Source organism: Streptomyces sp. NPDC002467, assembly GCF_042889825.1.
Lineage (GTDB): Bacteria > Actinomycetota > Actinomycetes > Streptomycetales > Streptomycetaceae > Streptomyces.
This window is the reverse complement of the sequence record NZ_JBIARJ010000006.1, coordinates 340,505-395,284: the sequence shown is the minus strand read 5'-3', so window position 1 is coordinate 395,284 and position 54,780 is coordinate 340,505. Positions and strand designations below refer to the sequence as shown.

Sequence of the window (54,780 nt, the reverse complement as noted above, 5' to 3'; positions counted from 1 at the left end):
CTCCTGGAGGCGGCGGCCGCGGCCGGGGCGACCACGGTCAACGACGCCCGCTCGATCCGGGGGGTACGGGACAAGGCGCTGGCCGCCGCCGTCGGGCGCGGCAAGGGGCTTCCGCTGCCGGTCACCTACGCGGTGGCCCTCCCCGAACTGCTGCGGGAGATACCGGACGCGGAGTACCCCCTCGTCGTCAAGCCCGCCGACGGCAGCTCCGGGCGGGGCGTGCACCTGGTGTCCTCGCCGGACCGGCTGGAGGCGATGCTCCCCGTGCTCGCGGGCGAGGGCATGCTCATCGCCCAGCCGTACGTACCCAATCGCGGCACGGACATCAAGGTGTACGGGGTCGGCGGCGAGCTGTTCGCCACCGAACGCTGTTCCCCGCTGAACCCGGACCCCTCGGTGCGGGAGCGGCGCGTACCGCTGTCGGCGGAGGTGGCGGCGATCGCCGCACGGGTGGGAGAGGTGTACGGGCTCGATCTGTACGGGGTCGACGTGCTGCTGGGCCCGGACGGGCCGGTCGTGGTCGACGTGAACGACTTCCCGAGCTTCCGTCAGGTGCCGGACGCACCGGCTCGCGTGGCCGCGGCGGTACTGGAGCTGGCGCGGGCGGGCTCGGCCCACGCCCCGGCCGTGTCGTACCCCCCGCCCGTGTCGATCCCGGTACAGACGGCGCCGGCACAGGCCCCGTCGGGGCAGGTCTCCGCCCGGGCGGGGGAAAGCGCGTGAGGATCGGCCTGATCACACCGGAGCCCGGACATCCGCTGCTCGCGGCCACCACCGCCCTGCTGGCACCCGAGCACACGGTCGAGGTGCTCGCCCCGGACGCGGCTCCCGACCGACCGGCCGACGTGTACCTGCTGAAGTCGCGTACCGAGCCGGCGCTGGAGCTCGCCCGCGAGCTGGAGCGCCGGGGCTCGGCCGTGGTCAACTCCGCCGCGGCCACCGCGCTGTGCCAGGACCGGACCCGGATGGCGGAGCTCGCCCTGGGGGCCGGGCTGCCCTTCGCCACCACCTGGACCCACGCATCGCTCTCGGCGTGGGCGTCCGAGGCCGCGCTGCCCTCCCCCGTCGTGGTCAAGAGCCGGCGCAGCCGCCGGGGCGACCTGGTGGCCCGGGTGGACGACGGCGCACAACTGCGGCAGTTGGCCCTGGACTGGCCTCACGAGCCGGTCGTGGTGCAGGAGTTCGCCCCCAACAACGGCTGGGACCACAAGCTCTGGGCGATCGGGGACCAGGTCTTCTGCGCTCTGCGCCGTTCCGAGCTCGCCCCCGGGGGCCGGGGCCCCACCCGGCCGCTGCCCCTGGACGAACTGCCCGCCGGATGGGCCGATCTGGTGCGGGAGACCGGCGCGGTGTTCGACCTGGAGGTGTACGGGGTGGACATCATCGACGTCGGCGACGGCAAGCCGCTGATCGTGGACGTCAACGCCTTCCCCGGCATCCGCGGCCAGGCCGGCGCCCCCGAGGCCCTGGCGTCGCTCGCCCTGCGCCGCGCGACCGGACGGACCCGCGCCACCCGATAGCCGGGGGTGTCGCGGGCCGTGACCGGCGCCGGGATGGCCGAGGATCGGGGCATGGGCGTCGTCCTGCCGGTCCTCTGCGCGCTGTTCGCGGCGTTCTCCAACGCGCTGGCCACCGTGCTCCAGCGGCGGGCCGCCCTCACGGTGCCGCAGAGCGAGGGCTTCCGTTTCGGCCTGATCCTGGACCTGCTGCGGCGCCCGCTGTGGATCGGCGGGATCCTCGCGGTCATCGCGGCCGGGGTCGGCCAGGCCGTGGCACTGGGCACCGGCGCGCTCGCTCTCGTACAGCCCCTGTTCGTACTGGAACTCCCGCTGGCCCTGCTGATCGCCTCGCTGTTCACCCGCCGACGGCTGCCGGGTGCCCTGTGGCTGGCGGTCGCGATCCTGGTCGTCGGGCTCGGCATCGCGATGGCGGCCGCCTCGCCCCAGGGGAACCGTACGCACGTCCCCTTCGATCGGTGGGTCCTGGCCCTGGCCGCGTGCGCGGCGGCCGTCACCGCGCTGGCCGCGGCCGGGCTTCGGCGCCCGCCGGGCCGGGCGCGAGCCGGATGCCTGGGCGCCGCCACGGCCGTCTGCTACGCGCTCACGGCGGCCCTGATGAAGTCCTCCGTGCACCTCCTGGACGAGGGGGGCCTGGTCGCGTTCCTGACCGCCTGGGAGACGTACGCCTTCGGCGCGACCGGCATCTGCGCCCTGCTGCTGCTCGAACACGCCATGCAGGGCGGCCCGCTGGTCGCCTCCCAGCCGGCGCTGACCCTCGGCGACGCGAGCGTCAGCGTGGCGCTGGGCGTGCTGCTGTACGAGGAACACCTCCGCTCGCAGTGGTGGCTGCTCCCCCAACTCCTGGGCGTGGCCCTGATCTGCGCGGGAGTCCTGGCCGTTGCCCGCGCGGGCGAGGGCGCGCCGTGACGCCGCGCTGGCGTGTAGCCGACGCCCACAGTTGTACACGTTCACTGCCGGGGGGCGACATGGTCGCGGACGGTCCCGGCATGGCGAGAGTGTTCCGGCGCATGGGGCGGTTCGTCGGGCCGTACCGCGGATTGCACACCGCGGGTTGGGTGCTGACCCATCCGCTGTTCGGCTTCGCCGCGGACTTCTCGTCCGGGCCTACATGGGCAACGGGATGGTGGTGCCGGCGACACTGGGCGGGGTGACGATGCCGGTGACGCTGTGCGCGGCGCTGAACCACACCCGGATGCCGATCGAGAAGTTCCGGTGGCGGCTCTGGTTCACCATGGCGGGGTTCACCGTGCCGCTGTGGCTGTCGATCCGGTTCGCTCCGCCGGCGTTCTTCGAGTGCGTCGTCGCGGCCCTGTTCACCGCGAGGATGCCGGCGCCGCTGGCACCCGAGAACTGGACGGCCGAGCCGCAGTGACGTGCGGGGCCGGCTGAACGCGCGCGCTCGGCCGGGCGGCCTGCGTGGCACCCCCGCGCGGTCGGGGTCGGGCGTGCGGCGGGGTGCCCTGACGGGGCGTCGAACGCCGGTGCCCTGCGGGGCGGCCCCACTTGGCACCCCCGCGCCGTCGAGGTCGGGCGTGCGGCGGGGTGCCCTGGCGGGGCGTCGAACGCCGGTGCCCTGCGGGGCGGCCCCACTTGGCACCCCCGCGCCGTCGAGGTCGGGCGTGCGGCGGGTGCCCCCGCAGGGCGTCGAACGCGACCCCTCCGTGCTTGCCGGTGCCGCTGCCCGTTCGACGCCCGAGGAGGTGCCCCGGCGCGTGCCCGACCCCGACGGCCCACCGTGCCGCCCGGGCCCGGCCGGGGTGCCGCTGCGCGGAGCCGTCCCCTGCCCGCCCTTCCACCGTTCCCCGGGCTCCGCCCGGGTCCGGGGCGACGGGAAGCGACGGGGGAAGCTGCGGGAAAGCGACAGGGCAAGCCGTGGCGGTCCGGTTCAGGGCGCCGGGATCCGTACGCGGACGGACTTCCCGGTCGCATCGGCGGTGACGGTGAGCCCGCCGCCCAGCTCGGCGGTCAGCAGCTGCACGAGCAGCAGTCCCCGCCCGTCCTCGGATTCCGCGTCGGGTTCCACCCGGGGCGACGGCAGTCGGGGCAGCGCGGCGCCCTGGTCGGCGACCTCCAGGCGGAACCAGCCCCCGCCGCAGCTCAGGCCGATGCGCATACGCCCGGCGCCCGAGTGCCGGACGACGTTGCCGACGAGCTCGCTCACCGCCAGCAGCAGGGCGTCGGCCGTGTCGGCGGGGACCGTCCAGCCGTCGAGGACGGTCCGCACACGGGCTCTGACCTGCGGAACGTGCGCCGCGACGGGGTCCGAAACCCAGTGGACGAAGCTGCGGACCGTCTGGGGCGCGGAAATCGCGCAGCTGCCGGTGGTGAGGTGCATGACGTGCTCCCGGGGTGGGAAGGCGCCGCAGCCGCTGGGTTTGGCTCGTGCAACTGATCTCGAAGCCCGAACATGCCGGGGCTTGTGGTCAGCGGAAATGCGTCGCTAGAGTCCTTGATTACACGTGTAACACGCTACGCACACGCCGTCGGACCACGCAAGCATTTCGGACAAACGTTATGAAACCCGAAACCTGCCCCGTCCGCCGGACCCACCCGCATCGGATCCGCACGGGATCCGCATTGGAAGGGCCGCAATGACCCAATCCCCTCCGGCCGCGTTCGACACCGCCGACATGGCCGACATGACCTGGCCGCCGCCCCCGTTCCAGAAGCCCGTACCCCCCGTGACCGGCACGGACGGCGTCCGGCGCTTCGACGGGATCACGTACGCCACGACCCCCGGCTACCGCCCCCGGCTGCTCGACGTCCAGGTCCCGGCCGGTGAAGGCCCGTTCCCCGCCGTGGTCTGGATCCACGGCGGCGGCTGGCTCGACGGCGACCGCCGTTACCCGCCGCCGACCGTGCCCGCCGCGCTGCTGCACGGCGCGGTGCTGGGGGCGGGCCTCGCGCTCGTCTCCATCGACTACCGGCACAGCCTGGAGGCGCCCTTCCCGGCCCAGCTGCACGACGTGAAGGCCGCCATCCGCTACGTCCGCCACTTCGCCGGCGACCTCGGCATCGACCCGGACCGCGTCGGGGTCTGGGGCGAGTCGGCGGGCGGCCACCTGGCCGCCCTGGCCGGGCTCGTCGGCCCCGGCAGCCCGGACGGCCCGGCGATGGAGGGCGCGCACGGCGTCGGCTCCGGCGACACCGGAGTGCTGGCCGTCGTCGACTGGTACGGGGTCTCCGACGTGGTCGCCCTCTCCAGCCACCCCATGCCGGCGATGCCGACGGAGGTCGAGTTCCCCAATCCGTACGAGGCCCTGCTGGGCGCCACGGTGGACGAGCGCCCCGACCTGGCGCGGGCCGCGAGCCCGGTGACGTACGCGCAGGGCTCGAACCCGCCGCCGTTCCTGCTGGTGCACGGCACCCGGGACGGCCTGGTCCCGTACAGCCAGAGCGAGGCCCTCGCCGTGGAGCTGACGCGCGCCGGGGGCGAGGTCACCCTGAGGCCCGTCGACGGCGCGGACCACATCTTCATCGGCTCGCCCGACATCGTCGCGATCGTCGACGAGAGCGTGGCCTTCCTGGCCGGGCACCTCGGCGCCCAGGCCTGACAGCCGGCCCCGGCACTCCAGGGCGGGGGTGCGGCCAGGGCCTGATCCGAACGACAGGCCCGAGGACCGCGCCCCCGCCTTCCCCTCACCCCCGAACGGCACACAGCACACCCGGCTCGCGGCCGTCGCCGCGGCCGCGAGAGGCAGTCATGTCCAGCATTCCCGCCACCGTCCCCACCACCAGACCCAGCGGCCGAGAGGCGGCGCGCAGCAGTGGCGTCCTCGTCCTGGCCCTCGTCCTCCTCGGGGCCGCCGGGCTGGCGGCGCTCGTCGTCCGCTCGGACGTCACGAATCCGCCCTTCCAGGGGCTGGACGACCGGTGGCTGACGTGGATGGGCGGTCCGCACGACGGGGTCTACGAGGTCCTGGCCTCGGCCCTGAACCTGTTCGGCGGCCCCGTCGGCATCGTCGTCCCGCTCGCCCTCCTCACCTTCCTGCTGGTGCGCGGGCGGTGGACGTCGGTCGGTTTCCTGCTCACCGTGTACCTCGGCGGCAACCTGCTCGTCGTGCAGGCGCTCAAGTACCTGGTGGACCGTCCCCGTCCGGCGAACCCGCTGGTCCGCGTCGACCACGGCTCCTTCCCGTCCGGCCACGCGGCCACGGCGGCGCTGCTGGTGGTGGCCGCCGGCGTGCTGCTCGTCCCGTTGGCCCGCCGCCGGGCGTGGTGGCTCGGGGGCGCGGTCTTCACCCTCGCCATGATGTGGAGCCGGACCTGGCTGCACGCGCACTGGATCAGCGACACCGTCGCGGGAGCGGCCGCCGGCGCGGGGGCCGGTCTGTTGGCCTGGTGGATCTTCCAGCCCGCGCTCGCCCGGGAGCACGCACGTGGTCACGACCGTCGGGGGGCGGCCGTGGACACGGACTGACCGGGCAGCGGCCGGCCTGTCGGCGGCACCTCCGCCGACGGGCCGGCCGCTCAGGACGTGCCGTTCAGGACGTTCCGTTCAGGACATGTCGCTCAGGATGTGCCGCGGTGCACGAGGACGGCTTCCACCGGCGGGACCTCGGGCGCCGTGCCCGATTCGACGAGTTCGTGGACCGTGTCCGCGATCAGCGCGGGCGACGGCAGTTCGAGCCGGATCGTGGTCAGCGGGGGCTGCTGGAGGCTGGAGAGGACCAGGTCGTCGGAGCCGACCACCGCGACGTCCTCCGGTACGGCGATGCCCTCGGCCCGCAGCGCGTGCATGAGCAGCGTCGCGTACTCGTCGTTGTAGGCGAAGACCGCGTCCAGGCCGAGGCTCCGCCAGCGGCGGGCGACGGCCGTCGCCGATTCGGTCGTGTACGCGAGCTCCACGGGGGTGACGGTGGCCATGTGGCGGGCCGCGACCGACTCGGCTCCCGCGAGGCGGGGCTGGGCGAGGGTGCCGAGGCCGCGCTCCATGGGCATGACCACGCCGATCCTGGTCCTGCCCCGGGCGATGAGGTGTTCGGCGGCCGTGGCGCCGATGTCGGCCCCCTCCAGGCCGATGGTGTGCACGCCCGCGACGGGGCGGGCCGCGAACGCCAGCAGACCGCGGACGCCGGCGCGGGCCAGGAGTTCGGCCGCCTGGGGCGTGAACCGGTCCCCGTCGAGGGCGACGACGGCCGCCGGGCGCAGTTCGGCCCAGGCCCGGGCGGCGTCCAGGGGGTCGGCGAAGCGGCCCGCGTGCAGCACGGCCGTGTAGCCGTGGCGGTCGAGCTCGCTGTGCAGTTCGTCGACCCAGTCGCTGACGAGGCGGCCGATCGCGGAGATCGACGAGGGCATCAGGACCAGGTTGCTGCGGCCGGCCCGCAGGGAGCGGGCGGCCGCGTGCGGGACGTAGCCGAGCTGCTTGGCCGCGTCGAGCACGCGGGCGCGGGTGTTCGCGCTGACCCGGTGGCCCTGGGTGTCGTTCAGGACGAAGGAGACGGTGGCCCGGGACACCCCTGCGAGACGGGCCACGTCCGCACTGGTGATGGACGCGGGGACCTGCGTGTCTTTGGCCATGACGTCCCTCGACGATCCTCTTGCCGCTCGTGTGCCGCTCGCTCCGACCTTTCCCTGTCAGGTTACACGAGTTACAGCCGGTGATCCGGGTTACACGGACGGCTGCACGGGGCCGAAGAGGAGCCGGGAGTCACCGGCGAGGTCGCCGAGGGCCGTCACGACCGAGTCGAAGCGCATCGTGGTGCGGGTCCCCGTGTCGTACGGGGGCCAGGCCGGCATGTCCGGGTGGTTCGGGTCGCCGGTGCGGACGAAGGCGATCCAGGCCCGGTGCATCGTGTGGGCGAGGCCGTCCCGGACGGCGGGTGCGAGCCCGGCCAGGAACGGGGCGTGCGCCCACTGGTCGAAATTGTCGAAGACGAAGGGGAGTTCGAGGCAGTGCGCGGCGCCGAGCCGACCCTCGTGCGCGGGGGTCGGCAGGTCGAACTGGTAGGCGCGCACGGGCCGTCCCGCCTCGGCCATGGCCTCGGCCAGCCGGACCGCCGGGATCCTGAAGAGCTCGTCGGTGATGAGGTCCATGAGCACGTCGGCCGGGCGGGATCCGGGGCGGGTCCGCTCGTAGGCCGCGTACACCCCGGGGGCCGAGGGCGCCCCGAAGGTCCGCGCGATCCGGTCCGTGACTTCCTCGCGGGTGGCGGCGGCGTACCCCTCGTCGAGGGCGAAGCCGAAGTTGGCCTCCTCGCGCGTCCACCCGACGACCACGTCGATGCCGGCGGCCTCGGCCCGGAGCAGCGATTCGGCCGGATGGTGGCGGAGGGTGATCCCGTCGATCACGGGCAGGAACGGCGTCGGCCAGTACCCCCACCGCATCGTGTGCGCGAACAGTCCCGCGCCCGCGGCGATCAGGTCCTGCCAGGGGAGGGCGCGCAGTCCGTGGACGTCCTTGGCCCCGCACATCTCCAGGTACGCGGCGGTGCGTTCGAGGTAGGCCTCCGGTTCGGGGAACTCCAGCCCGAGGGGCGGGCTCTGCAGGACGACCCGTCGGATCAGACCGCTCGCCCGCGGGTGTCCCACGAGGGCGGCGGTGGAGACGGCGCCGCCGGACTGGCCGGCGACGGTGATCATGTCCGGGTCGCCGCCGAAGGAGGCGATGTTCTCCTTCACCCAGCGCAGGGCGGCGAGTTGGTCGGTGAGCCAGTGGTTGCCGCCCTCCTCGGGCGCGTCTCCGTACGGGCCGAGGTACAGGTAACCCAGCGGCCCGATGCGGTAGTTGACGCTCACCACGACGAGGTCGCCGTCGCGCGCGAAGGTCGCGCCGGAGTAGCAGGGCAGCGAGCCGGAACCGGAGACGAAGCCGCCGCCGTGGATCCAGACGAGCACGGGCCGGCGGGCGGCGTCGGCGGCCGGCGTCCAGATGTCGAGGGTCAGGCAGTCCTCGTCGAAGGGGGGCGACCCGTGCCCGCCGAGCACGGGGTCGCCCTCCTCGCGGTACATCTGCGGGGAGCTCGGTCCGTCCGCGGTGGCGTCCCGGACCCCGCTCCAGCCGGGATGCGGCCGTGCGGCCCGCCAACGCAGGTCCCCCACGGGCGGTTCGGCGTAGGGCACCGCCCGGAAGACCGCGAGACCGTCCTCGACCACCCCTCGGAGCGAGCCTGCGGGCGGGTCCACCAGCACGTGTTCCGGGACCGGGGATTGAGACATGAGCAGATCCTTCCTGGCTTCGCCGCCGGACTCGGGCCGGCCGACACCCCGAGACTATTGCGATAATTTGGCGACCGTCAATGGTTCGCCATATCCTTGGTCAGAGCCAGAGGGTGCCGGAGGCCATGCGCCGCGCCTCCTCCTCCAGCATCGGCGCGAACGCCCGCCACAGCACGAGGCAGACGCCCAGGCCGAGCAGGAGGCCGGCGATGGTGTCGGTGATCCACTGGGCGTGCAGCCAGGTCCGGCTGGCCATCATGGCGAGGACGTACGCGCCGCCGACGGGCCACCACCAGCGCCGGGCGCGCGGCGGGAAGGCCAGCACGGCGACCACGAACACGAGCGCGACCGCGCTGAACACCTGGCCGGAGGGGTACGAACCGTCGTTGACGAGGACCGCCGGGTACGGAGGGCGCGGGCGGTCGGCGAGCGCCTTCAGGGGCAGGACCGCCAGGAGGTTGGCCCCGACGGCCGCGGTGAAGGCGAACAGTCCCGAGCGCCAGCGGCCGTATACGCAGAGGCAGCCGATGAGCCCGAGCGGCAGGACCAGTCCGATCGGACCGCCGAGCCGGTCGAGGACGAGGACGATCCCGTCGGCGGGGCCGTGCACCGAGGCGGCCCAGCGGTCGTCGATCCCCTGGAAGAAGGGACGCCCTCCCAGGCTCAGCAGCACGGCGACCAGGAGCGAGACGAGCAGCAGCCCCAGCCCGAGGCCGAGCGCGTACCGGGGCGGGGCCGCCGGAAGGTGATGGCGGGCGGGCGGCGCGGCGTGCGGCGCACGGGAGGGAGCGGAGGGGGAAACGGGTGGCATGAGCGGACCTTTCACGATCGCCGCCCCGAGCGGCGGGGCGGGGCGTACGAGGGGCGAGCAGTGCGGTGCGGTGCGGACGCGCGGCGGCGGGCGGGGATACGGGGGTGAGCGGGGCGGACCCACGGCGGCGGGGCCACGGGCCACGCGGCCCCGAGCCCGCGGACGGGGCCACGGCGAACCGGGCGACGGGAACGGACGACAGGGGATGGGGACGGGGACGGAGATCGGGGTGCAACGACGGGGACGGAGCGGCACCGGCCCACGACGCGCGGCCGGCACCGACGCGGACGCCGGTACGAATGCCGACGCCGACGCCGATGCGGCACCGGGACCGAGACCGGCACTCAGGCCAAGGCCGGGACGGGGGCCACCGCCAAGGCCACGGCCGGAGCCGAAGCCGGTGGCGCGGATCGAGCTCGGGCCGGGGCGCCGGTGCCGAGCCGGAGCGCTTTGCCGCATCGCGGCGTTCCGCGGTTCGGGCCGGACGCCCGTCCGTGGAGCGAGGGCGAGGCCCCGGCACGGGGTCTCGCCGGGCCGCCCCCGGGGGCGTTCGGGGATCCGGAGTGTCGGTGCGTCGGCGGGACGCCCGCGTACGGGGCGTACTCGGGGTGCTCCGCCGAACGCCGGGCGCACCTCCCGGCGGTGGCCGGGGAGAGGGTGCGGTGTCGGGCGGCGTGTGCCGGGCGGGATCCGGATGGGATCGCCCGGGGAGCCACCGGCCGGCAGCGGCGGCCGGCGACGGGTCGTCGCGGTGCGGCACGGAGTATTGCCGATGCGTGACGGCCACCACAAGGGCAAGAGGGTTTTCCGACACGACGACGCAGTTCAGTGGCCTCGAAACGGTGGTTACACGTCACATCACGGCGACTCCCCCGTCGGTCACGATCTGCACAACGACCCTCCGCAGGCACTAGTGCAGCCCGGAAATGGGTGCTACACAGTCTCCAGCGCACTTGGTGACACGTGTAACAACACCAAGTGAACTCGTGGCTCGCAGCAGCCGTGTCGCGCAGCCCGCACCACCGTGTCCCGTCCGCCACATCTCCCGGCGACCCCGCTTCCCGGGGTCCGCCCGCGGGACAACACGCTCCCCCTCGCACGCCACCTCCCCGTTCCGTCCCCCCGAGGAGTCGTCATGGCCACGCACGAAAACGAAGTCGCCGATCCGGCCGTACCGGCCACCGCCGCCACCCCCGCGGAGCCGCCCCGCCAGCGCGGGCTCCTGACCCTGCTGCTGGTGGCCAACTCCTCGCTGCTCGCGGTCTACATGGGCGTGGGATCCGTCCTGCTGCCCACCCAGGTCGCCGCGATCGATCCCGACAACAAGGTCGCCGTCCTCGGCCTCATCGGCGGCATCAGCGCGATCTTCGCGACCGCCTTCAACCCGATCGCCGGCGCCCTCTCCGACCGCACGGGCCGCCGCAACCCGTGGATCGTGGGCGGAGCCCTCGGAGCCCTCGCCTGCCTGGCCTTCCTCGGGAACGTGACCACGGCGCTGCTCGTCGGCATCGCCTGGTGTCTGGTCCAGGCGACCATGAACGTCTACCAGGCCGCCGTCACCGCGATCGTGCCCGACCGCGTCCCGGTCGCCCGCCGCGGCACCGCGTCCGCCCTGGTGGGTCTGGGCCTGCCCATCGGCGGCACGGTCGGCGTGCTGATCGCCTCGCAGACGGCCTCCCATCTGCGCGCCGGCTACCTCGTCTTCGGCGCGATCGTCGCCGTGTCCGCGTTGCTGTTGACGACCCTGTGCCGGGACGTCCCGCGCACCGAGCCCGCCCCCGAGACGACCGCCAAGCCCAAGGGGGCCCAACTGGCCGCCTTCCTTTCGGCCTTGGCGAACCACGACTTCCGGTGGGCCTTCATCGGCCGCGCCCTGATGGTCCTCGGCTACTTCTCCGTCGTCGGCTACCAGCTGTACATCCTCGACGACCACATCGAGCTGCCCGCCGGGCTGACCCCGCCTGCCGCGATGGCCGTGCTCACCCCGGTGTCGATGGTCGCGATGGCGGTCTCCACCCTGCTCGGCGGGATGCTGTCCGACCGCTGGGACCGGCGCAAGGTGTTCGTCGGCGTCTCCGCCGCACTCGCCGGGCTCGTCATGGTGGTCCCTGTCGTCAGCCCGACCTGGACGGGGATGCTCGTGTTCAGCGCGCTCAACGGGCTCGCCTTCGGCTGCTTCATGGCCGTCGACACCGCGCTCGTCACCCTGGTCCTCCCCAGCGCCGAGGACGCCGCCCGTGACATGGGCGTGCTCAACATCGCGAACGCCGGACCGCAGATCATCGCCCCCTTCGTCGCCTCCGCGATCGTCACCACCCTGGGCGGCTACACCCCGCTCTTCCTGGTCGGCGGAGCCCTCTCCCTGATCGGCGCGCTCGCCATCCTCCCGATCCGCAGCGTGCGCTGAACCCTCCTGCTCCGGCGGGCGCGCGCCGAGGGTCGCGCGTCCGCCGGTCTCCAACCGGTTCACCCTCGTCCGCTGCAACTCCCTTCCGAGGAGCGCTCCGTGAGACTCAAGCGTGTTCTGCCCCTGGCCGCCCTGATGCTGTGCACGTCGACCGTGGCCGGTACGGCACCCGCGCTCGCCGATCCGCAGGCCTCGCCGGCCCCGGCCGGTGGCCCGCTGCGGATCCTGCTCACCAATGACGACGGGTACAACGCGCCCGGCATCCGCAAGGCCTTCGAGCGGCTGACCGCCGCCGGGCACGACGTCACGATCGTCGCCCCGCTCACCAACCAGAGCGGCACCGGCACGAAGATGGCGGGTTCCCCCTCCGTCACGGTGAAGCACCCCGAGCCCAAGGTGTGGGCCGTGGACGGCACTCCGGGCGACTCGGTGGCCTTCGGTCTCGCCCAGGTCTTCGCCGGCCGGGCCCCCGACCTGGTGGTCTCCGGCACCAACTTCGGCCCGAACGTGGCGGGTCTGGCCAACCACTCCGGTACGGTCGGCGGCGCCGTCGCCGCCCTGGAGCACGGCGTGCCGGCCATCGCGCTGAGCACCGGGGGCACTTCCGCGCCCGATCCCGTCACCACCGTCAACGCGATGGGCCCGACGCTCGACTTCGCCGTCAAGCTCATCGACCGGCTGCGCTCGCGGGCCCGCTCCGGGGCGCTGCTGCCCCAGGGCGTCGGCCTGAACGTCAACCACCCGGTCGTGGGCTCCGACGGCAAGGGCACCGCGGCCGGTGTGGCCTCCACCTTCCAGGACCCGCAGACCGTGCTGGAGCCGGAGTACACCGACGCCGGTGACGGCACCTGGAAGATGACCGTGAAGGTGGCGCTGCGTCCGGCGGCCAGGGGCGGTGACGTCGAGGCCGTGAACGCGGGCCGGATCGCGGTCAGCCCCATCAACGCGGACTGGAACACCGGCCCGGCCGACACGGCCGTGACCGCCGCGCTGATCGCCGGTCTGCGCCCGTGAAGCACCCGCTGAGACCCCTGCTCTGCACGGTCCTCGCCCTGGTGGCGTCCCTGCTCGTCCCCGCCGTACCGGCGGGGGCGCTGCCCGGCGGGTCCCCGCGCCCGGTGGTCACCGTGGCGCAGGGTGCCCTGCGGGGGCAGCCGGCGGACGGGGCCGAGGAGTTCCTCGGTGTCCCGTACGCCGCTCCCCCGGTCGGGGCCGCCCGGCTGCGGGCCCCGCAGCCGGCGCCCCGGTGGCAGGGGGTGCGGGAGGCCGTGCGCCAGGCCCCGGCGTGCGTGCAGTTCTCGCCGTTCGGGCTGCGCGATCCGCAGGCCGTGAGCGAGGACTGCCTGTACCTGGACGTGTACCGGCCCCGGGGTGCCCGTCCCGGTGCGCGCCTCCCGGTGGTGTTCTGGATGCACGGGGGTGCGTACAGCCAGGGCACGGGAACGCAGTTCGGCGGCCGCACCATGGCCGATCTCACGCAGAGCGTGGTCGTGAGCATCAACTACCGGCTGGGGCAGCTCGGTTATCTGGGCCTGCCCGAACTGGCCGCGGAGAACGGGCTCCGGTCCGGCTCCTTCGGGCTGATGGACCAGCTCGCGGCCCTGCGGTGGACGCGTGAGAACATCGCCGCCTTCGGCGGAAATCCGGGCAGCGTGACCGTCTCGGGTCAGTCCGCGGGCAGTGGTTCGGTCTGCGCGCTGCTGGCCGCGCCGTCGGCCTCCGGTCTGTTCCACCGGGCCGTGCTGCAGAGCGGGCCGTGCACCTTGCTGCGCACGCCCGACGGCGCGCGGGCCGAGGCCGATGCGCGGGCCTTCGTCGAGAAGGCCGGGTGCGCGGACCGGGCCGCGGTCGCCGCGTGCCTGCGTACCGTCCCGGCGGCGGCCCTGGTGGGGGCGGCAGGAGCACTGCCCACCTCGGGGCCGGCTTCGGGTGACGGGCTGCTGCCGGTCGATCCGGCGGCGGCGATCGGGAGCGGGACGTGGAACAAGGTTCCGGTCCTGATCGGGAGCACCCGTTCGGAAGCCCGGTTCTTCGTCGCGCTGACGCAGCCCCGGCTGACGGAGCAGGAGTACACGGCTCAGGTCCTGGCGACGCACGGGGCGGCGGGTCCCGAGGTGCTGGCCCGCTATCCGGTGTCGGCGTACGGCTCGCCGTACCTGGCGCTGTCGGCGGTGATGACCGATTCGTCCTTCGCCTGCCACACCGCGTGGACGGCCCGGACGTTCGCCTCGCAAGTGCCGACGTACGTCTACGAGTTCGACGATCCGGACTCGCCGACGCTCGCCGGGGCGCAGGTGCCGGGGCTGGACGAGTCGAACGCCCACAGTGCGGAGCTGGCCTATCTGTACGACTTCACGATGGGCGAGCGGCCTCTGACTCCGGTCCAGGTCGAGCTCGGGACGCGGATGAAGCGCTACTGGGGTGCCTTCGCGCGCTTCGGCTCGCCCGTCGTGCCGGGTCAGACCGCGTGGCCGGCGGCCGGCCCGGACGCCGCGGTGCTCGTGCTGGACCCGGCGGCGACGCGGACGACCCGCTCGTTCGAGGCGGACCACCAGTGCGCGTTCTGGCGGTCGCGCGTCTAGGCCGTCTCTGGCGTCGGCGCCTGCCGAGGGCGAGGGCGACGGCGACGGCGACGGCGGATCACGATCACGCCGGGCACCGCGAGCAGCACGAGGGCGGCGGAGACCGTCAGGAGCCAGACCGGGACTCCGCCGCCCACCGTGAGCAGTTCGTCGTGGTAGACGGTCCGGCGGTAGGCGGTGTCCTTGGCGGTGGCGCGCAGTTCGTGGTCGGCGTCGATGCGGCCCGGTTCCGGGAACTCCTGGTCGATCGCGGTGAGGAACACCGGCTTGCCTCCGGTGAGTTCCGCGAGCCGGCCGCCGGCGGGGGTGACCGTGCCCGCGAAGGTCACCTCCGGCGCGGAGCCGCCGATCCGGGAGACCGGTTCCATGCGGTGTTCGGCCAGGACGTACAGGCCCAGGGACTGGGGGGTCTTGGCCATCCGGGAGAGCCGCATCGGGTAGACCAGCCGGTCGCTGTCGAAGCCGATCCGCAGCGGGTCCAGTTGGCCGCTCAGTTTCTTGCCGGGTTCGCGCGGGGCGAGGCGGACCGCCACGTACTCCCACTTCTGGTCGACGTAGGGCTTGACCTCGGTGGCGAGCCGGTCGGGAAGGGTGAAGCCGTTGGACTCCAGCCAGTTCTTCAGGGCGTCGGGGTCGGTGGCGGTCAGGCGGGCGACGTCGAAGTCGCCGAGTTGTTCGCGGCCGACGACGCCGACTCCCGGTGCGCGCGCGGTCGGCGGGGCGGCGCCGACGGCGTCGCCCTGGCTCGACGAGAACGGCCAGTCTTTGTTCCGCGGCCAGAAGTAGTGCCGGGTCCTGTGCTGGGGTCGGGTCTGTTCAGCCAGTTCGTCGAAGAGCCTGCCGTCGCCGAGTTGCACCGTGGCCCGTGCCGGGACCGGCATGATCCAGGCGGCCCGGTCAGCGTCGCCCCGTACGACGAACCGCATGACGATCTGTTCGGTGCGGCCGTCCCAGCGCACGGCGGAGGTCTCCCGGTCGACGCCGATCCGGGACTGGCCGTACGGGACCATGGCTCCGCATCCGCAGGCGTAGGCCGGGCTGATGAGGGAGCCCAGCTGGGTCGCGAGCAGGGCGAGCAGCAGGGCGGCGATCCTTCGTTTCATCCACACGGGGTCTTGGACGGACGCCCGTGCGATCCGGTTCCCACCCCCCTCGCAGACCCGCCCGACCTGGGCTCATACTGTGCTGCATGACGGAGAGCGAGAGACCGCAGCGTGCCCTGCGGCGCCAGTCCGATCCGGCGCGCAGCCCGCTGGTTCCGGACTCGGTGGAGGCGGAGATCCGGCGTCACGACTGGGATGCGATGGAGTGCGGCTGCGGTCGTTCCGCGGGTCATCTGGTGGGCGCCGTACGGGATGCCGCCGAGGGGCATCCCTCCGCGTTCCGCGCGCTGGAGGGCCACGTCTTCTTCGGGGAGGACCTGAAGCCGCCCGCGCCGGCGGCGTGCGGCGTCCTGATGGCCGTGTGGTCCGCGGGTCCGCCGCGGCAGGCCACCCGCGAGGCCCTGCTGTGGACCCTGTTGGCTCTGCTGTGCACGGTGGACGACGGCGGCACCCATGAGGCGGGACTGCACGGCCAGTGCGCCGCCTTCATCCGCACCGGCACGGAGGGCTTCCGCCGCGAACTGGCCACGGCCCCGGGTTCGGGGGCCGCCGCGTACGCGGAGGGCATCCTGGAGATCCTCGGCGTACGGGCCTGAAGCCGTCGCCGAAGGCCCTGGGCTTCGGCGACGGCCATGGGTTGGCGGGTCAAGGGCAGCTGATGCGGGTGTCCCCCGAGTCCGTGGTGCAGGTGTCGAAGTTGGGTCCGCCGTTGGCCGTGTCGTTGCCGGACACGCCATCGACGGTGTTGAGCCGGTCGGAGCCGTAGGACCCGGTCAGTGTGTCGTTTCCGGCGCCGCCGTACAGGGTGTCGTTGCCGTTGCCGCCGTCGACGTTGTCGTTGCCGACGTCGCCGTAGAGCACGTCGGAGCCGTTGCCGCCGCGGATGGTGTCGTTGCCGCCGAGGCCGCAGATCACGTCGTTGCCGTTCGTGCCGACGATCGTCTCACCCGCGCTGGTGCCGATGATCGTGCAGCCGCGGCTGTTGTTCACGGCGGTCGTCGCCGTGGCGGTGTTGTTGGCGGGGACCGGGTCCTGCTCCATGGCGGCGACCGTGGCCCTGTTCGTGACGGTGCCGGTCGACCGGGGTTCCACGGTGACGGTGACCGTCGCGCTCGCGCCCGGGAGCAGCGAACTCAGCGTGCAGTTGGCGCTGGTGAAGGTGGTGGTGCAGCTGCCGCTGGAGGTCGTGGCCGAGACGAGTGTCGCGCCCGCTCCGGAGACGGTGTCGGACAGCGTGATGCCGGTGGCCGACGCGGTGGATCCGGAGGCGTTGGCGACCCGGACGGTGTAGGTGGCCCGATTGCCGAGGCTGAGCTGGGTCGTCCCCGACTGGCTGACCGAGAGGTCCGCCCGCGCGGGTGGCGGGGGCGGCGGTTCGGTGCCTCCGTCGTAGCGGGCCAGCGTGAAGTCGCCGTCCGGCCCGCCCCCTCCGGCGGCGACGATCTTCGCGTCGGACTGCAGGACCAGGCCGTGCGCCCAGTCGGCGCCGCCGAAGTCGGTGGTCACCATGCCGTCGCCACCGAAGCTGTTGTCCGGGCTGCCGTCCGCGTTGTGCCGCAGAACGGCGAAGTCTCCGCCGGGCCCGTTGCCTCCGGCGAGGACGATCTTGCCGCCGGAGGCCAGAACCATGTCGTCGACCGGGACGGGCAGGGTGACCCTGCCGTCGCCGTCGAAACCGGTGTCCAGGCTGCCGCCCGGCAGGTAGCGGGCCATCGAGTCACCGCCGGCGGCGACGATCTTGCCGTCGGGCTGCACGGCCAGTGCCTCTACTTGCTCGTAGTCACCGAAATCGGTCCGCACGATGCCGTCGCCGTCGAACGTGGTGTCCAGGCTGCCGTCGGCGTTGTAGCGGATCAGGGCGAAGTCGAAGCGGGTCGTCCCGACATCGCCGCCTGCGACGATCTTGCCGTCGGGCTGGAGCGTCACGGTGCGACCCGTGCCCCCTTCCTCCGCGGACTCCGGAGCCGGATCGGTGGTCACCTCGCCGTCGCCGCCGCCGAAGGTGGTGTCCCGGCTGCCGTCGGGGTTGAACTGGGCCAGGGCGAACCTGCCGCCGGTCGTGCCCATGGCGAGGATCCTGCCGTCGGGCCGCAGCACCACTTCGTAGGCCTCGTTCGGGCCACCGCCGAAGTCGGTGGTCACGATGCCGTCGCCGCCGAAGGTGGTGTCGAGGGTGCCGTTCTCGTTGTAGCGGACCAGCGTGAACCAGCAGCAGTTCTCGTACTCCTTCCAACTGCTGCCGACCACGACGACCTTGCGGTCCGGCTGGACCGCCACTCCGTAGGCGTCGTCCTGCATGCCGGTGCCGGAGATGTCGGTGGTCACCCGGCCGTCGCCGCCGAAGGTGGTGTCCAGGCTGCCGTCGGGGTTGTACCGGGCCACCGCGAAGTCGCCGAGCGTCGTCTCGTCGGAGGTCGAGCCGGCGACGACGAGCCGGCCGTCGGGTGCCTGCGCCATCTCGTCGCCGCTGTCGAAACCGCTGCCGAAGTCGGTCAGCACCCTGCCGTCGCCGCTGAAGGTCGGGTCCAGGTCACCGGGGGCGGCCGTCGCGGTGCCGGGCAGGGACAGTACGAGCGCCAGACAGGCGACCGCGACGGCCCCTGCCCGGACGGCCCGTGACCGCCTGCGTCGGGCCACGAACCGGCGGTACGCCGTTCGTAGCGGAGATGTGAACATGGGCATGCGGACCTCTCAGCCTGTCAGCCTGTCTGCTTCCCGCCCTCCATCCCACGTGGAGCGGGCGTGCGACAGTGTGGCGCCGTGTTCACGGGGCGCTCTCCACGACCGGGCTGTACTGCGCCCACTGGGCGCCGGGGTCCACACCCCCGGGGGATATGCCACTGATCACCTGATGATCCGTCGTGGCACGGGCGCACGCGCATCGGGACCGACCGGTCTGCGCCCCTGCCGAGGGCCGACTACGAGGGCGCACCCGCCAGGCATTCGCGCAGCAGGGCCGGGGTGACCTCCTCCAGGGAGTCCACGAAGGTCCGTCGCGGGGAGCGCGGGACCGCGAGCAGGGAGGGGACGATCAGGAGCCCGCAGCCCGCGGCCTCGGCGGAGGCCGCGCCGTCCGGGGAGTCCTCCACCGCCACGCACGCCTCCGGTACGAGGCCCAGCCGCTCGGCGGCCGTCCGGTAGGGGTCGGGGTGCGGCTTGGTGCGGGAGGTGTCGTCGGCGGACATCGTGAAGGCGAAGGGGACGTGGGCCAGGGAGCCCCCGACCACCGAGTCCACGACCACCCGCGGTGAGGCGCTGACCAGGGCGAAGGGCACGCCCTCCGCCTCCAGTACGGACAGCAGTCGCTGCGCGCCGGGCCGCATCGGTGCCCCGGCCTCCACCTTGCGGAAGAAGTTCTCGGTGAGGGCGAGGGCCACCTCGTCCTGGTCTCCCCCTCGCGCGACCCGGACGAGGTGTGCGGCGGTGTCCTCGACCGCGCGGCCGACGACCTCCGGCGCGTCCGCGTCGGTGAGCCGGTGGCCGAGGGAGTCCGCCACCTCCTCGGTGGTCCGCCACCACAGCACCTCGGTGTCGACGAGGGTGCCGTCCATGTCGAACAGGACCGCGGCGGGGGCGTTCACGCGGACCTCCCCACGACGAGCACGGGGCGCTCGGCGAGCGCGACGGCCGCCCGCGCGCCGGGGACCAGGGCTTCCGCGTCCCGCGAGGCGAGGTCGGCCTTGACGGCCACGCCGCCGGGCAGTTCCAAGTGGAGGCGGGTGACGGCGCCGAAGAAGGAGGCGGAGACGACGGTGGCGGTGCCTTCGGCGTCGGCGCTCGCCGTCACGTTCTCGGGGCGTACGAGGACCTCGACGTCCGGCGTGGACGGGACAGGGCCGTCGACGGGCAGGCGCGAACCGGCGACCTCGACGAGGCCGGAGTCGGTGAGGCGTCCGGGCAGGCGGTTCATGGTGCCGACGAACTCGGCGACGAACGGGGTCGCGGGGCGTTCGTACAGTTCGGCCGGGGCGGCGCACTGTTCGAGCTTGCCGGCGTTGAGGACGGCGACCCGGTCGGCCATGGACAGGGCCTCCTCCTGGTCGTGCGTCACGAAGATCGTCGTGATGCCGAGGGAGAGCTGGAGGCGGCGGATCTCCTCGCGCAGGTTCGTCCGTACCTTGGCGTCCAGCGCGGACAGCGGCTCGTCCAGCAGGAGCACGCGCGGGCGCAGGGCCAGGGCGCGGGCGAGGGCAACGCGCTGCTGCTGGCCGCCGGACATCTGGTGCGGGTAGCGGTCGCCGTGGTCGGGCAGGCCCACCAGGTCGAGGAGTTCGGCGGCGCGTTCGCGGCGCTGTGCGGCTCCGACCTTGCGGACGCGCAGGCCGAAGGCGACGTTGTCGCGGGCGTTGAGGTTCGGGAAGAGGCTGTACGACTGGAAGACCATGCCGGCGTCGCGGCGGTTGGCCGGGACGCGGGTGATGTCCTGTCCGTCGACGAGGACTTCGCCGGAGTCGGGCTGTTCGAAGCCGGCGACGACGCGCAGCGCGGTGGTCTTCCCGCAGCCGGACGGGCCGAGCAGGGCGATGAGTTCGCCGGGTTCGACGGTCAGGTCGAGTCCGTCGAGGGCGACCGTGGAGCCGAAGGCCCGGCGCAGGCCGCGGAACTCGACGCGCGCTCCACCGGTGGGCTCGGCGGGGTCCAGGGGCTTCCTGGCCGCGGGGAGGGTGGTGGACATGGGAGGTCAGGGCTCCTTGCGGGAGGTGGTGGCCGCTGCGGTGGTGGGGTTGGTCCCGGCCCGTGAGAGGGCGAGCAGCAGCAGCCAGGTGATCAGGAGGCTGAGGATGGAGACGGCCACCGACATCCGGGCCTGGGCTCCGGAGATGGAGACGATCCACACCGCGAAGGGCCTGAAGCCCAGCAGGGAGGCGATGGTGAACTCGCCGAGCACCAGGGCCAGGGTGAGGAAGGCGGCGCCGGCCAGGGAGGCCCGCAGGTTCGGCAGGAGCACGCGCAGCACGACGTGCGGCCAGCTCGCACCACAGCTGCGGGCTGCTTCGACGAGGGTGGGGACGTCGACGGCGCGCAGGCCGGCGTCGAGCGAGCGGTAGACGAACGGGAGCGCCAGCACCGTGTAGGCGAGGACCAGGACGACGGGGAAGTTCTCGTTCTGGACGGCGATGAACGTCTGGTAGAGCGGGGTCCGCGACAGGTGTTCCGGTCCCCAGCGCAGCACGGTGGTGATGCCGGTGACCAGCGCGATCGGCGGGACCACCAGCGGGAGCATGCACATCACCTCGACGACGGGCCGCAGCCTCGGGGAGCCGATGCGTACGGCGACCAGCGCCGGCACCGCGAGCAGCAGCGACAGCGCGATGGTGGTGGCGGCGAGGCCGAGGGAGAGGAGCAGGCTCTGGGTGAAGCCTTCGGCTGCCAGCAGTTCGGTGTACGCCTCGAAGGTTACGCCCTGGCCGGGCACGTGCACGGTGAAGACGAAGGAGGCGACGAGCGGGAGGAGGAAGTAGGTCCCCGCCAGGAGGAGGACGGCTCCGCGCCAGATCCTCGGGCGGGGCCGGGACCGGGCGGTCTTCGCCGGGGCTTCGGCCTGCTCGGGGGTGCGGGTGGCGGTGGGGGTCATCGCAGCCATCGGGCGCTCCGTCGCTGGAGGGGCAGGTAGACCGCCATGACCAGGCCGGCGATCAGGATCATGTCGAGGCCGAGGGCGAGGGCCACGTTCTCCTGGCCGGTGAGCACGTTCCCGGACAGCGCGTCCGCGATCTTGAGCGTGACCAGCGGTACGGAACCGCCGACGAGCGCGGCGGCCGTGGCGTGCGCGGCGAAGGCGGTACCGAAGAGCAGGACGAATCCGCCGAGCAGGGAGGGTGCGAGCACGGGCAGGCCCACGTGGCGCCAGAACTGCCATCCGGTGGCGCCGCTGTTCTGGGCGGCCTCGCGCCACTGGGGGCGCAGTCCCTCCAGTGCCGGGGCGATGACCAGCACCATGAGGGGGATGAGGAAGTACAGGTAGACCACGGTGAGGCCGGTGAAGGAGTACAGGTTCCAGCCGAGGTCGGTGAGGTTGCCGAGCTGGGTGAGGACTCCGGAGATGCCCGCGGTGGCGATGAACGCGAACGCGAGGGGCACGCCGCCGAAGTTGGCCAGCACGCCCGAGGCGGTGAGCGCGGCGCTGCGCAGGGCGGTGGAGCGGGAGGTGACCACGGCCTGCGCGATGACGACGCCGAGCACTCCGCCGATCAGTGCGGTGAGGGCGGAGAGCTGGACGCTGCCGATGAGCGAGCCGAGGTAGGGGCCCTGGAGCGAGCGGGCGAGGCGTTCGCCGGTCAGCTGGGTGGCGCCGCCGTCGGGGTCGGTGCGGGTGACCGCGCCGAAGGCCATGGCGCCGAGCGGGATGCCGAAGCAGAGCCCGGTGAAGACGAGGAGGGGGAGGGTCGCGAGCCAGGTGCGCGGACCGCGCCGCCGGCGGCGGCTGGTGCTGCCGCCGGCGGTCCCCACGGGACGAGGGGTGGTGGTGGACATCAGGAGAGGGCCTTGTCCCACTTCTCGGCGAGGGTGGCCTTGGCCTTGTCGAGCTCGGTCGAGGCCGGGAAGGACGGGGTGCCCTGGACCTGCGGGAGCTTGGTGACGGCGTCCTTGTCGACGGTGCCGTCCTGCGTCATGACGGGGAGCAGGACCGGGCGGGCGTGCCCCTTCAGCCACAGGTTCTGGCCCTCGGCGCTGTAGAGGAACTCCATCCACAGGCGGGCGGCGGCCGGGTTCGGGGCCTCCTTGTTGATGGCCTGCGAGTAGAACTGGGCGTAGACGCCGTCGGTGGGGACGGCGACCTTCCAGTCGACGCCCTTGCCCTTGAACTGCTCGGCGTAGCCGGCGTTCAGGTAGTCCCAGTCGATGGAGATGGGCGTCTCGCCCTTCTCTACGGTGGCCGGGGTGGACTCGACCGGGATGAAGTTCCCGCTCTTGCGCAGCTGACCGAAGAAGTCGATGCCCGGCTGGATGTCGGCGAAGGAGCCCTTGTTGGCGAGGGCCGCCGCGTAGACGCCGCCGAAGGCCGAACCGGACTTGGTGGGGTTGCCGTTGAGCGCGACCTTGCCCTTGTACTCGGGCCCCAGCAGCTCGGCGAAGGTCTGCGGGCAGGTGGTGATCTTCGCGGCGTCGCAGCCGATGGAGACGTAGCCGCCGTAGTCGTTGTACCAGCGGCCGTCGGCGTCCTTCTGACCGGCCGGGATCTTGTCCCAGGCGGCGACCTTGTACGGGGCGAAGAGGTTCTCGCCGGCGCCGCTGCGGGCGAAGGCGATGCCGAGGTCGAGGACGTCCGGGGCGCGGTCCTGGCCCTTGCGGGACTTGACGGCGGCGATCTCGTCGGAGCTGGAGGCGTCCGGGTTCTCGCTGTTGACCTTGATCTTGTACTTGGCCTCGAAGGCCTTGATGATCTCGCCGTAGTTCGCCCAGTCCGGCGGCAGGGCGATGACGTTGAGCTTGCCCTCCTTCTGCGCGGCGGCGACGAGGGCTTCCAGCGAGCCGAAATCGGCGACCGAGGTGGCGGTGGCCGGCTTCGCGCCGTTCTTGGCACCGTCGGCACCGGTGGCCTTGTTGTCGGGGGCGGCGCCACACGCGCTGAGCGTGGTGAGGACGGCGGCGCTGAGCAGTACGGCCGCACCGCGACGGGCGGAGGAACTGAGCACGGTCTCTCCCGGAGACTTAGTGGGGTTCACTTGTCTGAACAAGTTGGCTCCAGTTCGCCCGGCCTCACTGTACGGACGGTGAACGGAGTCTGGACCGGGAGGCACGACTCGACGAAGACACGACAATGACCGAAAGAAGTCGTGACAAGGCATGTTGGAATGATCATGAGCGTGGGCACCGCAGGGGTGATCCGTACGCACCGGTCGGGGGGCGAGGGGCATGGGCACGGTCAGATATCTGGAGATCGCCGACGCGCTGCGCCGGGCGATCCTCTCCGGTGAGCACCCGGTGGGCTCGCAGTTGCCCTCCGAGAGCGACCTCGCCGCGCGGTGGTCCGCATCGCGGGGAACCGTGCGCCAGGCGGTGGCCACGCTGGCCTCGGAGGGGTTGATCGGTTCCCGGCAGGGCGCGCGGAGGATCGTTCTGCGCCACGAGCGGCGGCACAGCTTCGGCGAGCTGAACAGCTTCGCCCAGTGGGCTGAGGGGCTCGGGCACGAGGCCGCCAGCCGGTTCCTCTCCCGTACCCGCAGGCCCGCCACCGCCGAGGAGGCCGAACGCCTCGCGCTGGAGCCGGGCGCGGAGGTCCTCGCGGTGCTGCGGCTGCGCCTGCTCGACGGGGAGCCCACCATGGTCGAGCGGACCGCCTATCCCGGCTGGATCGCGGCCGCCGTCGAGGCGATGCCCGAGGACTGCCGCTCCATCATGGACCTGCTCGCGCAGGACTCCGGGGTCGTCGCCCACTACGGCGAGCACCTCATCGACGCCCTCCCGGCCGGCAGTGAGGACGCACGGCTGCTGGAGGTCCGCCGCGGCACCCCACTGCTGCGCCAGCGGCACGCCTCCTCGACGGCGGCCGGCCGCCCGATCGAGTGGTCCGACGACCGCTATCGGGCCGGCAGCGTCGTTTTCAGTGTGAGCAACTCGGCAGTAGCCACCCCGCTGGAGCGGCGCACCGGCGACGGTTAGGGCCTGTCTTTCGGATCAGGCCGGATCAGGGCCCCGCGAGCCCCGCATGACCCGAAAGGCAGACCCTAGACCGAGGCCGCTTCCGCGATGGCGGCCGGCAGCCAGTCCGCGACCCGGCCGAAGTCGAAACCCAGTGAGGCGGCCCGGGCGTTGTCCATGGCGTAGGCCCGGTCGAAGGAGAAGGGCGAGGCTTCGGCGCCCGGTCCGACGACCCGGTAGTGCGGGCGCCGTCCGACCCGCTCGGCGACCAGTTCGCTCAGCCCCCTCACGTCCAGCGCGCCGTGGGAGGCCGCGTTGACCGGCCCGGTGAAGCTCTGGCCGGCCGCCCAGTACAGCAGGTCCGCGATCTCCAGGTGGTGGATGAACGAGGTTGCGTACGGGGCTTCGTGGACGTCGACCGGGATGCCCGCGGCGATCCGCTCCGCGTAGTGCGCGAGGCGCCCGGTGAAGTCCGCGGCGCCACCGCCCAGGACGTGGGCCGTGCGCACGGACACGTACGGGAAGACGGGATCGCGCAGGAAGACCTCCTCGGCCAGCCGCTTGCCGTCGGCGTACTCGAAGGCGGGACCGTGCCCCCACGCCTGACCCGCCTGCAGCAGGTCGAGGGAGTCCTCGGTGAGGGGGACCGGGCCGCCGCCGGCCGTGGGGCCGGGGGCCCGGGCGGGGAGGGTGGCCGGGTCGTAGACCTCCATCGTGGAGGTCATCACGTAGCGTCCGGTCCGCCCGGCGAAGACGCGCCGGGCGACGGCGGCCTGCTGCGGCGTGTAGCAGACCTGGTCGATGACGGTGTCGAAGGTGCGGCCGCCCAGCGCCGCCCGCAGTGCTTCCTCGTCGTCACGGTCGGCGACGAGCCGGTCTACGCCAGCGGGCGGGGCGCTGGAGCCCCGGTTGAGGAGCGTGACCTCATGTCCCGCGTCGCGGGCCTTGGTGACCAGGGACTTTCCGAAGTACCGGCTCCCGCCGATGACAAGAATCGTGTTCATGCGCTCGACTCTGCCGCTGTATCGTCCCCAGCGGAACTGCTGATCCACTGAACCGGTATGAAGGAAAACTGATGATCGATGTTCAGCGGCTGCGCGTCCTGCGGGCGGTGGCCGAGCACGGCAGCTTCAACAAGGCCGCCGGGGCACTGCTGTTGACCCCGTCGGCCGTGTCCCAGCACATCGCCGCCCTGGAACGCGGCCTGGGCCACCCGGTGGCGGTGCGCAGCACGCGCGGTGTCACCCTCACCGAGCCCGGCCGGCTGCTGGTGGAGGCCGCCGAGACGATCTCCGCCGAACTGGACCAGGTCCGCCACGAGATCGACCGGCTGACCGCTCCCCGGCCGCGGTTGACCGTCGCGACCTTCACCAGCGGGGGCCGTCACCTGCTGCCCGGGGCCCTCTCCCGGTTCGTGGCCGCGCATCCGGAGGTGGAGCTGACGGTACGCGAGTGCGAGCCGGAGGACGCGGTGCCGATGGTGCGCTCCGGGGCGGCCGACCTCGCGTTGAGCTACCACTTCGACGGCCCGACGCCGGTCGGGGCGGGCGGCCGTCCGGGGCTCGACTGGATGCCTCTGATGGAGGATCCGCTGTGGCTGGTGCTGCCCCGGGGGCACCGGCTCGCGGACCGGTCCTCGCTGAGCCCGGCCGAGCTCGCCGGGGAGCGCTGGGTGCTCGGCTGCCTCAAGACGGAGGCGTTCCTGCGCCGTTACGCCGAACAGGCCGGCTTCGACCTCCTGGTCGGAGCGTCGACCACCGACTACTTCTTCGCGCAGACACTGGTCGCGGCGGGCGTGGGGGTCTCCCTCGTCCCGGAGGTCTCGCTGGCTCCGGACCCTGCCGGGGAGTTGAGCGTGGTACGGGTCGAACCTCCACGTCCGGCCCGACACTTCGGGGTACTGCTCCCCCGTCGGCGACGCCCGCATACGCACGCGAGGGCCCTCGCCGAAGCCCTGTCGGCGGCTGCCTCGGGCCGAGAGGCCCGCCCGTGAACCACCTCCTGTGCGGTCTGGCCGCCAATCCGGCCCTCCCGGCCCCGCTGACCGACCGCCTCCTGGACCTGGCCCTGGAGGCGGTGGCCCGGGCCGATGCCCCCACCGACCGGGAACCGTCCCGTGACCTCCTCGACGAGCTGATCGAGGAGCTCGCCGACCGGTCCGACCTCAGCCGGGACCGGGTACGGGCGTTGGCCGCGCACCACGAGCACACCGCCGTGCAGCTCGCCTACTCCGGAACCCTGACGGCCGCCGACGTCGACCCGGCGGTCAGGCCGCTCGCCGCCCTCGCCCTCCTCGACGAGCGGCGGGGCCTGCCGGAGTGGGCCCGGCTCCTGTCCGCCTCCCCCGACGTCCACATCCGATGGAAGCTCGCCTCCTGTCCCGGGCTGCCGCAGGACGTCACGGAAGCCCTGGCCGCCGACCCCGATCCGGAAGTGGTCACGGAGCTCGCGCTGTGGACGACCGACCCGGCCGTCGCCGCCCGTCTGGCGCGGCACCCCCATGCCGAGGTCCGCAGCGCGGCGGCTTGCAACGAGGCCGTGCCGCCCGCCGCGCTGGCCGCCCTGATCACGGGTGACGGGCTCCCTCCGGCGACCTCCTGCCTGGTCTGCGACATCAAGGACGTCCCCTTCGTCCACGACCCGTACTGCCCCGACGTGGACTGCGGGCTGCGGGCGGGCGCCGCGTGCGACGGTTCGCACGCCTCCACCGTCCACGAGATCCGGGAGCGTGCCCTGCGCAACCCGTCGACACCGGCGGAGGCCGCGGTCTCGCTCGCCGACACGCCCTGGACGCTGCTGAGATGGGCGCTGGCCGAACGCTCCGACCTGCCGCAGCAGGTGTACTCGCTCCTCGCACGCGACCCCGTCCCCGGCGTCCGGGAGGCGGTTGCCGGGAATCCCGCGATCGGCGAGGAACTCGTCCGGGCGCTCGCCGCCGAGGCCGCGCACGAGGAGAGGCGCGCCCTGGCCCACCATCCACGGCTACCGCTGGACGTGCTGGTCGCCCTGGCCCGCACGACCAAGACCGGTCCGGTCCTGCTGCCGCGCATCGCCGCCGCGACGGCGGAGGAGATCGCGGGTCTGGCGGGGTCCGCGCACGCGTCCGTACGCATGCTCGTCGGGGAGCGGCGTGACCTGCCGGACGGGGTGCGCGACGCGCTCGCCGACGATCCCGACGCGGCCGTGGTGAAGGCCGTGGCCCCCCATCCTGGCCTGTCGGAGGGGCAGTTGCGCGGCATGGTCGCGCGCCACGGCGTACCGGTCCACGCGAGGGTCGCCGCCAATCCGGATGCGCCGGGGTCGCTGCTGACGGAGCTGGCGCGGCACGAGCCGCCCGCGCGGCGCGCGCTGCGCGAGATCGCCAAGCACCGGAACGGGACCGCCGAGGCGCTCGTGCCGTGCCTGGCCGACCGGCGGGCGCGGCGTGACGCGGCCGCCCATCCCGCGCTCGCGGAGCCGGTCCTCATCGGTTTGCTCGACGACGCCGACGAAGAGCTCGCGCAGGCGGCGGCCGAGAATCCCTCGCTGCCGCCGTCCGTGATGGAGGACCTGGTCCGCCGCTACACGGAACCGGGGGTGACCAGGCCCGTCTCGTAGGCGACCACCACCGCCTGGGCCCGGTCGCGCAGCGACAACTTGGCGAAGATCCGGGCCACATGGGTCTTCACGGTGGCTTCGCTGAGGGTGAGGTCCCGTGCCAGTTCGGCGTTGGAGCGGCCGTGGCCCATCAGGGTCAGCACCTCGCGCTCGCGCGGGGTCAGCGAGTCGAGCCCCGGATGCGCGGTGGCCTCGGGGCCGGGGCCGCAGCGCTCGACCAGGCGGCGGGTGATCGACGGGGCGAGCAGCGCGTCGCCGGTGCCGACCAGGCGGACGGCGGCGGCGAGGTGTTCGGGCGTGACGTCCTTGAGCAGGAAGCCGCTGGCCCCGGCGGCGAGGGCGGCGTAGACGTAGCTGTCGAGGTCGAAGGTGGTCAGCATGATCACCCGGCATTCGGGCGCCTCGGCGAGGATCCGTCGGGCGGCTTCGAGACCGTCCATGTTCGGCATCCGGATGTCGAGCAGTACGACGTCGGGCCGGGTCCGCCGCACCAGCCCGACGGCCTCCACCCCGTCGGCGGCGACCCCGACCACGTCGATCCCCCGGGCCGTCAGGATCAGCCGGAAGCCTGTGCGGACGAGCTCCTGGTCATCGGCGATCACCACCCGGGGACCGGGCACGGGCGCGGTCACGGTCGCTCCAGGGGGAGGCGCGCCCGCACGCGGTAGCCGCCGCCGAGCCGGCGGCGGGCGTCGAGGTCGCCGCCGTAGACGGCGACGCGCTCGCGCAGCCCGAGCAGCCCGCGCCCGGTCCCGTCGGCCTTGGCCGCCGGGGCGGCCGCCGCCGTGTCCGGCGACAGGGTGCTCGGGCCGTTCGTGAGCACCTCCACCCGCAGCGCGTGTTCCGCGTACCGCACCGTCACTTCCGCCTTGCCCCCGTTCCCGTGTTTGAACGCGTTGGTCAGCGCCTCCTGGATGATCCGGTACGCCGTGACGTCGATCCCGGCCGGCAACGGCCGGGGCTCCCCGGACACCCGTACCTCCACCGGCAGACCGGCGAAGGCGAACTTGTCGATCAGCGGGCTGAGTCTGGCCAGGGTCGGCTGCGGCTCCGTGGCCGCCCGGGCGGCGCCCGCGGCGTACGGTTCGTCCTTGCCGTCCTGCGCCGGCGCCAACAGTCCCAGCAGGTGGCGCAGTTCCGTCATCGTGGTGCGCCCCGCCGCCTCCACGGCGCCCATCGCCGCCGCGGCCTCCTCCGGCAGGGTGTGCAGCACTTCCCGGGCGGCGCCCGCCTGGACCACCATGAGGCTCACGTTGTGGCTGACGATGTCGTGGAGTTCCGCCGCGATCCTGGCCCGTTCCGCGTCCACGGCGGCGCGGGCCGCGCTCTCCCGTTCCCGTTCCAGCAGCCAGCCGCGTTCCCCCATGGCGGCGGCGTGCCCGCGCCGGGCCCGCACCAAGGCCAGTCCCAGCCCGGCCGCCACGATCGCGGCGAGGCACGCGACGGCGACCGCGCCGATCGTTCCCACCTCGGATCCCCCGTCCGTCCCCGTCCGTCCGCCGTCATTCTGCCGGACGGGCCGGGCGGGCCGCGTACATCCCCGGGATGACCTGCGCGGACCATTACATCCGGGGACTGACGCACGGCCCGCGACCCCCGCCTTAGGTTCGGACCATGACGATCGATCAAGGCGGTGAACGTCACGTGGTGGTGCGGCTGGACGGCGTGCACAAGGAGTACGGCGACACGAAGGCCCTGGACGGGCTGTCCCTGGAGATCCGGGCGGGTGAGGCGGTCGCCGTGATGGGCCCCTCCGGTTGCGGGAAGTCGACCCTCCTCAACATGGTGGCCGGGCTGGACCGGCCCACCTCGGGCCTGGTGGAGGTGCACGGCCAGGACCTGGGGCGGTTGAACGAGACCGGACTGGCGCTGTTCCGGCGCCGCAGCGTCGGCATGATCTTCCAGTTCTTCAACCTCATCGACGACCTTCCCGTGCTGGACAACGTGGCGCTGGCCGCCCAGTTGACCGGGACCCCCGCCCGGCAGGCCCGCCGCCGGGCCCTGGAACTGCTCGACGAACTGGGGGTGGCCGCGCGCCGCAACAACCACCCGGCGACGCTCAGCGGCGGCGAGCGACAACGGGTGGCCGTCGCCCGGGCGTTGATGAACCGTCCCGCGCTGCTCCTGGCGGACGAACCCACGGGCGCGCTCGACCGCCGCTCCGGCGAGCAGGTGATGGACCTCCTCATCGACCTCAACCAGATCGGGCAGACCCTGCTGATCGTCACCCACGACCGGGAGTTGGCCACCCGATGCGCCGGCCGTCTGGTCGAGGTCGCCGACGGCCGGGTGGCCCACGAGAGCGCGCTGGAGGCGACCGCGTGAGCGCCGTGTGGAGGGCATCGCGCGCAGCCGTCGGGCGGCGCAGGGTCCAGACCTTCGTCATCGGGCTCGTCGTGCTGTGCTCGACCACGACCGTGCTGCTCGCGCTGGGGATGCTGGAAGCGGCCTCCGGACCGTTCGACAAGGCGTACGCGAAGCAGCGCGGGGCCCATGTGGTGGCTTCCTTCGACACCTCGAAGGTCACGACGGAGCAGCTGGCGGACACCGCGCGGCAGCCGGGTGTGGAGGCCGCCGCCGGGCCCTTCGCGCAGGCCGTGATCGGCGTTCCCGGCAACTGGCTGTGGATGGCGGGCGGTTCCCTCACCCTGGTCGGCCGGGCCGACCCGGCGGGCCCGGTGGACCGCGTCGAGCTGCTGCGGGGCCGGTGGGCCACGGCGCCGGGCGAGCTCGTCGTCAACAACTCGCACGGTGGGACACCCGATGCGGAGCTGCTCGGCACCGAACTGGCGGTTCCCGGGGGGCCGCGGCTGACCGTCGTGGGCTTCGCCAACAGCGTCGGCAAGTCGGCCGGCGGCTGGGTGTCCCCCGAGCAGGCGGCGGCGCTGCACCCCACCTCCGCCCAGATGCTGTACCGGTTCACCGGCTCTTCGACGCAGGCCCGGCTGGACGCCTCACTCGCACGGGCCACCGCCGGGCTGCCCGGGTCCGCGCTGACCAGTGCGCAGAGCCACCTCACCCTCAAGCGGGCGTTCGCGTCGACGGCGAACGCGTACCTCCCGTTCATGACGCTCTTCGGTGTCCTCGGCGTGCTCGTCTCGGTCCTGATCGTCGGCAACGTGGTCAGCGGGGCGGTCGTGTCCGGGTACCGGCACATCGGCGTGCTCAAGGCATTGGGCTTCACCCCGAACCAGGTCGTCGCCGTCTACCTGACGATGGTCTCCGTCCCCGCCGTGGCGGGTTCCGTGCTCGGCACCCTGGCGGGCACCGCGCTGGCCCGGCCGGTCCTGAGGGTCGCGTTCTCCGGCATCGAGATCGGCCGGGCCTCGGTCGACCGCGTCGAGCCGGGGGTGCTCGTCGTCTGCCTGCTGGGCATGCCCGTCCTCGTGCTGCTGGCGGCTCTGGTCCCCGCACTGAGGGCGCACCGGCTGCCCGCCGCCGAGGCGATCAGCGCGGGCGGCGCGCCCCGCACCGGGCGGGGGCTGCGCGTGCAGCAGCTGCTCGGCGCGACCCGGCTGCCGCGACCCGTCAGCATGGGCCTGGGCCAGCCGTTCGCCCGGCCCGCCCGCAGCCTGCTGACCCTGGCCGCCATCGTCCTCGGGGTGACCACGGCCACCCTGTCGACCGGGCTGACCAGCACCATGCTCGCGTTCGGCGACGCCGGGCGGAGCGAAGGCGGCACCGGGATCCAGGTGGAGGCGGGGATCGAGCGGCACGGCCGGCCCGACCCCAGGCTCGGCGACGCGCAGATCGAGGAGCTGCTGCGCTCCCTCCCCGGCGTGAAGTACGTACGCGCACGCGGGCTGGCCCAGGTGAACCTGGCCGGGCAGACCCAGCCCGCTTTCGGCAACTTCTACCGCGGGGACAACGCCGCGGCGTCCCCCCAGATGTACGCGGGGCGGGTGCCCGACGCGGCCGGGGAGATCGCGGCAGGGCCGTCGTTCCTCACCGAGCGAGGCCTGAAGGTGGGCGACCGGGTCACGCTGGAACTGAACGGCCGGCAGGTGCCGTCCACCATCGTCGGCGAGCTCATCGACTCCAACGCCCGTTCCCTGGACGCGAGCTGGCAGACGTACGAGCAGCTCGCGCCCGGCGCCCGCGCCATCGAGTACGCGGTGCTGCTGATGCCGGGCGCCGACGCCGGGGCCTACGCGGCGGCGGTCGAGGCGGCCGATCCCGGACTGCACGTGAACGTGGGGGGTTCGGGGAACGCCGCCACCACCACGGTCGTCGCCTTCTCGACGGTGTTCACGGTGCTGCTGACGCTCGTCGCCTCGCTCGGGGTGTTCAACACGGTGCTGCTGAACACCCGCGAACGCCGCCGCGACCTGGGGATGCTCAAGTCGATCGGGATGACCCCCCGGCAGGTGGTGGCGATGACGGTGACCTCGGTGGCCGGGCTGGGCGCGGTCGGCGGGCTGCTCGGCATCCCGCTGGGGATACTGGCGCACCGGATGGTCGTGGACAACGTCGGCATCGTCGCCTTCCCGGAGTACATGAAGGACGTGTGGCACGCGCCGCAGTTGGCCGCGATGCTGTTGGCGGGCATGGCGATCGCGGTACTGGGCGCCCTGCCGCCGGCCCGGTCGGCGGCCCGGATGACGATCGCCTCGGTGCTGCACACCGAGTAGCCGGCCGATCAGCCGACGGCGGCCCTCGGAGCGGACTCTTCGTCGACGATGCGGCCGTCGCGCAGCTCCACGACCCGGTCGGCGAGTTCGATCAGGACCGGGTCGTGGGTGGCCACCAGGGCGGTGACGCCCTCACTGCGCACCACCGCGCGCAGCAGCCTCATGATGGACCGGCCCGTCTCGGAGTCGAGCTGGCCGGTCGGTTCGTCCGCGATGATCAGGTCGGGCTCGTTGGCCAGGGCGCGGGCCAGGGCGACCCGCTGCTGCTGTCCGCCCGAGAGTTCGCCGGGTCGCTGGTCCGCGTGTTCGGCCAGGCCCACCAGGGCGAGCAGGGTCCTGGCCCGCTCCTCGCGCTGCCGTGCGGGGACCTTCCGCAGCCGCATCGGTACCCCGACGTTCTCCAAGGCGGTGAGGACCGGTATCAGGCCGAAGGACTGGAAGACGAATCCGATGCGGTCGCGGCGCAGCGCCAGCAGCCCGGCCTCGTCGAGGCTCGCGAGGCCGGTGCCGTCGAGGGAGACGCTGCCGGAGGTCGGGGTGTCGAGTCCGCCGACGAGGTTGAGCAGGGTGGTCTTGCCTGAGCCCGAACGGCCTTTCAGTGCGGTGAGTTCACCTCGGCGCACCTCGAAGGAGACGCCTCGCAGCGCGTGCACGGCGTGCGGGCCGGTGCCGAAGCTGCGGTGGACGTCGTCCACGACCACCATCGGCGCGGCGGCCGGGTTCTCCTGTTGCTGCGTCATGACGTGTGCTCCCCGTGGATGTGAACCGGTCACTTTCGAATTTGCTCATCTGTCACATCCTTCGCGCAAGTCCCTTCCCCTGTGCGTTCGAATCTGACAGAGTCGTCCGCTATCCGGTGCCGGCGGTCCGGACGGGGGAGGAACACACCATATGCTCGGCTTCGTCATGCGCCGGCTGCGCGGGCGAGTGCCGCTCGCCGCCGCCGTCCTGCTCACCGTGCTCATCACCACGACCGTGCTGACGGCACTGTTCGCGTTCACACGCGGTGTGGGCGAGGCGGGACTGCGCCAGGCGCTCCAGGGCCCGGGTCGGGACCGGAGCACCGTGCTGGTGACCGGCGGACGTCCCGTGGCCGCTCGCGCCGAGGACGACAAGGCCGTACGGGCCTTCGCCGGCGAGCTGTTCGGACGGCTCCCCGTGGCCTTCGAGACCATGGCGCGCAGCCGCTCGTACGGAATCCCCGGCGCGCGCAACGCCGGCAAGGACACCGATCTGACGCTGCTCGCCTCCCTGGACCGCGAGCGGGTCCGGCTCCTGGCGGGACAGTGGCCGCAGGCGGTCGCCGGAGCCGACCCCGCCCACACGCAGGTGGCCGTGCCGCGGGCCGCGCTGACCCGGCTGGGGCTCACCGAGGCGGCGCTGCCGGCGGAGGTCCGCCTCGACGACCGGTACGGCGGAGCCCCGCTCACCGTGCAGGTCACCGGCGTGTACCGGGCGGCCGACCCGAAGGCTCCGTACTGGCAGCTCGACCCGCTCGGCGGTCACGAACTCCAGGCCGGCACGTTCACCACGTACGGGCCGCTGCTCGTCGACGACACCGCGTTCACGGCGGGCGGACTGCCGCAGAACAGCCGCGGGGTGCTCCTCACCCCCGATTTCGCGACCGTGAGCCCCGAGCAGGCGCAGGACATCCGCGGGCGCGCGGCGGGCCTGGCGGCCGGCGCCCGCGCCTCGACGGGCGTCAAGGGCCCCGACGGGTTCCAGATCAAGACCGAACTCCCCCACCTGTTGGACGAGTTGGACTCCGGGCAGCGGGTCGCCCGGTCCACCCTGATGGTCGGCGCGCTGCAACTGGCCGTCCTCGCGGCGGCGGCTCTGCTGCTCGTCGCCCACCTCCTCACGGACCGCCAGGAGCCCGAGCGGGTCCTGCTCACCGCGCGCGGCGCCTCCCGCTTCCGGATCGGCGCACTCGGCGCGGCCGGCTCGCTGCTGCTCGCACTGCCCGCAGCCGTACTCGCGCCACTGCTCACACCGCCCCTGCTGCGACTGCTCGCCGGCTTCGGCCCGCTGGCGCGGGTGCCCCTGGACACCTCCGGGAGCCCGCTGATGTGGCCGGTCGCCGGCGCCTGCGCGCTGGCGTGCGTCCTGCTGACGGCGCTCCCCGCCATGCTGCGCGGCGCGGGAGCCGTCGCCCTGCGGGTCGGCGGCCGACGGCAGGCGCTGGTCGCCGGTGCCGTCCGCTCCGGCGCCGACCTGGCCCTGGTGGCGCTCGCCGTCCTCGCCTACCAGCAGCTCGCGCAGTACAGCGGCGACGTCTCCGAGGCCGCCGCCCCGGACGGCGGGCTCGGGGTGGACCCGGTGCTGGTCGCGGCGCCGACGCTGGCCCTGTGCGCGGGCACGCTGCTGGTGCTGCGGCTGCTGCCGTTCGCGGCGCGGCTCGGCGGGCGGATCGCGGCGCGCGGGCGGGGCCTCGGACCGGCGCTGGTCGGTTGGCAGCTCGCCCGCCGGCCGGGTCGGGCCACCGGGCCGGTGCTGCTGCTCGTACTGGCCGTGTCCAGCGGGGTACTGGCGCTGGGCCAGCACACCGCGTGGTCCGCTTCCCAACGTGACCAGGCCGATTTCGCCACCGCCGGGGGCCTGCGGATATCGGGCAGCGACCTGGCACCGCTGGGCCGCAACGGGCGGTACGCCTCCCTGCCCGGGGGCGAGCGGGTCATCCCGGTGATCCGCGCGAAGCAGGAACTGCCGGGCGGGCGTGCCGGGCAGGTGCTCGCCTTCGACGCGGCCGGGGTGGCCGAGCGGGTTCCGCTGCGCGCCGATCTGCGGGACGGCCGCTCCATGCGCGAGCTGTTCACCCCGCTCGCGGCGGGTGGCGGCGCGGCCGCCGACGGCATCGAACTGCCCGGCCGACCGCGCCGGATCGACGTGGACGTGACGGTGAAGGCCTCCGGCGAGGGCGGCCGGCCGGGCCTCGGCGTGCTGCTGCGCGACCGGTACGGCCAGACCCACCGCACGCCGATGACGCAGCTGCCGGAATCCGGGGACGCCACCGTCTCGCTGGACCTCGGCGCCCTCACCGGGGGCTCGCTCGGGTCGGCGGCAACGCCACTGCGGGTCGCCGGGCTCGTGTTCTCGTACGCGCTGGAGGACCGCCGGACGGCACAGGGGGACGCCCCCGCGGGGGCGGACCGGCCCGGGGAGCTGACCGTGCGCCGGATCTCCGCCGCCGACGCCCCCGGCGCCGCCGCGGTGCCCGCCCGTCCCGGTGCGGCCGGCTGGACCCTGGGTGCCCCGCAGCTGACGGGCGGCGGCCGGGCCGGCGAACTGGTCCCGGCCGGTCCGGACGAACTGGTGCGGGTCCGTTACCGGAGCGGCGCCGGAAGCATCGGCGGCGTCCAACTCGGGCTGCTCGCGGGCGCCGCCCCCGCCGCCGAGGTGCCGGGTATCGCCACGCGCGGCTACCTCGCCGCCGTCGGAGCGGGCGTGGGGGACGTGGTGCCGGTTCCGCTGGGCTCGGGCAGCCTGCCGGTGCGGGTCACCGCCTCCGTCGGCTCGCTGCCGGTGGCCGGGGACACGGCCGTGGCCGTGGATCTCGCCGCCGCCGGAAGGCTGTTGGCGGCCGACACCGGCCGGGAGCTGCCCGATGTCGCCGAGTGGTGGCTGCCGGCCGCCTCCGGCGACGACCCCGTGCCCGCTCGGGCCGCCGCCGAACTGCGCTCCGGCGCGGGGGCCCAGCAGCTGGAGCTCCGCGAGGAGGTCGCGGCGGGGCTGCTGGACGATCCGCTCAGCGCGGGCCCGCAGAGCGCGCTGGCCGCGCTGGCGGTGGCCTGCGCGATCCTGGCCGCGATCGGCTTCGCGGCCTCCGCGGCGGCGGCCGGACGGGAACGGGCCGCGGAGTTCGCGGTGCTGACCGCGCTGGGCACGCCCCGGCGGCGCCTCACCCGGACGGTCGCGGCCGAGACCGCAGTCCTGGTGGTCCTCGGGACCGCCGTCGGGGTGGGGCTGGGCGCCTTCATCGTGCACCTGGTGGTGCCGCTGGTGGTGCTGACGCCCGCCGCGCGGCGCCCGGTACCGGAGGTCCTGGTGGACCTGCCGACCGCCGCGACGCTGCTCCTGGCCGCCGCGATCGCCGCGGTGCCGCTGCTGTCGGCCGTGTCGGGCGGCCGCCGAGACCGAGGCGTGGCCGACCGGCTGCGGCACGTGGAGGAATCATGAGCCGCCCCGCGTCCCCCACCCCCGGGGACCGCACGCCGGAGGAGCGCACTCCCCAGGACCGCACCCCCGAGAACCCCACGGCCGGCCCCTCGCGCCCCGTCCCGGCCGGACCGGGCCCGGGAGCGGGCACCGCGCCGGGGTCCGGCCCGGCCGCGTCCCCCTCGCGCCCCGCGGGGCACCGACCCGCGCCCTGGGTGCGGACGCGGTTGCGTGCGGCTCCGCTGAGCGCGTTGCTCGGCGCCGCCCTCGTGTTCGTCACCGTGCTCCTCGCGGCCGGCCTGCCCCGGGCCGTGGACCGGGGCGCCGACCAGGCCCTGCGCTCGTTCCTGCGTGCCCAGGGCCCGGCCCCGACGAGCCTGTTCGCCTCCACCGGCTCGCAGGGCGGACCCCAGACACCGCAGGAGCTGGATTCCGCCCTGGCCGCGCTGCGCGCCCGTACCGGCGGCGCGTTCCGCCTCGCCGCGAGCGGCCCGGTGCACGGCGCGTACGGCGTGAAGCCCACCGAGCTGGCGAACCCGGAACTCACCCGGATCGAGGGGCCCGACCCCCGGCTGACCCTCGCGTACCTGCCGGAGGTCACCGCCCACGCCACGCTGGTGGCGGGGCGCTGGCCGACCGGCGCCGTGGCCGACGACGCACCGGTCCCGGTGGCCCTGTCGCGCGCCGCCTCGGAGACCCTGAAGGCGCCCATCGGCACCGTGCTGCAGTCCAAGGCTTCACTGGCGGGCCCGCAGCGGGCCGAGGTCGTCGGGCTCTACGACGCCCACGACGCGGCCGACGTGTACTGGACCGACGTGCCCTGCATGGCCCACGCGTGCGAGAAGCGGACGACCACCGTCCCGCCGCTGGCGTACTGGCAGACCGACGCCGTCGTCGGCGCCGAGGGGATCGACCGGATCGCCGGCTGGGGCGAGGGCATCCAGTACTTCTGGCGCCTGCCGGTGGACACCGACGCCCTGCGGTCGGACCGGCTGCCCGCCACCGCCAAGGAGGTCGCCTCCTTCGTCGCCGGTCCCACCTCCACCGGGCTGAGCCGCACCATCGGGCGGCCCGACCTGCGGATCGTCTCCCGGCTCCCGGAGCTGTTCACGCAGGCCCAGGCCCGCGAGCGGGGCGCGGCCCCGCTCGCCGCGATCGGCCCGGCCGGGGTCGCCGGGGTGGCCGTGGTGGTCTTCGCCCTGGCCGCCGCGTTGGGCGGCGACCGGCGCGCGGCCGAGCTGCGGCTGCTGCTCGCCCGCGGCGGCTCGCGCCGCTCCATCGTGCTGCGGCTGCTCGGTGAGGGCGCCGTGACGGTGTTGCCCGCCGCGGCCGCGGCCGCCTGGCTCGCGCTCGCGCTGCTGCCGACGCCCCGGGCGGCCGCCTCTCTGGTCGCCGCGTCCGCCGTGACCCTGATCGCCCTGCTGGCCCTGCCCGTACGGGCCTTCGTCCTGCTGTCGGGTCCGCGCACGCCGCGCCCCCGGCGACGGCTCGTCGGCGAGTTCCTCGTCGTGGCCGCCACCGCCGCCGCCGTGTACGAGGTGCGAACGCGCGGCGTCGCCCCCGCCGGGGCGGGACTCGATCCGCTGCTCGTCGCCGCCCCGCTGCTGCTCGCGCTGTGCGGCGGGCTGCTCCTGGCCCGGCTCCAGCCCCCGCTCGTCGGGGCGTTGGCCCGGGCGGCGGGCCGCGGTCCCGGCCTGGTCGGTTTCCTCGGACTGGCCCGCGCCGCGCGCGGCGGGCCCGCCGGGGCGACCGGCGGCAGGGGGCGGCCCTCGGTGCTGCCGCTGATCGCGCTGCTGCTGGCCGTCACCACGGGCGGCTTCGGTGCGACGGTGCTGGGCGCGGTCGACGCCTCCCGGCTCCAAGTCGCCCGCGACGCCGTGGGCGGAGACGCACAACTCTCCTCCCCCTACGGGACCGCCCTCCCCCGCGAACTGCTCGACGCCGTGGCCGCGTTGCCCGGCGCGCGGAAGGCGACCTCGGTGTGGGTGGACGACAACGCGTTCGGCTACTTCGGGCGGGGCACGAATCACGTCTCGGTGGTCGTCGTCGATCCGGAGTCGTACGCGGAGCTGTCCCGGACCCTGGGGCGGGGCCGCTTCGACCCCGCCGCGCTCTCCGCGAAGGGGGCCGGCGACGCGGTTCCCGCGCTGTTCAGCCGCGATCTGCTCGGGCAGAAGGGCCAGTCCGGCCCTGCGGACACGGAGGCCTTCCGCCTCTGGGCGGGCGGCGAGGAGATCCGGATCGGCGTCGCCGGCACCTTCGATGGCCCCACGCCCGCGCTGCCCGGTGTGGGCGTGGCCACCCTGATCCTGCCGGCCGGGCCGACCACCGCGGTGATCCCCAAGGCCGCGCAGCCCAACCGGTGGCTGGCGGTGGGCGGCATCGACGGTGACCGGCTGGAGGAGGCCGTGGCCAGGACCGTCCCGGCGGAGACCGCCGGGAAGTACCTGGTGCGCACCAGCGCCGCCAAGGTCGCCGAACTGTCCGGCGACCCGCTCCAGCACTCCGCCGTCAGGCTGTTCTGGGCGTCCGTGGCGGGCGCCGCCGGCTTCGCCGTGCTGGCGGTGCTGCTGACGCTGATGCGGGCCGCGCCCGACCGGGCAGCGCTCCTGGCCCGGCTGCGCACGATGGGCCTCCAGCCCCGGCGGGGCGTGGCGCTGATCCTGGCCGAGACCTGGCCGCAGGCGCTGGTCGCGGCGCTCGGCGGCGGGCTCGTCGCGGCTGCGGCCGTGCTCCTGCTGGGTCCGGCCGTGGACCTGTCCTCACTGGTCGGCGCCAAGGTCCCGACCGGGCTGGGGCCGGCGGCCTCGCCCGTACTGACCCAGGCACTGGGCATCGCGGCCCTCGTGACCGCGGCCGTGCTGGCGGAGGCCTCGATTTCCGGCAGGCGACAGATCACCACCGAGTTGAGAGCGGGAGACCAGCGGTGAAGACCGACCAGCCGACCTACGATGACCTGCGCCGGGAGGCCCTGGCCGCCGCGGAGCCCCGTGCGCGCGGTGCGGAGACGGCGATCGCGTGCGACCGCCTGGTACGCATCTTCAGCACCGCCGGGGTCGAGGTGCAGGCCCTCCAGGGGCTCGAACTGACCGTCGCCCAGGGCGACCTGGTGGCGCTCGTCGGCGCCTCGGGCAGCGGGAAGTCCACCCTGCTGAACATCCTCGCCGGTCTGGACGTCCCCACGGCGGGCACCGCCACCGTGGGTGGCTACGACCTGCTGGAGATGTCGGCCAAGGAGCGGCTGCGCTACCGGCGCGAGGCGGTGGGATTCGTCTGGCAGCAGACGGCCCGCAATCTGATGCCCTTCCTGACGGCGGCGCAGAACGTGGCGCTGCCCATGCAGTTGAAGGGCCGGTCCGGGCGCGGTGCGAAGGCCCGGCGCGCGCAGCGGGTGGCGCAGCTCCTCGAAGCCCTGGAGATCGGCGACCTCGCGGGGCGCCGGCCGGTCGAGCTGTCGGGCGGCCAGCAGCAGCGCGTGGCCATCGCCGTGGCGATGGCGAACGACCCGAAGGTCCTCCTCGCCGACGAGCCCACGGGCGAGCTGGACTCGGAGACGGGCGCCGCGATCTTCGAGTCGTTCCGTACCGTCAACCGGGAACTGGGCGCCACCGTCGTCATCGTGACCCACGACCCGCTGGTCGCCGGCGAGGTGCGCCGTACGGTCGCCATCCGCGACGGCCGGACCAGCAGCGAGGTCCTGCGGCGCACGGTCACCGACGAGCACGGTGAGGAATCGGTGAGCGAGCGGGAGTACGTGATGCTGGACCGCACCGGCCGTGTCCAGCTCCCCCACAAGTTCCTGGAGGCCTTGGGCATGGAGCACCGCGTGGCGGTCGACCTGGCCTCCGACCACATCGAAGTCCGCCGCGACGACGCGGAGTCCTGAGCCGACCCGATCCTTTTCGTCATCGCGGGATCCGACCCGAGCAGGCGGACCTCGTGCCCGGGAGGGTGATTCCGTCACCTCCCCGGGCCGGGGGTCGTTAGCGCCTCGGGGTCGGATCGGGGGCGAAGGGATGACGGATATGCGGCAGTTTCCTCTGGAGATGCACCACGTGGAACCCGGTCGGGTGGTCGAGTGGCGGCTCAGGCGCACGGCGGCGGAGGCCGTGGAGCAGGACCCCCGAGCGGGCAAGATGGCGTCCTTCAACCAGGACAAGCACTTCACGGTCGCCGAGGAGAGCAGGGACGCCGACGACCCGGTCGCCTCGTGGATCGCGGTCACCTTCGAGGTCGACGGCCCGCTCGACGAGCCGGCGCTGGCGCGGGCGCTGCTCTCCTTCGTACAGCGGCACGAGGTGCTGCGGTGCGCGTTCAGCAGGCTCGCCGGGGAGGTGGCCTGCGAGCCCTTCGACCCCGCCGAACTCGCCCTCGAAGCCGAGCCGGTGGCCGATTTCGACGACTCCGACCGACTGGGCGACTTCCTCGTCGAGCGGTTCAAGCGGAGCATCGACACCCTGTCCTGGCCCCTGTTCGTGATGGGCGCGGTGCTCCGCGAGGACTCCGCCACCGTCTACCTCGCCTTCGACCACATCGTCTGCGACGGCATGTCGATGCCGATCGTCGTCCACGAAGTGCTCACCGCCTACGAGGCCTTGTGCCGCGGTGAGGAGATCGCGCTGCCTCCCGCCCCGAGCTATCTCGACTTCGCCGACGAGCAGCGGCGCCGCTACCTGTCCATCGACGCCCGCGACGAACGCCTCGGCTACTGGAAGTCCTTCATCGAGCGGGGCGGCGGCGAGTTCTTCCCGCGCTTCCCCCTCGACCTCGGCGTGGAGCCGGGCCGGATGTACCCGATCGTGAACGAGGCCTCCCGATTGCTCGACCCCTCCGACACGGAGGTGTTCGAGAAGACCTGCCTGGCGGTCGGCGGCAAGCCGTTCATGGGGGTGCTCGCCTCCGTCGCCGTCTGTCTGCGCGAGGCGGGCGGGCCGGGGGTGTACCGGGGTCTGATGCCGGTGAGCGAGCGCGGCCGGCAGGCCTGGACGGATTCGGTGGGGTGGTTCGTCAACACCATGCCGATCGAGTTCGACGCCTCGCCCGGCCGGGACTTCGCCGCCGTCATGGCCGGGGTCCGGGCGGGCTTCGGCGAGATGATCGCCCACATCGACGTGCCGTTCGTCCGGGCGTGGGAGCTGCTGGCACCCGAGGAGTTCGCCGCCCGCTCCTGGCCGTACCCGGTGAACTTCTTCTCGTACATCGACATGCGCAAGTGCCGCGGTGCCGAGCGCCACGAGGAGTGGCGGCCGACCACCCACGTGTGGTCGGCGCGGGCCAACGGGGCGTGCTCGTGGTTCCAGCGGGACACGGACGGGCTGCACATGAACTCGATCTACGTGGACACGCCGGCGGCGCGCCGCACCATGGCCGACTTCCAGGAGGCGCTGCGCTTGACCGTTCGGGAGATCGCCCGCGCGGGCGGATTCCGCAGGCCCGTCGCGCTGACCCCGCCGCGGCGGCCGGCCGGCACCCCGCTCGACGTGGCGGGGTACGCCCGGCACGGCTGAAGCCCCCGGCGCCGGCGGTCCTACGCGAGGCGGGCCGCGCGGCCGAGCAGCAGGGCGCGTTCCCGCTCGTTGCGCGTGAGCGAGGCGGCCCGCTCGAACTCCGCGCGGGCCTCCTGCGGCCGGCCGAGCCGTTCGAGCAGGTCTCCTCGTACGCTCGGCAGCAAGTGGTAGGAGCGCATGGCCGGTTCCTCCGTCAGGGCGTCGACGATCGGCAGCGCCGCCTCGGGGCCCTCGGCCATCGAGACGGCCACCGCGCGGTTGAGCTCCACCACGGGTGACGGGACGAGGAGGACGAGCCGGCCGTAGAGCGCGGCGATCGTCGGCCAGTCGGTGTCCTCGTAGCGCACGGCGGCCGCGTGGCAGCCGGCGATCGCGGCCTGGAGGGCGTACGGACCGGTGCCGGCGTGGCTCAGGGCGCTGACGCCCCGGTGGATGAGCAGGCGGTTCCACTTGGCCCGGTTCTGGTCGGCGAGCAGCACCGGTTCCCCGTCGGGGCCGGTGCGGGCGGTGGTCCGGGAGGCCTGGAACTCCAGGAGCGCGGCGAGGCCGTGCACCTCGGGTTCCTTGGGCATCAGGGCGGCGAGGAGGCGGGCGAGTCGCAGGGCGTCCTCGCACAGGGCGGGGCGGACCAGGTCGTCCCCGGCGGTGGCCGAGTAGCCCTCATTGAAGACGAGGTAGATGACTTCGAGTACGGAGGCCAGCCGTGCCTCGCGGTCGGCCCCGTAGGGGACCTCGAAGGGCACGCCCGCCTTGGCCAGCGTCCGTTTGGCGCGGACGATGCGCTGGGCGACGGTCGGCTCGGAGGACAGGAAGGCCCGCGCGATCTCCTGGGTGGTCAGTCCGCCCATCAGGCGCAGGGTGAGCGCGATCCGCGCCTCGGTGGCCAGGAGGGGATGGCAGGAGGTGAAGATCAGCCGGAGCAGGTCGTCGTCGATGTCGTCCGGGTCGGCCGGTTCGGCGGGCGGTGGCACGTCCTCCAGGCTCCGGCCGACCTCGGCGAGCTTGCGGGCGTAGGTCTCCTTGCGGCGTACCAGGTCGATCGCGCGGTGCTTGGCGGTGGTCATGAGCCAGGCGCCCGGCCTGTCCGGGACACCCGACCGCGGCCATTGTTCGAGGGCGGCGACGAGGGCGTCCTGAGCGAGTTCCTCGGCGATGCCGACGTCCCGCACGATGCGGGCCACGCCGGCGATGATGCGCGCGGACTCGATCCTGAACACCGCTTCGACCGCCTGGGTCGCATTGCCTGCCGTCACGGCCACCCATCAGAGCAGCCGTGACGAGGCAGGGCAAACGCGGCGCGGGAACACGGGTCCCCGGGGCGGCTCACATCTCCTGGATCTCGCGGACCTCGGCGCTGACGTTCCAGCTCGCCGGGTGGATCTCCAGGAACCGGCGGGTCCACTCCATGGCCTCGGCCTTGTCCTTGCACTGGGTCAGGGAGTAGCCGCCGACGACCTCCTTGGTCTCGGTGAACGGGCCGTCGGTGTAGCTGATCTTCCCGCCGGACCAGCTCAGCCGGGTGGCCTCGGACGTGGGCAGCAGGCCGGCGGTGTCGAGCATGACCCCGGCCTTGGTGATCTCCTCCAGCAGGGCGCCCATGCGCTGCTCGAAGTCGGCGGGGAACTCCTCGGGCGGCAGGTTCTGCTCGTCGATGCGGATCATCGTCAGGAAGCGCGGCATGGTGACTCCTCGGTCGGTGAGACGGGGACTTCCCCCGCCTCTCACCCCTGCGTCGAACGGGGGACGCCCGAATCGACACCTCTCACGGAATTCTTCGGAAGTTTTTTCCGAGGGCCCGGACGACACGGTCCTACTCGCCAGTAGGATCGCGTTTCGGCCGCTCACTCCCCCGAGAGGACTCGACGCATGCCCCGCCCTTCCTCCCCCCTGCTGCTCGCCGGCCTGCTCGCCGGCGCCGCTGTGGCGCACGCCGCGGTGCCCAAGCAGTTCGACGCCATCGTCCCGCGCTCCCTGCCGGGGACCCCGCGCCAGTGGACGTACGCGAGCGGCGTCGCGGAGCTCGCGCTGGCCGCCGGGATCGCCCATCCGCGCACCCGCAAGCCGGCGGCGCTGGCGGCCGCCGCCTTCTTCGTCGGCGTCTTCCCGGCGAACGTCAAGATGGCCGCCGACGCCCGCCACCGCTCCCCCGCGCTGCGCGCGGTGACGCTGGGCCGACTTCCGCTCCAGGTGCCGCTCGTCCTGTGGGCCAGGAAGGTGAGCCGCGAGGCCTGAGCGGCCTAGGCCTGCCTATCGGATCATGCCGGGCTCGCGGGGCCTGATCCGAAAGACCGGCCCTAGCGGCTGTCGCCCACCCAGTCCCAGTGGACCTGGTCCTGCGCGCGACGGCGGTAGTGGGCCCGGCCGCCCGCGCCGTAGCGTCCTATCTCCGTCGGGAGGCGGGCCTCCTCGGCCAGCCGGCGCCCGCTCCAGCCGGTGATGTCGAGCAGGAGCCCGTCGAGGGGCCCGCCCACGAGCTCGCCGTAGACGTGGCCGGGGCGCGGTCCCGGGTCGGGGTCTTCGTGGTCGGCGCCGTAGACCCGGCGCCGGAGCATCCTGTCGTCCATGGCCCCAGCTTCACAGGCACCACTGACAACGGGCGATGATGGCGGAGAAGGGCACGCACGAACGAGGAGCGGTAGGCACATGGCGGCACGTCGGGTACACCAGCCACTGGAGGACCAGGAGTTCGACTTCGTCCTCTCCATGACGACGGGGCCGGTTCTCGCCTACTTCTGCGGGTCCTGGCCCAAGGCCCTCGACGCCTGCCGCGCCATGGACTCGGTCGTCGGCGAACTGGCGGCGGAGTACGGGACGCGACTCACCGCCATCCGTACCGACATGACCCGCTGCCCCGGTCCGACCAGGCGTTACGGAGTGACCGGCGCTCCGACGACCGTGCTCATCGTGGGCGGCGAGGTGGTCGCGAGCCACGCCGGGCCGATGACGCGCGAGGAGCTCGAACACTTCCTGGACGCCCACCTCTGAGCGGTGCGGGCCCCCATTGGGCCCTGCGGGCGAACTCGGGCGATCTGGCCGAAAGTGGCATGGGAAGGATAGGTGCCCTAGGCATGTAATGGAGTCCGGCGAGACGGAACCCACGGCTTGCGAGGTACTTCATGTCAGAGACCGTCACCTTCCCCCAGGACCGAACCTGCCCCTACCACCCGCCGACCGCCTACGCACCGCTCCGGGAGGGACCGCCGGCGGGGCGGCCGCTGTCCCGGGTCACCCTCTTCGACGGCCGCTCGGTATGGGTCGTCACCGGGCACGCCGAGGCGCGCGCCCTGCTCTCCGACGGTCGACTCTCCACCGACCGGACCAACGCCGCCTTCCCCATCCCCACCCGGCGGTTCAAGGGGATCCAGAACCGGCGCACCGCGCTGCTCGGGGTCGACGACCCGGAGCACAACCGGCAGCGCCGAATGCTGATCCCCTCCTTCACCCTGAAGCGGACGGCCACCCTGCGGCCCCGGATCCGGCAGACCGTCGACCATCTGATCGACGCGATGGAGGCCGCGGGCCCGCGCGCGGAGCTCGTCTCCGCCTTCGCCCTGCCGGTGCCGTCGATGGTGATCTGCTCCCTGCTCGGAGTCCCGTACGAGGACCACGAGTTCTTCGAGGAACAGTCGAGGCGGCTGCTGCGCGGGCCGGAACCGACCGATGTCGAGGAGGCCCGGAGCCGGCTCGATGCGTACCTGACCGAGCTGATCGGGCGCAAGCGCCGGGAGCCTGGGGACGGGCTGCTCGACGAGCTGATCGCAGAGCGCCTGGAGACCGGCGAGGTGGACGTGCCGGAGCTCATCGACCTCGCCCTGATCCTGCTGGTCGCGGGGCACGAGACCACGGCCAACATGATCTCGCTCGGCACCTACACCCTCCTGCTCCACCCAGAGCAGCTGGCCGAACTGCGCGCGGACCCGGAGCTGATGCCGACGGCCGTGGAGGAGCTGATGCGGTTCCTGTCGATCGCGGACGGCATGTTGCGGGTGGCCACGCAGGACATCGAGATCGGCGGGGTGACGGTGCGCGCGGACGACGGGGTGATCTTCTCCACCTCCGTCATCAACCGCGACCGGTCCGTCTTCGAGGATCCCGACGCGCTGGACTGGAACCGGCCCGCCCGCCACCACGTGGCCTTCGGCTTCGGCGTCCACCAGTGCCTGGGCCAGAACCTGGCCCGCGCCGAGATGGAGATCGCCCTGGGAGCCCTCTTCGAACGGCTGCCGGGACTGCGACTGGCGGCCGAACCGGACCGGATCCCCTTCAAGCCCGGAGACACCATCCAGGGCATGGTCGAGCTCCCCGTGGCCTGGTGAGCGGCATGTCGGCGGCCCCTCTGCGCATCGACATCGACACCGGCGTCTGCATCGGCGCCGGCCAGTGCGCGCTGACCGCGCCCGGGGTGTTCACCCAGAACGACGACGGCTTCGGCGAGCTGCTGCCCGGGCGGGAGGACGGGGCGGGCAGCGCGCTGGTCCGCGAGGCGGCCCGCGCCTGCCCGGTCTCGGCCATCACCGTGCGGGAGGCATAGCCCGTGCGGCCACTTCCTGTACAGTTGTCCAGGAAGTGGCCGCACGGCCACCACAGTCGTCGGATCCCGTCGCCGGGCAACGAGGAACGGAGGCGGCCATGGACACGGTCGCTCGGATACTGATCGGCCTCGTGGCCGCCCTGCACGTGTACTTCCTGGTCCTGGAGATGTTCCTGTGGCAGCGCCCGCCGGGCCGGGCGCTGTCCGGGTTCGACGCGGACACGGCCCGCCTGACGGCGCCGCTCGCCGCGAACCAGGGGCTCTACAACGGCTTCCTCGCCGCGGGCCTGGTGTGGGCGCTGGTCATCCACTCGCTCGCCACCCAGGTGTTCTTCCTCGTCTGCGTGGTCGTCGCGGGGGTGTTCGGGGCGGCGACCGCCAACCGCCGCATCCTCGTCGCCCAAGCCCTGCCCGGCGCCCTCGCGCTCGGCGCCGCGCTGCTGGCCGCGTGACGGTGTGAGCCCCGAGGACCCGCGCACGGCGCGCACGAAGGCGCGGCTGCGCGAGAGCCTGCTGGCCGAGTGCGCGGACCGGGCGCTCGCCGAGGTCAGCGTCTCGGCGGTGGCCCGCCGCGCCGGGGTCGGCCGCGCCACGTTCTACCTGCACTACGAGGACCTCGCCGCGCTCGCCGTGGACGCGTGCGCGGAGGTGGTCCACGCGGCGGTCGACGCCCTGCACGCCTGGCAGACCGGTCCGGGATCGCGGGCCCCGTCGGAGCCCCCGGCGGCCCTGGCCGCGTTCTTCTCGCGCGTGGCCGGACACGCCCCGCTCTACCGGACGCTGCTGCTGCCCGGCGGCGCGGGCCCCCTGGGCGAGCGCCTGCACCGGGAGCTGCACGCCCGCGCGCGCGCCGAACGCGCGGCGGTGGGCGCCCCGCACGCGGACCTCGTCGCCTCGGCGGTAGCCGCCGCGTTCACCGGCGTGCTGGCGGACTGGCTGCACGGGCAGGTCGAGGCGACCCCGGCGGAGCTGGCCGGCCGGGTGTGGTCGCTGCTGCTGGCGCTGCACCGCGCCGTGTAGGACGGGCGCGAACGCGCGAGCCCCGCCGGGCGGGGCCGGCGGGGCTCGGTTTCACGGCACGGGCTCATGGGGCCGGTCCGCGAAGCGGTACTACCTTTGGGGAACCACCCGCTCGGCCTGGGGGCCCTTGGGGCCTTGGGTGACGTTGTACTCGACCCGCTCGTTCTCCTCCAGGGCCTTGAAGCCGGTGGTCTCGATCGCGGAGAAGTGCACGAACACGTCGGGTCCGCCGTCGTCCTGCTGGATGAAACCGAACCCCTTCTCCGAGTTGAACCACTTCACGGTGCCTGTTGCCATCTTGCCGATCCTTCTCGACGTTCCACTGCGGGCCGCTGAACGCGGCCGTCTCGATCCTGCCCAACGGTCCCGCACGGCACACGCCCAACGCGGCCAACCGTGGGCGCGCCGCGCATTCGAACTTCTGGCCGCCCTGTCCGTGAAAAGAGGGAGCGCGGGCGAGCACCGCCCGCGGAAGGCTCCTTCGAGAGGGGACGGACATGAGCGGGTTCGCGACGTTCCGGGTGCCGGAACACGTGACCGGTACGCAAGCGGACGCGGCGCTCGGCCGGGAGATGACCGCGGCCTGGCGGCGCGACGGGATCTTCCAGGTGGCGGCCGACGCCGGGCAGCGGGCACGGACCCGGGAGGCACTGACGGTCAGCCGGCGGTTCTTCGCCCGGCCGCGGGCCGAGAAGGCGGCGTGCGTCAACGACACCTCGTACAGCGGCTACACCGCCTCGGGCGAGGAGGTGACGGCCGGCGAGCGGGACGCCTCGGAGATCTTCACGATCACCCCGGACCTGCCGTCGGCCGCGCGCCGGCTGCCGTGCCACGGACCGGTGCCGTGGCCCGACGCGGCGTACCGGACGGCCATGGAGGCGTACCTCGCCGGGGTCGGCTCGCTCGGAGAACGGCTGCTGCGGCTCGTGGCGCTCGGGCTGGGGCTCGGCCCCGCCGGAATCGACCGGCTCGCAGGCTTGACCCGCGACGGTTGGCACCACATGCGGGTGCTGCGCTTCCCGGCCGCCTCGCGGACGACGGAGCGCGGGATCGGGGCGCACACCGACTACGGGTTGCTCGTGATCGCCGCGCAGGACGAGGTCGGCGGGCTGTTCGTGCGACCACCCGCGGCCGGGGAGCTCAGGCCCCGGAACTGGCTGCCGGACGAGAGCTCGGCGGGATTCGCCCAGGACTCCCCCGGCTGGACGTACGTGACGCCCGTCCCGGACGTCCTCACGGTGTTCCCCGGTGACATCCTGCAGTTCCTCACGGGCGGCACGTTGCTGTCGACCCCGCACAAGGTGCGCCTCGCGGAACGGGAGCGGTACGCGCTGGCCTATTTCCACGAGCCGCGCTTCGGCGCCCGCATCCGCCCCCTGAGCCCGGAGCCGCAGGACGACACCGAGATCCACTACGGAGAGCACTTCACCCGGATGTTCATGCGCTGCTATCCGCAGCGGGCAACGACGCGGCGGATCGAGGCCGAGGGGCTGATGCGAGCGCTCGCCGGGGTCCGCTGACCCGGCAGCCGAGGCAGTCCGCGTGCCCGGCGTGGGCACGGGTGTCGCGGACACGCCAGTCCCACTCGCTCTCGGGGCGGGGGCCGCTGGGCTTGCCCCATCCGGCCAGGTGGAGCAGCCAGGTGACGATCCCGGCCGCGACGACGAGGCCGAGGCCGAGCCAGATGCCGGGCATCCAGGCCGTGCACACGGAGAGGCCCGCTCCGGCGGTGCCCAGCAGGGCCAGGGCCGTGCCGGTCCATCCGGCCACCGTGTGGCCGAGGTCGACGTGACCGTGCGCGCTCATGATTCTCCCTGGTCGAAGGGTCGGCAGTAGGCTCGGAGCAGGATCTTTTATCTCACGAGCTAAGTAACTTAGATGCTAAGGAGTATCTCCGTGCAGGGCAAGCCCCGCCCCGCGGCCACCCCCGCGGAAGCGCTTTCGCGCATGGACCAGTTCGTCGCGCTGGGCATCGTCGGCCAGCAGGAGGTCGCGCAGCGCCTCGGGCTGAACGTCACCGACCTGACCTGCCTGGGGCACATCCTGGGCGCCGGGGACAGCCCGCTCGCCGCGGGCGACCTCGCCGAGCTGCTCGACCTCACCACCGGGGCCGTGACCGGGGTGATCAACCGCCTCGAACGGGCCGGGTACGCGAGCCGCCGGCCCGACCCCGCCGACCGGCGGCGGGTGCGGGTCGTGGCCGATCCCGACGCCGCCGCCCGGGTGGTCGCGGTGTACCAGCCCTTCTACGACCGGCTCGGCGCGCTCTTCGCCGACTACACCCCCGACGAGATCGCCGTGATCGCCGACTGGTTCCAGCGTGCGGCCGTCGAGGTCCGCGACCACTGCGCCCAGGTGCGGGCGGGCGAACTCGACGCCGGGGAGCCGTAGCCCCCGCTGGTAGAATGGGCGGTTGACCATCTCGCACCACCACGCTTTCCACTGTTTCGAAAGGTCCTGCATGAGGAACCCGTCAGCTCATGGCCGTTTCGGTGTGAAGGGCGGTGCCAAGCCCGCTGCCAAGAGCGGCGGCAAGGCCCCGCGGAGCACCGGGCCGCAGGGTGAGTTCACGATGCACGAGCCGAAGGTGCCCGGGCTGGCGCCGGTGGCCTCGTTCTCCGAGCTGGAGCTGCCCGCCGAGCTGGTGACGACCATGGCCGAGCTGGAGGTCAAGGAACCGTTCCCGATCCAGGCCGCGACGCTGCCCAACGCACTGGCCGGCCGGGACGTCCTGGGCCGCGCGCGGACCGGTTCCGGCAAGACCCTCGCCTTCGGCCTGGCCCTGCTCGCCCGCACCGCGGGGCAGCAGGCCGATCCGAAGCGCCCGCTGGCGCTGGTCCTCGTACCGACGCGCGAGCTGGCGCAGCAGGTGACCGAGGCGCTGGACCCGTACGCCAAGGCCCTGAAGCTGCGGATGGCCACCGTGGTCGGCGGGCTGTCGATCGGCCGGCAGGTGAGCGCGCTGCGCACCGGCGCGGAGATCGTGGTGGCCACCCCCGGGCGTCTGAGCGACCTCGTCGGGCGGCGCGACGTCCACCTGGAGCGGGTGCGGATCACCGTGCTCGACGAGGCGGACCAGATGTGCGACATGGGCTTCATGCCGCAGGTCACGGAGATCCTGGACCAGGTGCACCACGCGGGGCAGCGGATGCTGTTCTCGGCGACCCTGGACCGCAACGTGGACCAGCTGGTCCGCGGCTACCTCAAGGACCCGGTGGCGCACTCCGTCGACCCGCAGGCGGGCGCGGTCACCACCATGGACCACCACGTGCTGCACATCCACGCGGCCGACAAGTACTCGGCGGCGACGGAGATCGCGGCCCGCGACAACCGCGTGTTGATGTTCCTCGACACCAAGCACGGCGTCGACCAGTTCGTGAAGCACCTGCGCGCCATGGGCGTACGGGCGGAGGGGCTGCACAGCGGCAAGTCGCAGCCGCAGCGCACCCGGACCCTGGCCCAGTTCAAGACGGGCGCCGTCACCGTCCTGGTCGCGACGAACGTCGCGGCGCGCGGCATCCACATCGACGACCTCGACCTCGTGGTCAACGTGGACCCGCCCGCGGACCACAAGGACTACCTGCACCGCGGCGGACGCACGGCGCGGGCCGGCGAGTCCGGCCGGGTCGTCACCCTCGTCACGCCCAACCAGCGCCGGGACATGGTCCGGCTGATGGCGGACGCGCGGATCCGGCCGACGATCACCCAGGTGCGGTCCGGCGAGGCGGCGCTCAGCCGGATCACCGGCGCGAAGGCGCCCTCCGGGGTGCCGCTGTCCGGCGCGGCGCCGACCGACGCCAAGGGCAGGCCCTCCGGCACCGAGCTCGGCTTCCGCGGGATGGGCACCAGGCCGGGACGGCCCGGCAAGGGCAAGGAGTCCCGCAAGACGCTGGAGGCCCGGCAGCAGGCCGAGGCCCGCAGGGCGGCGAGGGTCCGCAAGGGCCTCTGATCGGGATGCGCCGGACCCCGTGCGGCGGGGTCCGGCGGCTGGTTCGGCGCCCGGCGCGGCGCCCGGCGCGGCGGCGGTCAGCCGCGGCGACGGCGCCGCCGGGCGACGATCGCGCGGGTGACGACCGGCGGCAGCAGGTCCTTGGCGAGCTTGCGCCAGCCGGCACCAGGCCTGCGGGCGGCCGCCGGTGTGGGCGTGGGCGGCACCGGAGCAGGTGCGGGGCGCAGCGGCTGCGGGAGGGCCGGCGGCCGGGCCCCGGCGTCCGAGATCTGCACGAGGGGCCGGCCCTCGATCACGTCCACGCCGTGCCCGAGGTCAGTGCGGCCCTCCAGCCAGGCGAGGAGGTCCTTCCGGTGGGCTTCCGGGTCGCCCCAGGTCGCGTACATCTTCATGTCGGAGACGCATATGGGGTTCAGCCCGCCGGAGACCACCGCCGACCAGACCGCGGCCGCGACCCCGGGGCAGTGCGCGGAGCGGTAGTCGTCGAACACGACCACCGCTCCGGGGGCCGCCACGCGCCGTGAGGACTCGATGTCCGTGACGACGTGCTCGTACAGGTGCGAGGCGTCGATGTGGATGAACCGGCAGCTCGCCGGGCGCACCTCGGCCCCGACGACGGAGGTCGGCGCCTGGATGACGGTCGGCAGTGCCTCGTGGAAGGCCAGGTAGTTCGTCTCGAACCCGCGCCGGGTGAGCGTGGGGTACGAGAGGCGGTTCTCGGCGACGTTCAGCTCGTCCACCGCGGGAGAGTCGAAAAGGTCGCAGACGGTGAATTCCTCGTCCTCGCGCAGGTAGCGGCCGACGAAGACGGCACTCTTCCCCATGAACACGCCGAGTTCGAGGAGGTCACCCGGCGGAGCCGCGGCATCGCTGTTCTGACGGGACAGGAACCAGTCGAAGAGCAGCTGGTCGCAGGCCGAGAACCAGCCTTCGACCTCACCGTATGCGGTGGGGACGGGCGGGGCCTGCTCATCGTCGGGGGTGGTGACGGGAGCATGCGAAACGTGCGACACGAAGAGTCATCCTCCAGCGGAGTGGCATCGTCCAACGCTGACACCCGGCCGGGTTAACGGCACTTTAGGCGCCGGATCGGCGTCTGACGAGACCCTCGTCACACAAGATTCAAATAAGACAACCGACCGCCGGACGACCGCCTCCGCTCATCCGGAGGCCGCGGCGGCGGTACGCCGACTCAGCCGGCCCGCGGCCGCGTTGCGCACCCGGCGGGTGCGGGCACCGGTGGCGAGCAGGCCGAGGGCCTCGTACGACGTCAGCAACCGGGCGGCGGTGCGCTGGCACCAGTCCGACGCGCCCACGAGCTCCGCGGCGGACCAGGGCTCGCCGCGGGTGATGGCCTTGAGCAGGGTCCATTCGCGCAGCCGCCGCTCGGGGAACGCACGGCCGGCGAGCGCACCGGCCATGGCCTGCGCCCAGCCGGGGAAGCCCTCGTCGGCCAGCAGGCGCGCCGCACGCCGGTCCAGGTGGGTGACGACCGCGCTCTCGGCCATCACCGGGTCGGGATCGCGCAGCACGACGGCCACGGCCTCGGCCTCGGCACGCGTACCGCGCGCATCCGCCAGGGCCTGGAGGTGACGGCCGTACCGCCAGTGCTCGGGCGGCTCGGCGGCGCCGCCGGCGTCGGGCCGGCTCATCGGGCACCGCCGAAGGCGCGCACGGCCCGGCCGGCCGTCGTGGGCGTGCCCGGCACGCCCTTCGGCATCCCGGTCGTCATCGCGGTCGGTATGCCTGCGGCGGATCGCTCGTTCGTTCCTCTCCCCATGTGTCCATTCCACACGACCGCCGGGCCCGCCACGCGTCCAGGGTCCCGCTCCCGGCGCGACCGCCGTCCCCGGCCCGGTCACACCCGCGCGCCGGCTCGCCCGCCGGCTCTCCGCTCGTGCGGGTCAGCCGCCGGCGCCGGGCCCCTGTTCCGGCTCGGGCAGCGGGGCGCCCGTCTCCAGGAGGGTCTTGAGGCTGGAGGCGAGCATCGGCCAGGCCCGGCCGCACATGCCGATCAGCGTGCCGCCCGGTTCGAATCCCTCGTGGAGGATGGTCAGCCGGGCGAGGGTGTCGCCGATCGGCTCGATCTCGTACGTGACCTTCGTGCGCGGTTCCCCGGCCAGTTCGGCCCGCAACTCCTCGCCGATCCCCGCCGAGGCCGCCCACTGCGGGGTGAAGCTGTGCCAGGTGTAGGACAGCAGCCGGTCCGGCACGCAGCCGAGGACCACCTGCTCGGGGTCGCTGGTGCGCGCCCCGCGCTCGACCCAGTCCATCGCCGAGCCCACCGCCCAGTCGGTCTCGAAGCTCAGTCCCCAGTACCGGCGGGTGAAGGCCGGCTCGGTGAGGGCCTGCCAGACGCGGGCGGGATCGGCCTGGATGTACACGGTGTAGGTGATCTCACTATCGCTCATGGCCCCATGCTGCGGGACCGCGTGCCACGGACGCCGGATTTCCCGGTCACGGCGCCGCGATCACCAGCGCACGCCCTCTTCGGGCAGTTCCGTGGCCGGCGTGCGGGCCGGGGCGGGCAGGGCGAGGCGGGTGCGGGCCGTGTGGGCGGCGGCGAGTTCGTGGGCGCCGGCCGGGCCCCAGTCGCTCAGTTCGCGGACCTGCTCGGGTGTGGCCAGCAGCCGTGCGTACGCCGGGTCCGCGGCCGGGGGCAGGCCGGTGAGCCGGGCGGCGGTGCGGGCGTGGGCGCCCTCCTCGCCGTGCCGGTAGCCGAGCGGGGCCGCGCCCGAGGTGGGGGCGGCCGTCGGGGGCGGGAGGTGGACGGCACCGGTGGCGCGGGCGACGAGGACCAGGACCCGGCCGTCGGGGGCGAACAGCCAGCCGGAGCGGTCCCGTACCGGCAGGTGCGCGGGGACCGGGCCCGGATGCCAGGCCCCGCGCTGCGGGGTCCGGCGGGTGCGGAGCACACCGAGCCGGTCGAGGGCGGTGGGGGCGGTGGGGCGGCCGTCCTCCAGCAGGGCGGTGCCGGAGCCGTTGACTCGGGCGCGCAGGGCGGACAGGGCGCGGCGGGCGTCGCCCGCGTCCATCAGTTCGGGCAGGTCGGCGGGTTCGGCGAAGTGGATGCCGGTGATCTCCTGGGCCGGGAGGCGGACGGAGTCGATGCGCTCCGGGGTCCAGGTGCCGCCGTCGTAGACGTGCAGGATCTCGCCGGGGAACCGCATCTCGGGCGGGAAGCCGGGGGTGTCGGCGGGGATCCAGTCCACGGCGAGCCCGCGCG

52 protein-coding genes (2 of these 52 only partly in view) are annotated in these 54,780 nt (G+C 73.6%); 28 read left to right on the top strand and 24 right to left on the bottom strand.

Features of this window, described 5'->3' with window-relative positions; genetic code table 11:
• The 4 genes from ACFYYJ_RS16115 to ACFYYJ_RS16100 form a co-directional block, all read left to right on the top strand.
• A protein-coding gene (locus ACFYYJ_RS16115) for a RimK family alpha-L-glutamate ligase (RefSeq protein WP_389132721.1) crosses the window boundary here: on the top strand, nt 1-723 show its 3' portion. The gene continues 201 nt to the left of window position 1, outside the view; the window shows 723 of its 924 coding nt (coding positions 202-924); its start codon lies off the left edge, out of view; the stop codon is at nt 721-723.
• Nucleotides 720-1,520: a RimK family alpha-L-glutamate ligase gene (locus tag ACFYYJ_RS16110; protein WP_389132718.1), complete on the top strand. Its 801-nt coding sequence runs from the start codon at nt 720-722 to the stop codon at nt 1,518-1,520. Before ACFYYJ_RS16115 ends, ACFYYJ_RS16110 begins: the two co-directional genes overlap by 4 nt.
• A gap of 51 nt (nt 1,521-1,571) precedes the next feature.
• Nucleotides 1,572-2,426, top strand: coding sequence for a DMT family transporter (locus ACFYYJ_RS16105; protein WP_385131168.1), 855 nt, complete (start codon nt 1,572-1,574; stop codon nt 2,424-2,426).
• Between the two features lie 241 nt (nt 2,427-2,667).
• The gene (locus tag ACFYYJ_RS16100; protein WP_385358558.1) at nt 2,668-2,892 is read left to right on the top strand and encodes a hypothetical protein; all 225 of its coding nucleotides are present in this window, start codon (nt 2,668-2,670) and stop codon (nt 2,890-2,892) included.
• 513 nt (nt 2,893-3,405) lie between these two features.
• On the opposite strand, the gene ACFYYJ_RS16095 is transcribed toward ACFYYJ_RS16100, so the two are convergent.
• The gene (locus ACFYYJ_RS16095) at nt 3,406-3,855 is read right to left on the bottom strand and encodes an ATP-binding protein (RefSeq protein ID WP_389132715.1); all 450 of its coding nucleotides are present in this window, start codon (nt 3,853-3,855) and stop codon (nt 3,406-3,408) included.
• A 256-nt stretch (nt 3,856-4,111) separates the two neighbouring features.
• On the opposite strand from ACFYYJ_RS16095, the gene ACFYYJ_RS16090 reads away from it, so the two are divergent.
• A complete protein-coding gene (locus ACFYYJ_RS16090; protein ID WP_389132712.1) occupies nt 4,112-5,074 on the top strand; it encodes an alpha/beta hydrolase fold domain-containing protein in 963 nt (320 codons plus the stop codon).
• Nucleotides 5,075-5,223: 149 nt separating this feature from the next.
• Nucleotides 5,224-5,940 carry a phosphatase PAP2 family protein gene (locus ACFYYJ_RS16085; protein ID WP_389132709.1) on the top strand — a complete coding sequence of 239 codons (717 nt, stop codon included), beginning with the start codon at nt 5,224-5,226 and terminating at the stop codon, nt 5,938-5,940.
• A 92-nt stretch (nt 5,941-6,032) separates the two neighbouring features.
• Here ACFYYJ_RS16085 and ACFYYJ_RS16080 read toward each other — a convergent pair whose 3' ends face one another.
• The 3 genes from ACFYYJ_RS16080 to ACFYYJ_RS16070 form a co-directional block, all read right to left on the bottom strand.
• Nucleotides 6,033-7,040, bottom strand: coding sequence for a LacI family DNA-binding transcriptional regulator (locus tag ACFYYJ_RS16080; RefSeq protein ID WP_389132706.1), 1,008 nt, complete (start codon nt 7,038-7,040; stop codon nt 6,033-6,035).
• 90 nt (nt 7,041-7,130) lie between these two features.
• Nucleotides 7,131-8,678 carry a carboxylesterase/lipase family protein gene (locus ACFYYJ_RS16075; RefSeq protein WP_389132703.1) on the bottom strand — a complete coding sequence of 516 codons (1,548 nt, stop codon included), beginning with the start codon at nt 8,676-8,678 and terminating at the stop codon, nt 7,131-7,133.
• A gap of 100 nt (nt 8,679-8,778) precedes the next feature.
• Nucleotides 8,779-9,489 (bottom strand): phosphatase PAP2 family protein, encoded by a 711-nt coding sequence (locus tag ACFYYJ_RS16070; RefSeq protein WP_389132701.1) that lies wholly within the window; start codon nt 9,487-9,489, stop codon nt 8,779-8,781.
• A 1,135-nt stretch (nt 9,490-10,624) separates the two neighbouring features.
• Here ACFYYJ_RS16070 and ACFYYJ_RS16065 point away from each other — a divergent pair.
• The 3 genes from ACFYYJ_RS16065 to ACFYYJ_RS16055 all read left to right on the top strand — a co-directional run bounded on the left by ACFYYJ_RS16065 (nt 10,625) and on the right by ACFYYJ_RS16055 (nt 14,478).
• Complete coding sequence (locus tag ACFYYJ_RS16065; RefSeq protein ID WP_389132698.1) at nt 10,625-11,896, top strand: MFS transporter; 1,272 nt, start codon at nt 10,625-10,627, stop codon at nt 11,894-11,896.
• Between the two features lie 99 nt (nt 11,897-11,995).
• Entirely contained in the window at nt 11,996-12,910 is a 915-nt protein-coding gene (gene surE, locus ACFYYJ_RS16060) for a 5'/3'-nucleotidase SurE (RefSeq protein WP_389132695.1), read from the top strand.
• Complete coding sequence (locus ACFYYJ_RS16055) at nt 12,907-14,478, top strand: carboxylesterase/lipase family protein (protein WP_389132692.1); 1,572 nt, start codon at nt 12,907-12,909, stop codon at nt 14,476-14,478. Before surE ends, ACFYYJ_RS16055 begins: the two co-directional genes overlap by 4 nt.
• Here ACFYYJ_RS16055 and ACFYYJ_RS16050 read toward each other — a convergent pair.
• Nucleotides 14,475-15,581 carry a DUF2330 domain-containing protein gene (locus tag ACFYYJ_RS16050; protein WP_389132690.1) on the bottom strand — a complete coding sequence of 369 codons (1,107 nt, stop codon included), beginning with the start codon at nt 15,579-15,581 and terminating at the stop codon, nt 14,475-14,477. The two genes, ACFYYJ_RS16055 and ACFYYJ_RS16050, sit on opposite strands and share 4 nt — an antisense overlap.
• A gap of 86 nt (nt 15,582-15,667) precedes the next feature.
• Between ACFYYJ_RS16050 and ACFYYJ_RS16045 the strand changes: the two genes are divergently transcribed.
• The gene (locus ACFYYJ_RS16045; RefSeq protein ID WP_385125177.1) at nt 15,668-16,177 is read left to right on the top strand and encodes a hypothetical protein; all 510 of its coding nucleotides are present in this window, start codon (nt 15,668-15,670) and stop codon (nt 16,175-16,177) included.
• A gap of 49 nt (nt 16,178-16,226) precedes the next feature.
• On the opposite strand, the gene ACFYYJ_RS16040 is transcribed toward ACFYYJ_RS16045, so the two are convergent.
• The 6 genes from ACFYYJ_RS16040 to ACFYYJ_RS16015 form a co-directional block, all read right to left on the bottom strand.
• The gene (locus tag ACFYYJ_RS16040) at nt 16,227-18,218 is read right to left on the bottom strand and encodes a calcium-binding protein (protein WP_389132686.1); all 1,992 of its coding nucleotides are present in this window, start codon (nt 18,216-18,218) and stop codon (nt 16,227-16,229) included.
• 281 nt (nt 18,219-18,499) lie between these two features.
• Nucleotides 18,500-19,132: an HAD family hydrolase gene (locus ACFYYJ_RS16035; protein ID WP_385125195.1), complete on the bottom strand. Its 633-nt coding sequence runs from the start codon at nt 19,130-19,132 to the stop codon at nt 18,500-18,502.
• Between the two features lie 26 nt (nt 19,133-19,158).
• On the bottom strand, nt 19,159-20,256 hold the full coding sequence (locus ACFYYJ_RS16030; protein WP_389132683.1) for an ABC transporter ATP-binding protein: 1,098 nt from the start codon (nt 20,254-20,256) through the stop codon (nt 19,159-19,161).
• Between the two features lie 6 nt (nt 20,257-20,262).
• Entirely contained in the window at nt 20,263-21,165 is a 903-nt protein-coding gene (locus ACFYYJ_RS16025) for an ABC transporter permease (protein WP_389132680.1), read from the bottom strand.
• Entirely contained in the window at nt 21,153-22,055 is a 903-nt protein-coding gene (locus ACFYYJ_RS16020) for an ABC transporter permease (protein WP_389132677.1), read from the bottom strand. Before ACFYYJ_RS16020 ends, ACFYYJ_RS16025 begins: the two co-directional genes overlap by 13 nt.
• The gene (locus ACFYYJ_RS16015) at nt 22,055-23,218 is read right to left on the bottom strand and encodes an ABC transporter substrate-binding protein (protein ID WP_389132675.1); all 1,164 of its coding nucleotides are present in this window, start codon (nt 23,216-23,218) and stop codon (nt 22,055-22,057) included. The genes ACFYYJ_RS16020 and ACFYYJ_RS16015 overlap by 1 nt, the downstream gene beginning before the upstream one ends.
• Before the next feature lie 220 nt (nt 23,219-23,438).
• Here ACFYYJ_RS16015 and ACFYYJ_RS16010 point away from each other — a divergent pair, with 220 nt between their 5' ends.
• Nucleotides 23,439-24,185, top strand: a complete 747-nt coding sequence (locus ACFYYJ_RS16010; protein WP_389132674.1) for a GntR family transcriptional regulator — start codon at nt 23,439-23,441, stop codon at nt 24,183-24,185.
• 65 nt (nt 24,186-24,250) lie between these two features.
• Here the strand turns inward: ACFYYJ_RS16010 and ACFYYJ_RS16005 are convergent, their stop codons facing one another.
• Nucleotides 24,251-25,168 carry an NAD-dependent epimerase/dehydratase family protein gene (locus tag ACFYYJ_RS16005; RefSeq protein ID WP_389132671.1) on the bottom strand — a complete coding sequence of 306 codons (918 nt, stop codon included), beginning with the start codon at nt 25,166-25,168 and terminating at the stop codon, nt 24,251-24,253.
• 71 nt (nt 25,169-25,239) lie between these two features.
• Between ACFYYJ_RS16005 and ACFYYJ_RS16000 the strand changes: the two genes are divergently transcribed.
• Together ACFYYJ_RS16000 and ACFYYJ_RS15995 are read left to right on the top strand one after the other, a co-directional pair.
• Nucleotides 25,240-26,157: a LysR family transcriptional regulator gene (locus ACFYYJ_RS16000; protein WP_389132668.1), complete on the top strand. Its 918-nt coding sequence runs from the start codon at nt 25,240-25,242 to the stop codon at nt 26,155-26,157.
• Entirely contained in the window at nt 26,154-27,761 is a 1,608-nt protein-coding gene (locus ACFYYJ_RS15995; protein WP_389132665.1) for a hypothetical protein, read from the top strand. The genes ACFYYJ_RS16000 and ACFYYJ_RS15995 overlap by 4 nt, the downstream gene beginning before the upstream one ends.
• Here ACFYYJ_RS15995 and ACFYYJ_RS15990 read toward each other — a convergent pair.
• Both ACFYYJ_RS15990 and ACFYYJ_RS15985 read right to left on the bottom strand, forming a co-directional pair.
• Nucleotides 27,725-28,393, bottom strand: a complete 669-nt coding sequence (locus tag ACFYYJ_RS15990; protein ID WP_389132662.1) for a response regulator — start codon at nt 28,391-28,393, stop codon at nt 27,725-27,727. The genes ACFYYJ_RS15995 and ACFYYJ_RS15990 overlap by 37 nt on opposite strands.
• Entirely contained in the window at nt 28,390-29,229 is an 840-nt protein-coding gene (locus tag ACFYYJ_RS15985; protein ID WP_389132659.1) for a sensor histidine kinase, read from the bottom strand. Before ACFYYJ_RS15985 ends, ACFYYJ_RS15990 begins: the two co-directional genes overlap by 4 nt.
• 146 nt (nt 29,230-29,375) lie before the next feature.
• Between ACFYYJ_RS15985 and ACFYYJ_RS15980 the strand changes: the two genes are divergently transcribed.
• Nucleotides 29,376-30,086 (top strand): ABC transporter ATP-binding protein, encoded by a 711-nt coding sequence (locus tag ACFYYJ_RS15980; protein ID WP_389132657.1) that lies wholly within the window; start codon nt 29,376-29,378, stop codon nt 30,084-30,086.
• On the top strand, nt 30,083-32,392 hold the full coding sequence (locus tag ACFYYJ_RS15975) for an FtsX-like permease family protein (RefSeq protein WP_389132654.1): 2,310 nt from the start codon (nt 30,083-30,085) through the stop codon (nt 32,390-32,392). Before ACFYYJ_RS15980 ends, ACFYYJ_RS15975 begins: the two co-directional genes overlap by 4 nt.
• Before the next feature lie 8 nt (nt 32,393-32,400).
• Here the strand turns inward: ACFYYJ_RS15975 and ACFYYJ_RS15970 are convergent, their stop codons facing one another.
• Nucleotides 32,401-33,132: an ABC transporter ATP-binding protein gene (locus tag ACFYYJ_RS15970; protein ID WP_385360630.1), complete on the bottom strand. Its 732-nt coding sequence runs from the start codon at nt 33,130-33,132 to the stop codon at nt 32,401-32,403.
• A 151-nt stretch (nt 33,133-33,283) separates the two neighbouring features.
• On the opposite strand from ACFYYJ_RS15970, the gene ACFYYJ_RS15965 reads away from it, so the two are divergent.
• From ACFYYJ_RS15965 to ACFYYJ_RS15950, 4 genes are all read left to right on the top strand, one after another.
• On the top strand, nt 33,284-36,568 hold the full coding sequence (locus ACFYYJ_RS15965; protein ID WP_389132651.1) for an FtsX-like permease family protein: 3,285 nt from the start codon (nt 33,284-33,286) through the stop codon (nt 36,566-36,568).
• Nucleotides 36,565-39,477: a hypothetical protein gene (locus tag ACFYYJ_RS15960; protein ID WP_389132649.1), complete on the top strand. Its 2,913-nt coding sequence runs from the start codon at nt 36,565-36,567 to the stop codon at nt 39,475-39,477. The genes ACFYYJ_RS15965 and ACFYYJ_RS15960 overlap by 4 nt, the downstream gene beginning before the upstream one ends.
• A complete protein-coding gene (locus ACFYYJ_RS15955) occupies nt 39,474-40,433 on the top strand; it encodes an ABC transporter ATP-binding protein (RefSeq protein WP_389132647.1) in 960 nt (319 codons plus the stop codon). The genes ACFYYJ_RS15960 and ACFYYJ_RS15955 overlap by 4 nt, the downstream gene beginning before the upstream one ends.
• Before the next feature lie 139 nt (nt 40,434-40,572).
• Nucleotides 40,573-42,054 carry a condensation domain-containing protein gene (locus tag ACFYYJ_RS15950; RefSeq protein ID WP_389132645.1) on the top strand — a complete coding sequence of 494 codons (1,482 nt, stop codon included), beginning with the start codon at nt 40,573-40,575 and terminating at the stop codon, nt 42,052-42,054.
• A gap of 20 nt (nt 42,055-42,074) precedes the next feature.
• Here the strand turns inward: ACFYYJ_RS15950 and ACFYYJ_RS15945 are convergent, their stop codons facing one another.
• Nucleotides 42,075-43,313 carry an RNA polymerase sigma factor gene (locus ACFYYJ_RS15945; RefSeq protein ID WP_389132642.1) on the bottom strand — a complete coding sequence of 413 codons (1,239 nt, stop codon included), beginning with the start codon at nt 43,311-43,313 and terminating at the stop codon, nt 42,075-42,077.
• Between the two features lie 64 nt (nt 43,314-43,377).
• On the bottom strand, nt 43,378-43,734 hold the full coding sequence (locus tag ACFYYJ_RS15940) for a YciI family protein (protein ID WP_385125151.1): 357 nt from the start codon (nt 43,732-43,734) through the stop codon (nt 43,378-43,380).
• A gap of 186 nt (nt 43,735-43,920) precedes the next feature.
• Here ACFYYJ_RS15940 and ACFYYJ_RS15935 point away from each other — a divergent pair, with 186 nt between their 5' ends.
• A complete protein-coding gene (locus ACFYYJ_RS15935) occupies nt 43,921-44,286 on the top strand; it encodes a hypothetical protein (protein ID WP_389132639.1) in 366 nt (121 codons plus the stop codon).
• Between the two features lie 62 nt (nt 44,287-44,348).
• On the opposite strand, the gene ACFYYJ_RS15930 is transcribed toward ACFYYJ_RS15935, so the two are convergent.
• A complete protein-coding gene (locus tag ACFYYJ_RS15930) occupies nt 44,349-44,618 on the bottom strand; it encodes a hypothetical protein (RefSeq protein ID WP_389132637.1) in 270 nt (89 codons plus the stop codon).
• Nucleotides 44,619-44,697: 79 nt separating this feature from the next.
• Here ACFYYJ_RS15930 and ACFYYJ_RS15925 point away from each other — a divergent pair, with 79 nt between their 5' ends.
• The 5 genes from ACFYYJ_RS15925 to ACFYYJ_RS15905 all read left to right on the top strand — a co-directional run bounded on the left by ACFYYJ_RS15925 (nt 44,698) and on the right by ACFYYJ_RS15905 (nt 47,605).
• Complete coding sequence (locus tag ACFYYJ_RS15925; protein WP_389132635.1) at nt 44,698-45,039, top strand: thioredoxin family protein; 342 nt, start codon at nt 44,698-44,700, stop codon at nt 45,037-45,039.
• A 131-nt stretch (nt 45,040-45,170) separates the two neighbouring features.
• The gene (locus ACFYYJ_RS15920; RefSeq protein WP_389132632.1) at nt 45,171-46,370 is read left to right on the top strand and encodes a cytochrome P450; all 1,200 of its coding nucleotides are present in this window, start codon (nt 45,171-45,173) and stop codon (nt 46,368-46,370) included.
• 20 nt (nt 46,371-46,390) lie between these two features.
• On the top strand, nt 46,391-46,585 hold the full coding sequence (locus ACFYYJ_RS15915; RefSeq protein WP_385125194.1) for a ferredoxin: 195 nt from the start codon (nt 46,391-46,393) through the stop codon (nt 46,583-46,585).
• 98 nt (nt 46,586-46,683) lie between these two features.
• Entirely contained in the window at nt 46,684-47,037 is a 354-nt protein-coding gene (locus tag ACFYYJ_RS15910) for a DUF1304 domain-containing protein (RefSeq protein ID WP_385125146.1), read from the top strand.
• Nucleotides 47,038-47,041: 4 nt separating this feature from the next.
• The gene (locus tag ACFYYJ_RS15905) at nt 47,042-47,605 is read left to right on the top strand and encodes a TetR/AcrR family transcriptional regulator (RefSeq protein ID WP_389132628.1); all 564 of its coding nucleotides are present in this window, start codon (nt 47,042-47,044) and stop codon (nt 47,603-47,605) included.
• A 90-nt stretch (nt 47,606-47,695) separates the two neighbouring features.
• Here the strand turns inward: ACFYYJ_RS15905 and ACFYYJ_RS15900 are convergent, their stop codons facing one another.
• Nucleotides 47,696-47,902 (bottom strand): cold-shock protein, encoded by a 207-nt coding sequence (locus ACFYYJ_RS15900; protein WP_384745273.1) that lies wholly within the window; start codon nt 47,900-47,902, stop codon nt 47,696-47,698.
• 200 nt (nt 47,903-48,102) lie between these two features.
• Between ACFYYJ_RS15900 and ACFYYJ_RS15895 the strand changes: the two genes are divergently transcribed.
• Entirely contained in the window at nt 48,103-49,125 is a 1,023-nt protein-coding gene (locus ACFYYJ_RS15895; protein ID WP_385360653.1) for a 2-oxoglutarate and iron-dependent oxygenase domain-containing protein, read from the top strand.
• Here ACFYYJ_RS15895 and ACFYYJ_RS15890 read toward each other — a convergent pair.
• On the bottom strand, nt 49,043-49,411 hold the full coding sequence (locus tag ACFYYJ_RS15890; RefSeq protein ID WP_385360656.1) for an HGxxPAAW family protein: 369 nt from the start codon (nt 49,409-49,411) through the stop codon (nt 49,043-49,045). The genes ACFYYJ_RS15895 and ACFYYJ_RS15890 overlap by 83 nt on opposite strands.
• Nucleotides 49,412-49,501: 90 nt before the next feature.
• On the opposite strand from ACFYYJ_RS15890, the gene ACFYYJ_RS15885 reads away from it, so the two are divergent.
• Entirely contained in the window at nt 49,502-49,996 is a 495-nt protein-coding gene (locus tag ACFYYJ_RS15885) for a MarR family winged helix-turn-helix transcriptional regulator (RefSeq protein ID WP_385360658.1), read from the top strand.
• A 70-nt stretch (nt 49,997-50,066) separates the two neighbouring features.
• The gene (locus ACFYYJ_RS15880; RefSeq protein ID WP_389132622.1) at nt 50,067-51,554 is read left to right on the top strand and encodes a DEAD/DEAH box helicase; all 1,488 of its coding nucleotides are present in this window, start codon (nt 50,067-50,069) and stop codon (nt 51,552-51,554) included.
• Nucleotides 51,555-51,631: 77 nt separating this feature from the next.
• On the opposite strand, the gene ACFYYJ_RS15875 is transcribed toward ACFYYJ_RS15880, so the two are convergent.
• The 4 genes from ACFYYJ_RS15875 to ACFYYJ_RS15860 all read right to left on the bottom strand — a co-directional run.
• Entirely contained in the window at nt 51,632-52,567 is a 936-nt protein-coding gene (locus ACFYYJ_RS15875) for a class I SAM-dependent methyltransferase (RefSeq protein WP_385360663.1), read from the bottom strand.
• Between the two features lie 147 nt (nt 52,568-52,714).
• Nucleotides 52,715-53,206: a hypothetical protein gene (locus tag ACFYYJ_RS15870; RefSeq protein ID WP_389132618.1), complete on the bottom strand. Its 492-nt coding sequence runs from the start codon at nt 53,204-53,206 to the stop codon at nt 52,715-52,717.
• A 252-nt stretch (nt 53,207-53,458) separates the two neighbouring features.
• A complete protein-coding gene (locus ACFYYJ_RS15865; protein WP_385125137.1) occupies nt 53,459-53,965 on the bottom strand; it encodes an SRPBCC family protein in 507 nt (168 codons plus the stop codon).
• A 60-nt stretch (nt 53,966-54,025) separates the two neighbouring features.
• On the bottom strand, nt 54,026-54,780 hold the 3' portion of the coding sequence (locus ACFYYJ_RS15860; RefSeq protein ID WP_389132615.1) for an NUDIX domain-containing protein. 298 nt of this gene lie beyond the right edge of the window; 755 of the gene's 1,053 nt are visible here — the last part of the coding sequence; its start codon lies beyond the right edge, outside the window; its stop codon occupies nt 54,026-54,028.

What these genes read in the sequence shown, in the direction of transcription:
- ACFYYJ_RS16105 (WP_385131168.1), top strand. Translation starts at nt 1,572, where the DNA reads ATGGGCGTCGTCCTGCCGGTCCTCTGCGCGCTGTTCGCGGCGTTCTCC.
- ACFYYJ_RS16095 (WP_389132715.1), bottom strand. Translation starts at nt 3,855, where the DNA reads ATGCACCTCACCACCGGCAGCTGCGCGATTTCCGCGCCCCAGACGGTC.
- ACFYYJ_RS16090 (WP_389132712.1), top strand. Translation starts at nt 4,112, where the DNA reads ATGACCCAATCCCCTCCGGCCGCGTTCGACACCGCCGACATGGCCGAC.
- ACFYYJ_RS16085 (WP_389132709.1), top strand. Translation starts at nt 5,224, where the DNA reads ATGTCCAGCATTCCCGCCACCGTCCCCACCACCAGACCCAGCGGCCGA.
- ACFYYJ_RS16080 (WP_389132706.1), bottom strand. Translation starts at nt 7,040, where the DNA reads ATGGCCAAAGACACGCAGGTCCCCGCGTCCATCACCAGTGCGGACGTG.
- ACFYYJ_RS16075 (WP_389132703.1), bottom strand. Translation starts at nt 8,678, where the DNA reads ATGTCTCAATCCCCGGTCCCGGAACACGTGCTGGTGGACCCGCCCGCA.
- ACFYYJ_RS16070 (WP_389132701.1), bottom strand. Translation starts at nt 9,489, where the DNA reads ATGCCACCCGTTTCCCCCTCCGCTCCCTCCCGTGCGCCGCACGCCGCG.
- ACFYYJ_RS16065 (WP_389132698.1), top strand. Translation starts at nt 10,625, where the DNA reads ATGGCCACGCACGAAAACGAAGTCGCCGATCCGGCCGTACCGGCCACC.
- ACFYYJ_RS16050 (WP_389132690.1), bottom strand. Translation starts at nt 15,581, where the DNA reads ATGAAACGAAGGATCGCCGCCCTGCTGCTCGCCCTGCTCGCGACCCAG.
- ACFYYJ_RS16045 (WP_385125177.1), top strand. Translation starts at nt 15,668, where the DNA reads ATGACGGAGAGCGAGAGACCGCAGCGTGCCCTGCGGCGCCAGTCCGAT.
- ACFYYJ_RS16035 (WP_385125195.1), bottom strand. Translation starts at nt 19,132, where the DNA reads ATGGACGGCACCCTCGTCGACACCGAGGTGCTGTGGTGGCGGACCACC.
- ACFYYJ_RS16030 (WP_389132683.1), bottom strand. Translation starts at nt 20,256, where the DNA reads ATGTCCACCACCCTCCCCGCGGCCAGGAAGCCCCTGGACCCCGCCGAG.
- ACFYYJ_RS16025 (WP_389132680.1), bottom strand. Translation starts at nt 21,165, where the DNA reads ATGGCTGCGATGACCCCCACCGCCACCCGCACCCCCGAGCAGGCCGAA.
- ACFYYJ_RS16020 (WP_389132677.1), bottom strand. Translation starts at nt 22,055, where the DNA reads ATGTCCACCACCACCCCTCGTCCCGTGGGGACCGCCGGCGGCAGCACC.
- ACFYYJ_RS16010 (WP_389132674.1), top strand. Translation starts at nt 23,439, where the DNA reads ATGGGCACGGTCAGATATCTGGAGATCGCCGACGCGCTGCGCCGGGCG.
- ACFYYJ_RS16005 (WP_389132671.1), bottom strand. Translation starts at nt 25,168, where the DNA reads ATGAACACGATTCTTGTCATCGGCGGGAGCCGGTACTTCGGAAAGTCC.
- ACFYYJ_RS16000 (WP_389132668.1), top strand. Translation starts at nt 25,240, where the DNA reads ATGATCGATGTTCAGCGGCTGCGCGTCCTGCGGGCGGTGGCCGAGCAC.
- ACFYYJ_RS15980 (WP_389132657.1), top strand. Translation starts at nt 29,376, where the DNA reads ATGACGATCGATCAAGGCGGTGAACGTCACGTGGTGGTGCGGCTGGAC.
- ACFYYJ_RS15970 (WP_385360630.1), bottom strand. Translation starts at nt 33,132, where the DNA reads ATGACGCAGCAACAGGAGAACCCGGCCGCCGCGCCGATGGTGGTCGTG.
- ACFYYJ_RS15965 (WP_389132651.1), top strand. Translation starts at nt 33,284, where the DNA reads ATGCTCGGCTTCGTCATGCGCCGGCTGCGCGGGCGAGTGCCGCTCGCC.
- ACFYYJ_RS15960 (WP_389132649.1), top strand. Translation starts at nt 36,565, where the DNA reads ATGAGCCGCCCCGCGTCCCCCACCCCCGGGGACCGCACGCCGGAGGAG.
- ACFYYJ_RS15950 (WP_389132645.1), top strand. Translation starts at nt 40,573, where the DNA reads ATGCGGCAGTTTCCTCTGGAGATGCACCACGTGGAACCCGGTCGGGTG.
- ACFYYJ_RS15940 (WP_385125151.1), bottom strand. Translation starts at nt 43,734, where the DNA reads ATGCCGCGCTTCCTGACGATGATCCGCATCGACGAGCAGAACCTGCCG.
- ACFYYJ_RS15935 (WP_389132639.1), top strand. Translation starts at nt 43,921, where the DNA reads ATGCCCCGCCCTTCCTCCCCCCTGCTGCTCGCCGGCCTGCTCGCCGGC.
- ACFYYJ_RS15930 (WP_389132637.1), bottom strand. Translation starts at nt 44,618, where the DNA reads ATGGACGACAGGATGCTCCGGCGCCGGGTCTACGGCGCCGACCACGAA.
- ACFYYJ_RS15925 (WP_389132635.1), top strand. Translation starts at nt 44,698, where the DNA reads ATGGCGGCACGTCGGGTACACCAGCCACTGGAGGACCAGGAGTTCGAC.
- ACFYYJ_RS15920 (WP_389132632.1), top strand. Translation starts at nt 45,171, where the DNA reads ATGTCAGAGACCGTCACCTTCCCCCAGGACCGAACCTGCCCCTACCAC.
- ACFYYJ_RS15910 (WP_385125146.1), top strand. Translation starts at nt 46,684, where the DNA reads ATGGACACGGTCGCTCGGATACTGATCGGCCTCGTGGCCGCCCTGCAC.
- ACFYYJ_RS15900 (WP_384745273.1), bottom strand. Translation starts at nt 47,902, where the DNA reads ATGGCAACAGGCACCGTGAAGTGGTTCAACTCGGAGAAGGGGTTCGGT.
- ACFYYJ_RS15895 (WP_385360653.1), top strand. Translation starts at nt 48,103, where the DNA reads ATGAGCGGGTTCGCGACGTTCCGGGTGCCGGAACACGTGACCGGTACG.
- ACFYYJ_RS15890 (WP_385360656.1), bottom strand. Translation starts at nt 49,411, where the DNA reads ATGAGCGCGCACGGTCACGTCGACCTCGGCCACACGGTGGCCGGATGG.
- ACFYYJ_RS15880 (WP_389132622.1), top strand. Translation starts at nt 50,067, where the DNA reads ATGAGGAACCCGTCAGCTCATGGCCGTTTCGGTGTGAAGGGCGGTGCC.
- ACFYYJ_RS15870 (WP_389132618.1), bottom strand. Translation starts at nt 53,206, where the DNA reads ATGAGCCGGCCCGACGCCGGCGGCGCCGCCGAGCCGCCCGAGCACTGG.
- ACFYYJ_RS15865 (WP_385125137.1), bottom strand. Translation starts at nt 53,965, where the DNA reads ATGAGCGATAGTGAGATCACCTACACCGTGTACATCCAGGCCGATCCC.